Source organism: Parabacteroides sp. CAG:2, assembly GCF_000436315.1.
GTDB classification, from domain to species: Bacteria; Bacteroidota; Bacteroidia; order Bacteroidales; family Tannerellaceae; genus Parabacteroides; species Parabacteroides distasonis.
The window spans coordinates 9,305-66,975 of sequence record NZ_FR885260.1 but is presented as its reverse complement, the minus strand read 5'-3'; the positions used below and the strand labels follow the sequence as shown (position 1 = coordinate 66,975).

Below are 57,671 nucleotides of genomic sequence, written 5' to 3'. Positions count from 1 at the left end.
TTTATGGGTACTTATTTTCGCTACATTTGTGGCCTCTCTCGGATTGAATACGAACTCTACGGCCGTGATTATCGGCGCCATGCTGATCTCGCCGTTGATGGGACCGATCATGGGATTCGGCTTGGGATTGGGAATCTCCGATTTCGAGTTGATCAAGCGTTCGTTCCGTAATTTCGCTACCGCTACTATTTTTAGCGTGATTACCTCCACCTTATATTTCTTGATCTCACCGATCAGCGAGGCGCAAAGCGAGTTGCTTGCCCGTACGCAACCTACGGTATACGATGTATTGATCGCTTTCTTCGGCGGTCTGGCCGGAATCGTGGCGAGCTCGACAAAGAGTAAGGGTAACGTGATTCCGGGTGTAGCTATCGCTACGGCTTTGATGCCTCCGCTTTGTACGGCTGGATTCGGGTTGGCGAGTGGCAATTTGTATTACTTTTTCGGTGCTTTTTATCTGTATTTTATCAATACGGTTTTTATCAGTTTGGCTACGTTTGTTGTCGTTCGTTTGTTGAAATATCCGAAGAAAGTTTTCTTGGATAAACAACGGGAAAAGATCGTGACTCGTTACGTGGGTATCATTGTTTTTTTCACGATCGTGCCGAGCCTTTTCTTGAGTTATAACTTGATCCGGAGTAGTTATTTCAATGATCGGGTACGTAACTTCGTATCGGAGGAGTTGACTTTCCCGAATACGCAAATCTTGAATAAGGTCGTTACGGATACGAGCGAGAAAAAGGAGGTGAAAGTAGTCTTGATCGGCCAGACGGTACCGGATGAGATGATCGCTAACGCCCGGGCTAAATTGCCTAAGTATGGATTGAAAGATGTGCATTTAGTCGTGCAACAAGGCTTCGGACAAGAGGCCACGGATATCAATGAGTTGAAAAGCCTCTTGATGCAGGATTTATATAAGAATAGCGAGGAGGTGCTACGTGCGCAGACCATCCAGATAGATTCGTTAAAACGACAGGTTGACAAATATCAGAGTTATAGGCGTTTGACATCCGAGTTGATCCCGGAGATGAAGGTTCTTTTCCCCTATGTAGTCGAGGCTTCTTGCTCGAATACGTATATCGTGAATACGGAGACGGCGAAGCCGGATACGGTTATGCTGGTTTATCTGAAAAGTAAGACGATCATTAAAGATGCGGAACGTAAGAAGATCAAGGAATGGCTGTCGGCTCGTGTGGAAATGAAAAATATTAAATTACTAATCGAATAATTTAGACTAATCAGAGTAGAATGAAGTTGATGAAAAGAGTGTGGGCGGCTTTGTTGCTTTTAGCCGCTTCCGGCCAGTTATATGCCGATGAGGGCATGTGGGTGCTGAAGGAATTAAATAAGCAGAATTTGGCGAGAATGGCCGAGTTGGGTTTTACCCCATCCTATGATCAGTTGTATAGTGAGACGGATCCTTGCGTGGCGAACGCCGTGGTAATCTTCGGTGGGGGATGTACTGGTATTACGGTCTCTAACGAGGGATTGATCTTCACGAATCACCATTGTGGTTTCGGAGCCATCCAGCAGTTGAGTAGTGTGGAGCACGACTATCTGAAAGATGGTTTTGTCTCTCAAAGTAAACAGGAAGAACTTCCGGTTCCAGGCTTGACAGTACGTTACCTGAAAGAGACCGTAGACGTGAGCGATCGTATCAACAGCCAGATCTCCGGTATCGAGGATGAGTTCCAGCGTTTGTCGGCGGCTGATTCTATCGGTCGTGTGATTTGTGATTCCGTGGGAAATAATGAGTTCCTAGCGGCTGATGTTGTTCCTTTCTATAGCAATAATAAATATTTCTTGGTAGTGTACGATGTTTATCGTGACGTGCGTATGGTTTTCGCTCCGCCTAGCTCTATCGGTAAGTTCGGTGGCGATACGGATAACTGGATGTGGCCTCGGCATACCGGTGATTTTTCCGTATTCCGTGTGTACGCCAACGCGGATAATAAACCGGCGGAATACAATGCGGATAATAAGCCTTATACCCCGAGATATGTAGCGGAGGTGTCTATGCAAGGCTATCAAGATAAAGATTATGCCATGACAATCGGTTTTCCGGGAAGCACGGATCGTTATTTGTGCTCTTGGGGCGTGCAACAGCGTATCGAGAATAGTAATAAGCCCCGTATCGAGGTGCGTGGCATCAAGCAGGGCATCTGGAAAGAGGCGATGTTGGCTAGCGACGCCGTACGTATCAAATATGCCTCTAAGTATGCGGGAAGCTCCAATTATTGGAAGAACTCGATCGGTATGAATAAAGGATTGGCGAATCTAAACGTGATCGAACGTAAACGTGCGGAGGAGACGGCCTTCGCTGATTGGGTAGCGAAAGATCAGGCCCGGGGCGCTAAATATGGCGAGGTCTTGAATTTGCTGGAAAAAGGATATACCTCGACCAATAAATATAGAGAGGCTTTGACCTATTTGAATGAGGCGTTTTCTAGTGGAGCGGAGATTATTCGTTTGGCCCGTATGGTGCAATCGGTGGATATTGAAGGAGCTACCCCGGAAGAGATTACTGTCTTTTTAGAGGATCGTATCCAACCGTTCTTCAAGGATTACGAGCCGTCTTTGGATCAGAAGGTACTGGCCGCGATGATGAAGATCGCGAAAGAACGTGTATCTCCGGAGTTCTTGCCGGATATTTATACGAGCGTTGATAAGAAGTATAAAGGAAATTATGAGAAATATGCGGCGGATGTATTTAAGAAGACTTCCTTATTGTCGTACGACAAGATCGCCGAGATGTTGAGAAATCCGAAGCAATATGAGAAATTGAGAAAAGATCCGGCGGCGGAACTGAGCTTGTCCGTATTGGTGTCTATCTTCCAGTTACAGCAGTTGATGGGTGATGCGGAGTATGATATCGCTAAGGGAGAACGTTTGTATTTCGCGGGCTTGAAGGAGATGTATCCGGAGAAAGCCTTGTCTTCCGACGCTAATTTCACGATGCGTTTGAGCTATGGTTCTATCGGAGGGTATCGTCCTTATGATGCCGCATGGTACAATTATTACTCAACGGATAAAGGTATCCTAGAGAAAGAGGACCCGACGAGCGATGAGTTCTGGGTACAACCGGAGATACTGGATCTGGTTCGTAGCCGTGATTTCGGACCTTACGCAAATGAAAAAGGGGAATTGCAGCTGTGCTTCCTCTCGAACAATGATATCACGGGTGGTAATTCCGGTAGCCCGGTATTCGATAAGAACGCCCGTTTGATTGGACTTGCTTTCGACGGTAACTGGGAGGCGATGAGTGGTGATATCGCTTTTGAACCGGATTTGCAACGTTGCATCGGCGTAGATATCCGCTATGTCCTTTTCATGATCGATAAATGGGGTAAATGCCCGAGGTTGATTGAGGAGTTGAAACTGGTTCGATGAGAGAAAAAAGAGATGGGCATCCGTGATTTCCGCGGATGCCCATTCTAAGGAGCTTATAATGCCCATCGTAAGGTGCTTTGAATGCCTATTGTAAGCGCCTTACGATGGGCATTGTACTAAATGCCTAATTTAGACTTGATTGCTTTCGGTATTGCGTCCTTATGCACCATGATGTAAATCGTCTTGGCACGGACAAAGCTATCTGACATGTTGAGGTAACCGCCGAATGTATTACGTTCGGTTCCCCAAGAGTTCTTCGTGATATAATATTTCGTGCCGTTTTGATCCTTGGCGATGCCGGTAAGGTGCATCAAATGGTCATCGGTCGTGACGAACGCCTCGAAGCCTTCTTGACGGACCTGCGGGGTGACGTTTACTTCCGGGAAAGGTTTCTCGAATTTGTAGACTTCCTCCAGACGTTCCTTCTCGTCCATTTTCTCGAAGCGGGCACGGTCGGTAGTCGAGTAATCTTCCACCTTCTTTACCTCCGGGTTGATCGCCACGCCATTCTTGAAAGAGAAGCCTTTCTCGCTCACGTCGCCATCCCAGCATACCGTGTAACCGTTATTCAACGCATAATCCGCTACTTCCATCATTTCATTCAATGGTAGGTTATACATTTGCGCATGCTCCCAGTTATCGGGAACCTCTACCTCGAATTTCTGGTAATACGGATGATGCGTGAAGCTTGTCAGTTCGATATAATCGTCCATATTCAACCCTAGGGAGGCGGCGAATGTCTTCGGGGTATATTCCTTGCCTTGATAGGTGAATTTCTCCGGAAGCTTGCCTAGGTAGGTATCGAATAGGTTATCGATTAGTTTGTAATATTCCGGGCTCCGTTTTTTCATATCCACGGCGGTCGTTGCGATCGCCTTGATGTATTTTACCATCTCGGCATGATTGTGCCGGTCGGAATCGTAGTTGATACCCGAGTACACCTCTTCGGGAACGATACCTACTTGGTTGAAAGCGTTCATGAAGGTGTGGGAGAGACTTCCTTGACCGATATTACCTCTACCTTGGCGGACATAATTATCCTGCAACTGGTTCATGTATTTCTGGCGGACGATAAACATCTCGGAGAGATCGTACGTCCCTTTTCCCATACGGAGTAATTCGGACTCCATGAAAGAGGTCGTGGCGAAACACCAGCAGGTTCCCGTGGATGCTTGATTCTTGACTGGCGTGGCGGGTACCTTTACTACATCCGTAAATTGGTAGCCTTGGGCGAATGTGCTCAAGGAGCCTAACGCTAAGGCGCATGATAGAATGAATGTTCTCATTGTATATGAATTTAAGTTTATATTATTATTGTAGAGACGGGGCGTGCCTCGTCTTTACTATCGGATGTGGTGATTAGAAGCCTCTTTCGAATTGGGTCCAGAATGAGTCTCCCATTTCTCTCCAGCGTAGCATCGTGGCTCCGGCGAAATCGGCGGTATATCCGGTTAGGTATTCTTTTGCGGCCTCCTCACCTTGTTGGGTAAGAATCTCTTTGTAACGGCTCTCTACGAAAGGAAGTTCTGTCTGCCCTTTCTCCGTAAAATGGGCGATAGATGCTTTCATACGATCTTTAGTCGCTCCCCAACGTACGGTGGCGAGTTTGTTGGCACGACGGAAAGCCCATACGGCGGCATCTTCCCGGTAACGGTGCTGTCCGCAAACCTTGAAGCAAGCCGGGAGATCTTTCGTCCCACAGAAGATGGGGATGCGGGGGCTTTGTCCGGGATTATCATAGGCCATCCAAACCACGCCGCCTACCGCGTCGGGCAGCCAGTCACGCAATTGGATCACGGTAGAGTAGGAGCATTGCGGCACGGCTACAAGGCGGTAGCGTTTCACGGCATCCGGTCTGAGTCCGTTTAACATGTTTACCATATCCGTAGTCATCCACGGATTCGCTACCGGGCTGATAATGGTATCTGTCTCGTTACTATCTTTTTTCTTGACGGCGACTTTCAGGTTCTTCGTCATATCATATTCCGTCCCCTCATACGTCTCGGAGAGAAGGGCCATCACGTCGGTCACGTCAACCGGTTTTTCCGGTTTTACGCTGATCGGAAGTTCCTCGGCATCATAAGAAAGATGCAAGGATGGCGCCAGCTTATTCAAAATGAAAAACTCGCGGATGCTGAAGGATTTCAATTCTCCCGAATAGTTCCCGCCGCCATAGGCCTCCCAGAAGCGGAACGGTTTCTTCCCGTCCCAGAAGCCCATGCGCTTGGCTACCTCGAATACGTTGGCGGAAGCCATGCAATTCTCCTTGTCGCTCGGATCTACCTTGGAGATACGGGGGATATTGGCCGATACGCCCACATGATCGTCGGGGATGCGGATCGCCGCCCATACGCCACCGATCTTATCCGGACCCTCGCCGAAGACCTCGAAATGCCATACCTCTTTCGGATCCGCTATCGTAAGGCACTCGCCCCAGTCGCCATATCCGTATTTCTCGATCAACTCGCCCATTAAGCGGATCGCGTCACGGGCGGTCGTGCAACGTTGCAAGGCGATTCGCTGAAGTTCCTCGATCATGAACATACCTTTCTTGTTGACAAGGGCTTTCCGGCCGGTGATCGTTGTCTCGCCGATACCCAACTGCTTCTCGTTGAGGCAGGGATAGGCGGTGTTGAGGAATTGATACGTAGACCGCGCTTCGGGTAGCGTTCCTTTTGCGATCATCCCCCGGGTTCCCTCGGCGTATTCGGTATGCATACGTCCGGTATAGACTGTGGTTGTCGTATCGTGATCGTACGAGGCGGAAGGTACGATATCCATCCAAGTGCGGTAATTGCTATCGCAGGTGTGGCTGGTCATCACGGAACCATCCGCCGAGGCTTTTTTCCCGACCATGATACTCGTACAACTCTCCGGGTTTAACACCGGCTCCGGATACTGGATCTGTTGCGCCACGGAAACGGATAGGCTGGCGTAAAGCATGATTACATAGGTAAAAAGTTTTTTCATCTTTCTTGTATTTTAAATGTTTGTATCAATTGTCCGAGAAGATTTTTATGACCGTAAATATACGATTTATTTGTTAATTCTTGAATACGATACGACTATAAGCATGGTATAAGACGGAACAAGTCTACTAAAGTCATGAAATTATATATTAGGTGAAAGTGAGAGCGTGCTAAGAAAGGCGGATTGCCCTAAAATCACTTTCTGGGCAATCCTATAGGTTATTTCAAATATGAATAAAACGAATGGCCTATTCACGTCCTCCGCCTAAGGCTTGATAGAGGTTAATAACCCCTTGGATTTCCGTGAAACGATTAGCCACTTGGGTTAGTTGGGCATTTAATAATCCTTGTTGTGCTGTGAGTACTTCTAGATAGGTTGTCGTTCCGTGCTGCATAAGTAGGGAGGTACTTTTATAGGCTCTTTCGAGAGACTCTATCTGTTTTTCAAAGTACACAGCCTTGTCACGTGCTGTATGATATTGCACCAAAGCATCGTTAACCTCGGTTCCTGCGTTCAGTAAAGCTTGCTCAAAACTCAACCGGGCCTCTTCTTGTTGCGCTTTGGTGATTTTCAGTTGTCCTAGAAGTTGTCCTCTGGCAAAAAGTGGCTGGGTGAGTGAGCCTACTGCCGAGGCCAGAAACTTACCCGGATTGGTGATGACTGCACCTGCCGAGTTAGTCCAGCCGGCCGAACCACTTAGGGTAATAGAGGGATAAAAAGCGGAACGGGCTTGATTAGTGGCGTAAAATGCACTTTCCAGAGCATGTTCCGCTGCCCTTACATCAGGGCGGTTTGATAATAAATAGACGGGTATGCCTACTGAGAAATGTTTCGGCAGTTGCTGGTTTTCCAATTCACCTCTTTGTATGGTATGAGGTGTATCAGCCAGTAACAATACAAGGCTGTTCTCTACCTGATTGATTTGTTCTTTCAGGTCGAGGATGGATGTACAGATGCTGTAGTACGTAGCTTCCATTTGGGAAACAGCTGTTTCGTTTACTATGCCTGCATTCATTAAGGCACGGGTGGAATTGACCGTCTCTTTCCAGGAGGAAGCGGTTTGCTCTGAGATCTTCAACTGAGCATCCAGCATAAGCAGGGAATAATAAGTATTAGCTATTCCGGCGATTAGCTGTGTACGTACCGCTTGCCGATAATCTTGACTTTGTGCGTAAAGAGCTTGCGCCTGCTTTTTGGCATTGCGCATTTTACCAAATATATCCAGTTCCCAACTGGCTGTTATCGGAATCGAATAAGTCTGTGTAGCCTTATGGGAGTCGAAACTGCTCACCGCTCCTTGAGGAGCGAAAGCGAAGGCAGGCAGGAAAGCTAGCTTGGCTGACAGTAAAGCTGCTTCAGCCTCCTCTACACGGAGTTGTGCGGAACGATAGTCTGTGTTGTTTGCCAGGCCATGCTCAATGAGTGTTTGGAGCTGCGGGTCGGTGAAGACCTCCCGCCAGCTCATGTCTCCCAAGGATACAGTATCCGTTTGAGCGGTGGCCTCTGAGCCGTACAGATCTGCGGAAACCTCAGAAGCCGGTTTGTATTTTGTATATATACCACAGCTGTTTAACATAACGCATGATACAGCTAGTGTGATGATATGTCGTTTCATTCTTTTTCTATAATTGTAATTAATGGGATTCTCCCGATTTATTTATGATTCTCGCGTTCGTTTGCGCTCTTTTCTTGCTCTTGCAATACCTGTAGGTCTGCCTCTACTTCCATCGGCTTGCGGATCTTCTCTTGTAAGAACTCGAAAGCGATGTAGAATACTGGTACAACGAAAAGCAAGGCCAATGTACCGATAGCCATACCGCCGACTACACCAGTACCCAACGAGGAGTTACCGTTGGCGCCGGCTCCACTCGCAAACATCAACGGAAGCATACCGAAGATCATCGTCAATACGGTCATCAAGATAGGACGCAGACGTACTTGGGCGGCGGAGTAGGCTGATTCGATAATACCCATGCCCTTCCGACGGCGTTCGATGGCATATTCCGTAATCAAAATGGCGGTTTTTGCCAATAGGCCGATTAACATAATTACACCGGTTTGTAGATAGATATTGTTTTCCAATCCGAATAACTTAGCGAAGAGGAATGACCCCATCAATCCGAAAGGTACGGAAAAGATGACAGCGAACGGGATTAGGAAACTTTCGTATAGGCATGCGAGAATCAAGAAAATCAACAGGATACAGATCGCATAGATGAATATAGTCTGTGTACCTCCGGATGCTGCCTCTTCACGCGATATACCTCCATATTCGTAGCCATAACCGGCAGGTAGGCTCTGGTTGGCTACTTCTTTGATTACTTGCTGCACCTCTCCCGTTGAGTAACCCGGAGCTGGGTTCACGTTTACGGTAATGGCACTGAATAGGTTGAAGCGGTTCTCCACTTCTGATCCCATAATCCTCTTAAGAGTGACGAACTGACTGATAGGAGCCATCTCCGTCCCGTTGCGTACGAACATATTGTCTAATGCTTGCTCATCGAGACGATATTCAGGAGAGGCTTGCAACATCACGCGATACACTTTACCGAATTGGTTATAGTTGGAAATATAGGCACCACCGCAATAGCTACCGAGAACATCCAATACGGAAGCGGGCGAGATACCGGCTCGTTTACATTTGGCGGCATCTACATCTACAGAGATCTGCGGGAAGTTCATGGCGTAAGAGCTATAGGCCATCGCTATTTCCGGGCGTTGGTTCAAGGCTCCGAGGAATTGTAATACTGAGTTATAGAAAATCGTCTTATCGCCTCCGGTCTTGTCCTGCATGTTCAACTCAATGGAGTTACCCATGCCGTAACCCGGGATCATACTAGTTTGGAAACTAAAGATCTGTGCTTCCTTGATTTGATGGAATTGTGCGTTGAGCCGGGCAATCACCGCATCGGCGGTGTGCTCTTTTCCCTTACGCTCATCCCAGTCTTTCAGTCGGATGATAACCGAACCGTAAGAGGCTCCTTGTCCGGAGATAAGCCCATAACCGGCAATGCGGGCATAATGCTCGATCTCTGGCGTACTTTCCAGGATTTTTTCTATTTTGGCCATTATTAGCTTGTTTTCTTCTAGCGTGCTACCCGGAGCGATGGACATGTTTACCATGATCGCACCTTGGTCTTCTTGAGGGACCAAACTGGTTTTTGTGGTCATCATCATCCAGACCAACAGCACAAGCGTAGCGATTAATGATACCCATACCATCCAACGATGGTGGATGAAAAACATCACGCCTTTCTTATATTTTTCTAGCACAGCGTTGAACGAGGCGTTATAAGCGGCACGTACACGGCCGTTGATACTCTTGGTACTCTTGTTGCCATCGGATGGACGCATCATAATAGCGCAAAGCGCCGGGCAAAGTGTCAAAGCCGAGATCATGGAGATACCAACGGAAGTTGCCATGGTCACACCAAACTGAGTATAGAAAATTCCGGATGTACCTCCCATGAAAGTTACAGGGATGAACACTGCCATAAATACGCAGGTACAAGAAATGATCGCCATGGTAACATCGCCCATGGCATCTTTAGTCGCTTGATAGGGCGACTTATAGCCGACGTCGAATTTCGCCTGTACCGCTTCTACTACGACGATCGCATCATCCACCACCGTACCAATAGCCAATACCAACGCAAAAAGAGTCAAGATGTTGATACTAAATCCTGCCGCAACCAAGCAAGCGAAGGTTCCGACCAATGAGACAATGATCGAGATAGAGGGAATTAACGTACTCTTGAAATCCTGCAAGAAGAAGTAAACCACTAAGATCACGAGAATGATTGCGACGATTAGGGTCTCCACCACATTATAGATAGAGGCGAAGAGGAAGTCATTGGAACTCATCATAGTCATGAAAGAAGTTCCTTTCGGCAGATCCTGCTCAAGTTCGTTCAGCAAGTTGGTGATCTGTTCGTTCACGGCGGTAGCGTTAGAGCCTGCGGTCTGGAAAATCAAGAAGGTTACGGCTGCTTTACCATCCATTTTATTATCGAATCCATAAGTCAAAGTTCCGAGCTCTACATCTGCGATATCCTTTAGCCGTAGGACTGATCCATCATTTTGTGATCGGATGACGATCTCCTTAAATTCGTTGACATCTTTTAGGCGTCCGCGGTATTTCATCGTGTATTGGAATACGTTTTGTGAGTTCTCGCCTAATTGGCCTGTTGGAGCTTCCAGGTTCTGTTCGCCTAGTACGGCAGTTACGTCTGATGGTACCAATCCATATTGAGCCATACGATCCGGCTTGAGCCAAATACGCATACTGTAAGCATCACCTAACATCATCACATCTCCCACACCTTCGATACGTTTGATTTGTGGAATAATGTTAATGTCCAAGTAGTTGGCAAGGAATGTTTGGTCGTAGCGACCATCATCACAGACTAATGCGTCGATCTGTAAGAAACTCGTCTGGCGTTTTTGAGTGGAGACACCAATCTTGGTTACCTCGGCCGGTAGTAAGCCTTGTGCCTTAGAGACTCGGTTCTGCACATTAACCGCTGCCATGTCGGGATCAGTTCCCTGTTTGAAGAATACCTCGATAGTTGCAGTCCCTGCGTTTGTAGCGGTAGAAGTGATGTACATCATATTTTCCACACCATTGATGCTTTCTTCCAAAGGCATGATGACACTGTTCATCACAGCGTTGGCATCTGCGCCGGTATAGGTAGCTGATACATTTACTGTTGGCGGAGCGATATTCGGATATTGCTCAACAGGTAACGAGAAAAGCGAAATCAGCCCGACTACCAAGATCAGGATGGAAATGGATATAGCCATAACAGGCCGTTTGATAAATATATTCCCTTTCATAATGCACTGATTTCTTTTTATTTAACTTGTGTTCCCTCACGTACCAATCCGGCTCCTTGTGATACGATTTCTTCACCGGCTTTCAGTCCGTCTAATACGACATACTCGCGTCCATCGTTCAATTCAGCTACCGTGATCAAGGATGAGACTGCTTTGCCATCCACTACTTTATATACCATTGTTTTATCCTGTAGACGTATTGTCGCTTCCTGTGGGATTACGATACAATTCTCATATGTACTGGGGATGATTACCGCTCCAGAGGCTCCGCTATGTAGTAGGCGTGCCTCGTTTGGGAAGACAGAACGGACGGTTACCGTACCGGTCTGGCGATCGATCACGCCGCTGATCGACTCGATCTTTCCTTTATGTTCGTAGATGGAGTTGTCATTTAGTCTAAGTTCTACTTCCGGCATGTTCTTCAGTGCGTCATCCATGGAACCATATTGACGGGTCAAGGATAAAAGCTGGTTCTCATTCATAGAGAAATACACATACATGTTCGAGTTGTCGGATACTGTAGTCAATGGCTGTGGAATATTGGCGCTGACTAAGGCTCCGACCCGATAGGGTAACGCTCCTACCACTCCGTCACTCGGACTTTTTACTTCGGTATAAGAGAGGTTGTTGCGGGCGTTTGTCTCTTGAGCCTCAGCTTGTGCCAAAGCTGCTTGTGCGGTGAGATAACTGTTCTCGGAGGTCTTTAGGCTGAACTCTGATACTACTTTCTGGGCATATAGCTCTTTATTGCTGTTGTAGGTTAATTCCGCCGTGGCTAAGCCTGCCTTTGCTGATTTAACGTTGGCTATAGCCGTATTCAAGGCTGCCTTGTAGGGTACTTGGTCTATGACGAAAAGAATTTGTCCTTTCCGGACTTTCTCACCTTCTGTTACGCAAAGGCGCTCGATAGTTCCGGATACCTGTGGATAAATATCGATATCCTGCCGTCCACGGATCGTGGCTGAATAAGAGGTAGAGAATTTCTTGTCACTTACTGTTATTTTCATTGTTGCATAATTGGCATTCATTGGAGCTTGAGGTGTTTGTTTGCAAGACACCAATACTGCCGTAAAACCGACTAATCCTATTAGTCTCATCCATTTTGAACTCATAACCATTTGTATATCCTTTTAAAATTCCGCGCAAAGTTAAAAGGAGATAGCTCATTTTTATATACCAAATGTGCTGGTGAAGTGTTCTGATTGTAATATCTTGTAGTATGGTTTCTCAAAAAGAAAGTATGAGATGCTTTTATAGCTTATTTATAAGATGCTTTCTGTATTGGGTAGGCGACATACCCGTGTGTGCCTTCACGTATTTCCCGAAATATGAGAGATTGGGAAACTCCAAATAATTGGCTATTTCCTTAATGGATTTTTCAGAGTATTTAAGTAGCTCGGTGATATCCTCTATGATAAATTCATTAATGATATCGAAAGCTGTCTTTCCACATACCTGTTTACATATCACCGAGAGATATTTGGTAGTGATAAAGAGCTTATCCGCATAGAAAGAGACGGAGCGTACTTTTACTTTTGATTTAGATAGTAATTCTATAAATCGATTGAATAAAAGATCGCCTTGCTTGAACATCGTGTTGTTTCTGGATATACAATATGTATCCAAATTACCTAGCAACTCATAGAATATAGCGCTGATAAGGGCAGACATGATCCCTTTCTGATAAGGATTGTCTGTTGCTTTTATCCTGGAACCAATTAATTTATGATATAATTCGAAGATTTGTGCTCCCTTTTGTCCTATTGGCAGGACTGGGTTTTGTTCGAGATAAAAAAACTTGTCTCGTGTGCCACCACCCAAGCTGACTAATCTCCTGACTATATTCATGGAGATAGCGATCCCCTTGCATTCCAAATCATCACTACCGATAGCATTGCGAAGTACGGTCAGAGGAAGGCAACACAGAACTTCGTTGGCTCGGATTATCCGTGTCTTGGTATTCACGTCTACTTGCAATGTGCCTTTTGTGCATATCAACAATTTTAATGCGTCAATCTTGACAGGCTTGGCATGGGGCACATGAGGAAGGCGGAGGCGATTGGCAAATGCTATATCTCCATCAATATAGTCAAGCACAGCGTTTTGCGATAAATCTTCTATGGTTAGCTGACGTACTAGTTCTGTTTGCATGTCTTCAGGACTTTTTCCAGTTTTGGCAAAAATAAGGAATTAAGTACCACAAACTTTGTAGGTACGCATAATTTAAGACCTTTATAACCTTAATTAAAAAATGAGCCCGGTTCGATGCCGAGCTCATTAGGAAGGGTTATGAATATCTATTTTTATTTACTGCGTTTTTTCTTTCCACGAGGAGCGTCCTCATAGAATTTACGCTTCGGTTTGTCATCGCCACGGCCGGAACGTCTACCGCCACGGTCTCCACGGTCGCTTTCCCGACGGCTATCTCTGCCTTTTCTACCGCTATCCCGTCGGTCTCTGAAACCGTTTCCGCTACGGCTACCTCCACGGCTACCACGACTGCCTTTACCACCTTCGCCTTTCGCTTGCGCCGGTTCTACGGAGATACGTCGTCCGTCTACCTCGAAGCCGTTCATCGAGTCCATGACACGGTTGGCTTCTCCCTCTTCTACCTCGAAGAATGAGAAATTATCACGTAAGTCGATACGACCGATACGAACCTTACCCGGTACACACTTATTAACCAACTCTATAAGTTGAGGAGGTGTAAGCTCGTCTGTCTTTCCAAAGTTGATAAAGAAACGGGTGTAGCCTTCTTCCGCTTCGCCTCTACCACCACGTTTGCCTCTTTCTCTTGGGGCGCTCTCGTCTACAACCTCGATATCATCGTTATCTTTATAATAGTCGATCATCCGGTTGAACTCCAAGGATACGACACGCTTGATGATATCTTCCTTATCCAGCCATTCCAATTTACGGTAGATAGAAGGCATCAAACTAGCGATTTCCTCCTCGTTCACTTTCACTTTCTCGATCTGGTCCACCAAGTTGAACAATTGCTTCTCACAGATTTGCTCACCGGTAGGCATCTTGCCTTTATCGAATTTCTTGTTAATGATTCGTTCGATCTCGCGGATCTTGCCTTTTTCCCTTACGTGGCAGATAGAGATAGCGATACCCGTTTTTCCCGCACGGCCCGTACGTCCGCGGCGGTGGGTATAAGATTCTACCTCATCCGGCAGACCGTAATTGATTACATGGGTTAAGTCATCCACGTCCAAACCACGTGCGGCTACGTCCGTAGCGACCAATAACTGGATATTCTTGATACGGAACTTCTGCATCACGTAATCACGTTGCGCTTGGCTCAGCTCGCCGTGCAAGGAGTCGGCGTTATAGCCGTCTTGAATCAATTTATCGGCGATCTCCTGTGTCTCCTTACGGGTACGGCAGAAGATGATACCGTAGATGTTCGGGTAATAATCGGCTAGACGTTTCAACGCGAGATATTTATCCTGCGCACGAACCATGTAATAGATATCGCGGATATTCTTGTTTCCCTCGTTCTTCCTGCCAATGACGATCTCTTTCGGGTCCTTCATGTATTTCTTGGTGATAGAGGCAATCTCTTTCGGCATGGTAGCGGAGAAGAGCAGCATATTGCGGTTTTCCGGTATAGCCGCCAAGATCTCGTTGATACTGTCGGTGAAACCCATGTTCAACATCTCGTCCGCCTCATCAAGAATGACGTTCTTTACGTTGCTTAAGTCAACCGTCTTGCGGTTCATCAAGTCGATCAAACGTCCCGGGGTAGCCACTACCACGTGTACGCCTCTCTTCAGTGTCTTGATCTGGCTCTCTATACTGGAACCTCCGTATACAGGGAGAACCTTCAGGTTATCGATGTATTTAGAATAATCGTTCAAATCGTCCGCTATCTGTAGGCAAAGCTCGCGTGTCGGACAAAGGATAAGCGCTTGAGGCTGATATTGAGAGACATTGATCTTTTGCAGGATCGGCAGGCCGTAAGCGGCTGTCTTGCCGGTTCCTGTTTGTGCCAATGCGATTACGTCGTTATCTTCTCCCAGTAAGAAAGGAATCACTTCTTCCTGTACGGGCATGGGCGATTCGTAGCCCATCTCTTGGATTGCCTTTAATATCGGTGCGGCAACTCCTAATTCTTCAAATGTTTTCAAAATGCGATTGTGTATATATGATAATATTCAGTGGCCGCAAAGGTACGTAAATAATTCGGATTCTATAGGATTGTTATGCTAAATTCGCTAAAAATCAGCGAACCACGGATGGTTTTTACCTATTGGGAGAGGGTGGGCACCTCGGTCGCATGCGAACCGTGTCGTTTATTTGTTAGCGAAACAGCTCTTGTCTGATCTTTCTGATAGAAATAGGGCGTATATCGTGACATGTCCTTTTTCTTGATACTATGATATAGCCGGAGGGTAAGGGGATAAAGTGGTGCTTTGGGGGAAAATAGTGCCTTTTCCAAGTGTGATAGGTGGCGAAAGACCGTTTTTCGGTATCTTGTTAATCAATAGCTGATTGCGAAATATTTCTTCCTTATTTGCGAGCGAGCCGTACTAAGTCCCGGAATATTCGATTCTCTGAGGCTTTAGATTACAATGTGTCAAAAAGTGACAGTTTGTTAGAAACGGTCTGAACGGAGATTTTCTATGGATTAAGATAAATGAAAAGTTAAAAGACTTTTTGTTGTATATATTAAGGCCGTCTTGAGCCTGTCTTGCCCGATGAACCTGCTTGTTGCCATGATGGAGGAATCAAGCACTGTGATTTGTTACCGTTTATAAATCTAAAATAGAGAGCTTATGAAAAAAGAAAGAATGATTATTGCTTTTTTGAGTTTACTTTTCCTGTTGCCGGGATGCAAGGAAGAGAAAACACAAAGTGTCTTTGATGCAGATGAGTTTGATTGTGTTGGTTGGCCACACATTAGAAAGGTTACTATTACAAATGTAAATTGTGAGGCAGAGGGAATATTCCTTATTCTAGAGGATTCTTTAGTTTATTGTGATGATGAGATAGTTATACCTTATAAAAATCACTACGGAAAACGTTTAGAAGTAGGCTTTTGTTTTGGGGATAGAAAGAGATATCCATTGTGTAAATCGGATTCCTCAGTAATTGATATTTCTGTACTTTCTGTTCGAGAATTGAATGAATAAACTTTTTAATATGATTGTATTATGAAAAAACTTTTTTAATTATTAGTGTTTTATTGGGTATATTGTTTTATCCTGTAAATGCTCAACAGCGAATAGTGGAGGGATCTAATATCAATATATCAGAGGTTCCTTGGCAGGTTGCGATTCAAACGAAAGGTGTTTTTAACGGAGGAGGGTCTATATTGGCTCCAAACTTGATTTTAACAGCTGCTCATGTGGTGGAAAAATATACTGCAAAAGAGGTTAAAGTGGGAGTTGGTAGTTCTAAATATTCAAATATTGGTGCGAATTGGTATTCTGTTTCAAATATTGTTTATCACCCTTCTTTGGATATTGCTTTATTAATATTGTCTAGGCCTTTGTCTTATTCTACAAATGTAAAAGCTATAGATATTCTTTCAGCTAATAAGGCTTCTTATTATAATGTAGGAAATATACTTCGAGTTACAGGTTGGGGGATTACTTTTCTTGTGATTGATGATCCTTTTAAAGAATGGAAAATGTCAGATGATTTAAAAAAGGTAGATCTTCCTATTGTTTCAAATTCTACTATAGGAGCTGCTAATAGTTTTGTTATTACATATGATGGTAAGCATAGTCCTTCTAAAGGTGATAGTGGTGGAGCATTGACAATTTGGGATTCTTCTTTACAGAGACATGTTGTAATTGGAACTGTACATGGAAATCCTAGTACTCAGAGAGCTTATTGTGCGTATGTTCGATCTTCCTCCTTCCTCGACTTCCTCCTTCCTTACTATCCCATATCCATCACCGGTGGTTCAGACCAAGTCTGTTCTTCTTCAACATTCTCTGTAAGTTATCCAAACTCCACAGTTACTTGGTCATGCACGGGGCCTTTGCGAATAACCTCGCAAAGCAATACTTCTTGTACGGTCTCTTCTACCGGTAACGGACCTGCCGTATTGAAAGCCACAATCAAGAGCGGAAAGTAATTAGTGGAGGCTATACCTCTTGTATGATCACCTATCGGAACACTGTGAATGGAAACGATACATGGTGTACGAGCCATTCCGGAAATATCTTCACCATCGAGTCTGATTATAATTTGAGTTCTTATGAGGTTCGGTTGCTGAGATATCCGGGGTTGAATGTGGTTATGACGAGGACCGCCTCGAAAGGTGATAATGATCTGACTAATATGCTCTCTCCGGGTTGGTATACAATGGAAGCTCGTTTGTTGGGATGCAAGAATGGAGATTGGGTAACTACTGGTGAGGTAGAGGCTGTGGATTGCTCCTCAAATTATAGCTTTTCTTTGACACCGAACCCTGCCACCAGCCTAGTAACGTTAACTCTAAATGATGTAAATACGCCTAGTCCACGTATGGAACCTATGTTTACGACAGAAAATGGAGGTGAGTATGAAGTACAAATCTGGTCGGAAACAAGCTTGTTGAAACAATTTACTTTCGATCGTCCTATAGTTGAAATCCCTGTATCGGAATTGAGAAGTGGAAGGTATTTTGTGCTGGTTTTTGTGAACGGCAAGAAGCTGACTCAACAATTAATTATCAAATAGAACAGGCATAAACGTGGAGAATTACCGAGAGCCATCGGGTAAGTGAATCTTTTCCGGGTGGCTCTTTTTCTTAATAAAGTAATATGTCCTTGAGCCTTTCACGTTTCTTATCAGTAAGACGTAATCCTTTCGACAAATATTTCTCGGTGGAACCGTACTCTTTCTTGATTTTATGGAAAGCTAGGTCCATGAGCCCCTCGTTGGCCGTAAGGAAGACCGTAATGCTTTCTTGGGCGTCTGTGGAGAGATGTTTCACGATATCAGCTAAATGACTCGTATCGATATATTGATTGGATGTCAAGTAGTCTTCCATGATGGCGTCCCGGGGAATATCCAAGGCGGCGAGTAACATGGCGGTGAGAAACCCGGTACGATCCTTTCCGTAGGAACAACTGATGAGAATGGGGTAATTATCCTCGTTCTGGAACTGTTCCAGTACCTTGGCGAACTGATCGGTATTATCTGTCACGAATTGCAGGTACTCGTCTTCCATATATACCCCGGCGTCTCCTTTCCGCATTCGTCCCTCGATAACACGTTGGGGGGCATCGGCGATCTTGCCGACCGAGATGGGGATTTGCAGGATATTTGCTTTCGTATATTTGATAGGGGCGGTGAGGGTTTCTTGGTTCGTACGGAGGTCGATGATGGTCTTGATCCCTAGATTATCCAATCGGATGGAGTCCCATTCGCTCAAGCTGCTTAACTCGCCGGAGCGAAATACCTTGCCCCATTTCACCGTCTTCCCGTTTGTAGAGGTATAACCGCCTAGATCCCGGAAATTCTGTACGCTATCCATAACCGCCGAGCGTGCCCCGATGATCCGTGGGTATTTATCATTAAAAGAAAGGCGGAAATACTTACGTGATATATTATCGTTCGTGATGTAAGTAGCTACGCCATCCTTGATGTTGGCGTAAATGATCGGGGACTCGTTGGTGAAAAGATCCGGGTTGTCGGACACGGTCATCTTGACAATCCCCTCCATTACCGGATCGGTTTCCCATTTTATCACGTAATTTCCGATGTCATCACGTAGGCAAATAGCTCGTATGTCGGGTGCGTTAGAGGAACAACCCACTAACAGGATCACACTGGCGAATAGAGAGAGAATCTTTCCTAACATTGTCTTCTATTATAATAAGCTTTCCTTACAAAGATAGTAAAACAAGTTTTTCCCGCTTCTTCATTAATGATATTTAAGACTGACTAACATACTTCGCCGCGAACTCCTTGGATATATAATTATCATAGCTTTGGCAAACCTCGGAGGCGAGGTCCATTCCGCAGCGGATGATTTTTCCCCAAGTATCCTGATCCAGAGAGGGAAGGTCGGCATGGCGTACGTCATACTTTAGAAGTCCGTAGATAATACCCGCGTTAAAATTGTCGCCGGCGCCGATGGTACTAAGCGGCTGGATTTGCGGGGAATCGAAATGTCGTGTGAAATTACGGGTGTGGAGATTGACTCCGTTTGCCCCGTGAGTTGTTAAGAAACGATCACAATAAAACTGAATATGCTCTTTGTAAACCTCCTGCGCGTCGCTCTTGCCATAAAGGTTCTGGAAGTCCTCGTCCGAGCCCCGGACGATGTCGGCGAATTCCAGATTTTCCAGTACGGTAGGCATGAGGCGGATCGCCTCATGAGCGTGTGCCTTGCGGAAATTGGGATCGTAATAGATGATCGCTTTCCGTTCTTGGGCGTATTGCAGAAATTCTACCATACGAGTCCGCAAGACCGGGTTCAGGGAATAATAAGAGCCAAACACGAAAATATCGTCTTTCTCGATCTTAGGCAGGGGCACCTCCAGCCGTTGCGCCGGGTAATCCTTGTAGAAGATATAATTAGCGTTCTTATCGTCGTCCAGAAAAGCGAGTGATATAGGACTTTTTCCATCGGGGAAACGGTCTACGAACTCGGTCGTGATGTGGTTATCTTCCATGAAATCCCGAATCATGTCGCCAACCCGGTCGTTGCCCAGCTCGCTGATAAAGGATACGGGGACATTCAATCGACCTAATGATATCAATCCGTTGAAAACGGAACCACCGGGAACGGCCTTCTGTGGCTGGTCGTTCCTAAAAATGATATCGAGGATGGTTTCTCCTATACCAAAGACTTTTCTCATGACTATATACTGGTTTGTTATTCATTCTTGCTTAGCTCACGGCTCTTGGAGCCTAAGTAGCCCCCGTGATGGCGCTTGGCGTAATCCTTGTTGGTGAAATGGATACGCTTCATGGTTCCGACCACGAGGATATCGCCTATTACCGTCATGACGGTCGTGGAGGTAGTCGGCGTAAGGCCTAACGGGCAAACTTCCTTGGGAGCGCCGGTCAACAGGCATACGTTCGCCTCGGCGGCTAGAGGACTATCCGGGTTACTGGTGATAACGATAAATTTCATGTCTGGCACCAAACCCCTCGTGAGATCTACCAATTCCACCAGTTCACGTGTCTTTCCTGAATTGGAGATCAATAACATGATATCGTTCTTGCATACGATTCCCAGATCTCCGTGTTGTGCCTCGCTGGGGTGCAAGAAGAAGGCAGGCGTACCGGTCGAGCTAAAGGTGGTAGCGATATTCAAGGCGATTTGCCCGGCTTTACCCATTCCACTCATGATCAGTTTTCCACCTAGGTCGTGTACATGTTTCACTATAAGCGATACCGCTTCCTCATATCCGGGCGTAACGGGTATGTTGCGAACCGCTTCCGCTTCCTGCTCCAATAGAGAGGTGATATTTTCGTTTACCATATTGTTGATTGATTGTTTTACGTCATTCCTGCCTGAATAACGATCGCAAAAGTATTTATATTTACTGATATTGGCATCATCTATTTCAGACAATTTATCTTTTTAAGACGTTTGCGAATTCGGACTTCGGCTTCCATTTCGGGTATCCGGTATCTTGCGCCAGTTTATAACCGAGGTCGAAGAATAATTGTACTTCTTGTAACAGACCACTGTAATCATCCGTGTCGGGATAGGTCTGGTCGGTCGGTTTGTGGTAAGTTTCCGCCCAATAGCGTGCGATATGCTCTTTGGCCCACTCCTTACCCTGTTTGCGGTTGTCGTTCCAGCCTTTGGCGAACATGGCCGGGATGCCTTTTTGTACGAAAGGGAAATGGTCGGAGCGATAGAACATCCCGTTATAAGCGTCGGGGTCGGGCATGATGTAACGGTTGTATTTCTTCGCTAGCTCGGCTAGGGTATCATCCAGCTCGGAGTTGCCGTATCCGGTGATCGTGACATCGTTGTTCTCGCCCCATAGCGGGAAGACATCCAGATTGATTACGGCGGCTATCTTATCGATCGGGAACAACGGGTGCTCCACATAGTATTTCGTACCGAGGAATCCGGTCTCCTCGCAAGTAGGGGAGAGGAAGACGATATTCCGGCGGGGTTTCTCTTTCAAGGCATTGAAACAACGTGCCATCTCGAGCATCCATGCGATGGCTACGGCGTTATCGGTAGCGCCGTTGATGATACTGTCGCCGTTGATCGGTGCTCCATAGCCTAGATGGTCCCAATGGCCTAGGTAAATAACACTCTCATCCGTGTTCCCGCTACCGGGAATATAACCGATTACGTTGGGGCTTTGCTGGCGGTTGAAGGTGTTCCTCATCGAGACGGTTACCGTAGATTTCAAGGAGAAGGGCTTGAAGTCCGGCGATTTAGATTGCTCGATTAGTTGGTCAATGTCGTAGCCGTTATCGGCTAGCAATTGCTTGGCGGCATTGAATTGGATCCAGCCGTTTAGCGGGCAATGATAAGCATCGCTGTCGCTGTCCACATACATCTTAGATTGGGCGGAAGCTCGTACGACCGACCAAGGGTAGCCTGCTCCCCGGTCTTCATGGATGATCAAGACTCCTTTTAATCCCTGTCGAGCGCCCTCCTCAAATTTATACATCCAACGGCCGTAATAGGTCATGATATCACCGTTAAAATAATCCGTGTTGTCGCTTCCGAGTCCCGGGTCATTTACGATAACGACCGCTACTTTATCCTGTGGGTTATCGATTCCATCGAAATCGTTTTTCCCGTATTCCGGCGCAACGATCCCATATCCGGCGAACACCAGCTCTACGTTATCGATATCGATATCCGGCTCGATCCGTGCGGAGAAAGCGGTATAGCCCTCTAGCCAATCCAATGAGATCTTTCCTTCCGGGGTACTCAAGACCATCGGCTCCGGGCATTGCGTACGTGAGGATATGATATTAACCTGTTGGAGATAAGAATCTCCGTTGATGGGTTTCAGCCCAACCTCTTTCATTTGGTGAGCGATATAGTTCACCGCACGGTCGGCCCCTTCCGAGAATGGTTTACGGCCTTGGCAGGAGTCATGCGAGATGGCCTCGGTGTATCGCTTTAAATGTTCCGTGGTCGCTACGCTTTTCGCTTTCTCTATATCATTACTTCCTCCTCCACAAGCAGTAAGAACCAAGGAAGTGATTGTTAGTAAACAGGTTATTATTTTCATGTTTCCCATAGAATTATAATGTTTTTTCAATCAGCCATTCACCCAAATTACGGATGGAAGCGTCGAAAGCGACCCCCACTTTGACTACTTCCCGTTCGTCGGTCGTATAAGGAATCAGATAGCCTCGATCGTCGATTTGCCGGATCGCTTCTTCCGCTGTTCCTTTCAGCTTGAACTCGAATACGTAGATGTAGCGAGGTGTTTTTACGATGGCATCGGCACGTCCTTGGGCCGAACGTACCTCGGCCTCGGTGAATTGCCCTAGTAGCTTGAATACGATGTAGAAAACCACTTGGTAATGACGCTCGGTCCGGTCGTTCAACTCGTAAGGGATATCGGCGAAGAAAGCCTTTAGGCGGGTGAGGAAAGCTTCGGTGTTTCCGCTTTCCAGCTCTTGAATGAACTTTCCGATATAAAAAGGAGTCTCGGTTTCCGGTAAATGCGCATACATGGAGGCGACAAAATTCAAAAATCCATATTTAACTTCCTCATTCGGGTATCCTAACGTATATAACCGGAAACGTTCATCGTAACTTTTAATCGTCAAATATCCACTTTGATAAATCATGGGAACCGGGTTATTGATGTTCGCCCGATCGTCCGAAAGGGATACCTCGGACACCTCAATCCCGTCCAGCTCCCGTATATCGTAATTCGTTTTCCGTAACATCTCCGCCAAGAATGTCGGGGTACCGGAAGCAAACCAATAGTCGTAAAAGACCTGTTTACTCAACACGTTCAATACGCTAAACGGGTTATAAAGGGCGATACCGCTGCGGAAATCAAAATGGTAGCCATCGTACCGGCGTGTAATTTTCTCGATGGTATCTTCGTATGAAAGCTTATTCGCCTCGGCCAAGGCATGAAGCTCCGGCTGGAAAGTCGCCTCGATCTCGGGCAATGTCATGCCACAAAGGGCCGCATATTGCGGGGCTAGGCTGATATCGTTCAAATGATTCAGGTTGCTGAAAATGCCGACTTGCGCGAACTTGGTGACACCGGTTATGAATACGAAGCGCAGCCAAGGATCGGCATCTTTGAGGACCGTATAGAAGGCGGTCAATAATTCCCGGAACTCGTTCTGTAGCTCTTCGTTGTGCAGGTTCCTAAGTAATGGCTTATCGTACTCGTCGATCAGTACGACCACCTTCCTTCCGGTTATCTCCGCCGCCCTTCGTATGATGGTCATGAACCGTCCGGAATAGGTGATACCCTCTCCTCCGGTATCATATATTTTTTCCCATTCCCTCAACTGGCGTTCCAGCATATTCTCTAATGCCTTGCGGCTATCGTACAACTCGGCGTTGAGGCTGAAATGAAGTACCGGATGCTCTTTCCACTCGGTCTCTAGTTTCTCTATGGCTAATCCCCGGAACAATTCTTTCTTCCCCTCGAAATACGCCTTGAATGTCGATAGCAGCAAGCTTTTCCCGAATCGCCGGGGGCGGCTTAGGAAATAAGGTTTTCCCATGGTCGCAAGTTGGTAGACAAATGAGGTCTTGTCTACGTATAAATAACCCTCTGTGCGTAAATCCTCAAAACTCTGTATGCCTATCGGTAATTTCCGGGTGATATTTTCCATTTCCTTATCTATTTAATTTACACAAATGTAGGTATTTTTTCTAAGGAGGCAAATAGATCGAAAAAAACACGTACGTCTTTTTCCGGAAACACGTACATGTTTTTTGAAAAAGACGTACATGTTTTTCCGGAAAGTCTTTCGTACCTTTGCGGGCTGATACAAACAAGAAGGAAAATGGATTATATCGCTCATACATTGCCGAATGGTCTTCGCATGGTACATCTCCCGGTTAATTCCCCGGTCTCTTACTGCGGTTTCGCCGTGAACGCCGGTACACGGGATGAGAACGAGGATGAATTTGGCTTGGCGCATTTCGTTGAACACATGATCTTCAAAGGTACGGAGAAACGGAAAGCGTGGCATATCCTGAACCGTATGGAGAACGTAGGAGGGGAGTTGAATGCCTATACGACGAAGGAAGAGACCTTTGTTTATTCCATTTTTATGGAGGAGGATTTTGGCCGGGCGTTTGAGCTATTGACCGATCTGGTTTTCCATTCCCAATTCCCCAAACAGGAGATCGAGAAGGAGGTAGATGTCATCTTGGATGAGATCAATTCGTATGAGGATAGTCCTTCGGAACTTATATTCGACGAGTTTGAGAACTTGCTTTATAAGGGTCATACCCTCGGGCATAATATCTTAGGGGATGAGGAATCTCTTCTTCGCTTTGACTCCGAGTCCGGTCGTTCTTTCATGCGTCGTTTTTACGCCCCGGAGAATATGGTGTTCTTCTCGATGGGACGAAAAGACTTCAAGAAGATCTTGAAATCAGCGGAATCCGCTTTAAGCGATATCTCTTTCCCGATGGCTGAACGGATCCGGAAAGCTCCGGACCCCATCGAGGCTTGCGTACGCCAGATCCATAAAGATACCCATCAAGCCCATGTACTGATCGGTGGCCGGGCTTTCAGTATGCACGACAAAAAACGTATCCCTTTGTTCTTGTTGAACAATATCTTAGGTGGTCCGGGCATGAATAACCGCTTGAATGTCTCCTTGCGGGAAAAGCATGGCTTGGTCTATAACGTAGAATCCAATATAACCTCTTATACCGATACCGGACTAGCCAGTATCTATTTCGGGACAGACCCGAAGAACCGTGAGAAAGCGATGCGTTTGGTGCATAAGGAATTGGCCCGTTTACGTGACGTAAAGCTGTCCGCCACTCAATTAGCCGCCGCCAAGAAGCAGGTAATCGGCCAACTGGGCGTGTCGGGCGATAACCGGGAGGGCCTTTTCCTTGGCTTAGGAAAAAGCTACCTCCATTACAACCGTTACGACACCCTCCCTGAAGTATTCGCCCAGATCGAGAAAATAACCGCCGGGCAAATCCTTGAGGTGGCTAATGAGGTACTTGCGCCGGAACGGTTGTTTTGCTTGATTTATGAGTGAGGCTAATTATGGAACCTATACCCAACCCCCAACATCAAGTTATTCGGATTATGGAACTTGTGCAGTTGGTATCCGACATGCAGGAATAAATTTCGTGTAACCGATACCTTGAGGGCTAGGATCTGGTATAATCCTTTCAGATCGCCTTTGTTGTAAAATAAATTATGTCCGACTCCTATATTGATCGAGAAGAATGGCATGGTGAATTCGCCACGGGCAGAGAGGCCGATACCGATTTGCTCGTGTAGGGGCGGGCGGTAGAATCGGGGTTCTTCGCCGACTTGGATGATCTCGTCGGAATAAATATTTGCGCTTTCGTCATATTGGCCGTCTAGGGAGATACCTGCTTTTAGGAACCGGTTGAATTTGTACATCGGGTTGAGGTTGAATCCGAGGATACCGAAATGACCGGGAAAGATATGAGCCTCGTCACCAAGCATAACCCCCTTAGCACGGGTCGCGCCGTATAGGATGACATCGTAACTGACACGTTGCCAAAAGCTGGAGAGGTACAACTGATTTTCAGGTAAGGAACGTGCAGTACCTATCTCATGATGGCTTTCCTCGATAGGATTGAGCGTGTAGACGAGTCCGATCCGGCCACCAATCGTATTCAATCCCGCATTCGGAAGATGAGTATTTCCGTTTGAGTAGTGCGTTAAATCCGCCCCGACAAGCAGGTTGCAATAACGGGATAGTTTCGCATTGAGGAAAAAGCCCAGATTGATATAGGCATTGATCTTAGAACCGATGATCTTATTGCGGTAATTATTGTTATCATCATACGGATGCCAACCAAATGAGGCTCCGAAATTCCACTCATAATCGAAGGATAGCCGGGAAGAAATTTTGGCGATGCGGGAGCTTTGGAAAACATACGCCGCCCAAGGATTACCAACTTCCTGCCGGTTTCCAAAGGTATTATAAGAGACGCCTATTCCTTGGTAAGTGTGCGGATAAAGCTGGCCCTCCTTAGAGTTAGGATTCAGTTGGAATCCGTATTTCAAATGGAATGAAGCCGCCTTACGTAAAGTAAGCCCGTTTCCATAGCCGTCATCTTTGAGGAATTTACTAGTAGGGGCGACATACGAGGGACGTACGTCGAATCCTATTTTGTGGATAATGGATTTATCATCATCTTGAGCTTTTACCGTACAGGTCCATATCATCATAACCGCTATGTAAAAGCTTATCATCTTGCTTTTTATCATACTTCAATACGTTTGTCTGATCACCAACACTGCGCTTTGTCTTTCAACTCGGGTATCTTGTTCTTATCGAATACAGGGCTTTTAATACCCGCTTTCTTTTGGGCTACGTAATCCTGTAATAAGAGGAATGCTTGACGGCTCAACAATGAGATCGCGATCAAATTGCAGATCGTCATAAGTCCCATCGTCACGTCCGCTAGGCTCCAAGCCAAGTCTAAACTAGCCAACGCACCGAACATGACCATTCCACCGACTAATATACGATAAATAAATAAGACACTTCTCTTGGACGTGATAAAACGAATATTCGCTTCTCCGTAATAGTAATTACCGATAATACTACTGAACGCGAACAAAAGGATCGCTAAAGCGACAAACGTACTACCGATGCTACCCACCTCGTTACTCAAAGCTTGTTGCGTGAGCTGGACTCCATTGATGGAGCCGTCTAATGGCGCTCCGCTAAACAAGATGATGAACGCCGTGCAGGTACAGATAATCAGCGTGTCGGTAAATACGCCTAATGCTTGGATCAATCCTTGTTTGACAGGATGGGAGACATGCGCCGTAGCCGCTACGTTCGGTGCCGATCCCATACCGGCCTCATTACTGAATAGACCTCGTTTAATCCCTTGCATCAACGCCGCTCCGACACTGCCGCCTATCGCCTGTTCCCAACCAAAAGCGTTTGACAGAATGGTTTCTATAACAGTGGGTAGGCGGGTAATATTAAACAGTACGATTCCCAACGCCAATGTTATATATCCTAATGCCATGACCGGTACGACAATACTGCTTACTCTCGCGATACGCTGAATACCTCCGAATATGACGATTAACGTAAGTACCGTAAGAATCGCCCCGATCCAAGCATGATCGATGCCAAAAGCGCCTTCCCAAGCTGCGCAGATGGTATTGCTTTGCACGGAATTAAAGGCAAAACCAAAGGTTATCGAAATCAATACGGCAAATAATACCCCCATCCATCGTAACCCCAAACCATGTAGCATATAGTAAGCGGGACCGCCAATGAACGAGTCTTTCCCTTTTTCTTTATATAATTGAGCTAACGTAGACTCCACGAATGCGCTGGAAGAACCAAGCAAAGCGATCAGCCACATCCAGAATACGGATCCGGGTCCGCCGATCGCTACGGCTGTCGCTACACCGGCTAGGTTTCCGGTCCCTACACTGCTGGCTAAAGATACGGCGAAGGTCCCTACACGGCTGGCTAAAGATACGGCGAAGGCTTGGAAAGAGGAGATATGCTTTTCCCCTTTTTCTCCTTTCCCGGCAGAATCGCCTAATAATCGGATCATCTCGCCAATCATGCGGAATTGCACGAACCTACTTTTTATCGTAAACCATACGGCGCATCCCAATAACATGATAATAAGGATGTATGACCATAATATATCGTTGACTCCGTTGATCCAATTATTCAATAGCTCCATGATTTATAATCTGTTGTTTGGTTACAAAGATACGTATCTACGAAGCAAATTCATCGAAATATTATTTTTTTATCATTTTCTTGTAACGTTTTCCAAACGGCTGTCGTCTTATAGTTAGAAACAAATGATAAGCGGGAAAGGCCACCCTGCTATATTCGGAAAAAATACGATAAAAATGAAACGGATGATGATTTGGATCATACTGCTAGGCGGTATGGTACAGGGAGCTTTTGCTCAGAACTTGGAGATAAAGGGAATGGTGCGGGACGCTCGCAACAAAGAAATCTTGGAATTTGCAAATGTGGTATTGCAAACAATGGACTCTTCTTTTGTAGCGGGTACGACTACGGATATGAAGGGGCATTTTTTATTAAATAAGATTAAAAAAGGGAGTTATATTCTATCTGTCTCTAGTCTAGGCTTTAAGACGGAGTATATTTCCTTGGAAGGCTTGTCCAAGAATATTTCTTTGGGAGAAATATCCTTAAATGATGATGCGGTATCCTTAGACGGGGTGACGGTTAGCGCCTCTGCCCAGACGAGCCATGCCGATAAAAAAGTGGTCTTCCCATCGGATCGCCAGATGAAGGCTTCGGGAAACGGTATGGATTTGTTGCAGCAGATGATGCTACCGAGAGTGCAGGTGGATTTGTTGAACAACGAGATCAAGGCCACGGGAAATGGGGTAGTCCAAGTGCGTATCAATGGCGTGAAGGTGGAACAGGATGAGATCAAGGCCTTGAATCCCTCGGATATCATCCGTATAGAATATCATGATAACCCGGGCTTACGTTACGGCAATGCCGATATCGTGCTGGATTATATTGTTCGCCGGCCGGATACGGGAGGTAGTTTTGGTCTGGACATGGCGCAAGGTATCAATTCCATGTGGGGTGAACATAATGCTTGGGGAAAGATCAATCATAAGAACTCGGAATGGGGCGCTTCTTATCGGATCGGTCCTCGTGATTTCTATGGAATGAAACGGAATAACGAGGAAGAGTTCCATTTAGCGAATGGAACGACCTTGAACCGTGTGGAAATAGGCGAACCTTCGCGCGCTCGTTTGTTCATGCATAACCTGAATGTGAACTATAGCTATCAAAAGCCGGATAAGTATATGTTTAACGCCACGTTCCGCTACCGGAATAATCATCAACCGCATTGGGATTATCAAGGAGTCTTGATGAATAAGGCGAATCCGGAGGATAAAGTGGATATGATCGATCTATCGGGATCAGCCTATCAAGCTCCTGCGCTGGATTTATATTACCAACGGGATTTGAAGCATAACCAGACCTTGGTGTTTAACGTGGTAGGGACTTATAACCAAACGAAATCGACCCGTATCTATCAAGAGAGTAAACATGAACAATTGTTGACTGATGTAAATAATGTGGTGGATGGTGATAAATACTCGATTATCGGCGAGGCTATCTATGAGAAGAAATTAACGAATGGTAATCGGTTGAGCGGCGGTTTACGCCATAACCAATCTTTCTCGGATAACAGTTATATCAATGGGCATAACTATAAGACACATATGGAACAGATGGAGAGTTCCGTATATGCGGAATTCAAGGGAAAGGTGAAAAAACTGGATTACTCGTTGGGTGTGACCGTGAATCGATCGTCTTATAGCCAACGGGGTGAGGATGCGGATTATGAACGTTATACGGTGAGTCCCCGGTTGACCTTGTTTTATGCTTTGCCCGGTGAATCTTCCATCCGTTTGAAATCAACGATGGGGAATGTGACTCCTTCTTTGGGTGAGTTGAGCGCTATCGACCAAGTGATCGATTCCTTGCAAATACAGCGGGGTAATCCTAACTTGAAGTCTTATATGAGTTATTATACGGAATTGAATTACGAGTTTCGCAAAGGTCTGTTTTACGTGAATGCCTTGGGCGCTTATGAGTATCAGCCGGACGCTATCATGGACGAGAAATATCTGGAAGGAAATAAGATCATCCAGACTTGGGATAATCAGAAAAACTGGCAACGGGTTGTCGCTTCCGTCAACTTGCGGGGCGGTCCGATCAAGGACATCTTGCAATTTTCTGTCAATGGTGGTATGAACCATTATATGAGTAACGGTAATACCTACACGCATCGATATACGAACTGGTGGTGCGAGGCGAATGTTTCCGCTACATGGAAGAAATGGTCGCTTTGGTATATGGTAATGACAAATTGGAACTGGTTTAAGGGCGAGACGATGAGTGGGGGTGAGAATATCCAAGGAATTCAACTCGGTTATCGGCATAAGGACTTGATGGTTGGCCTGCGTGTCATCAATCCGTTTACGGATAATTATAAGCAGGAGACGGAGAACTGGAACCAATACGCCTCTTTCCGCCGTTCAAATTATATCAAGGAAAGTTCTCGCTTATTCATCGCGACGATCTCCTATAATTTCTCCTTCGGCCGTAAGTTCAGCGCCGGCCAGAAGAAGGTGAATAACGCTGATAATGATTCCGGTGTGATGAGTACCGGTAAGTAAGGGAATATTTTATATCTTTGAGGAAAAATAAAATGAGATATGAAAGCGATTAATCCGAATGAGATCAAAGACAACTTTATCGAGTTGATTGGTAAGGAGTGGATGCTGGTAAGTGCCGGTGATAAGGAGAAGTTTAATATGATGACTGCCAGTTGGGGCGGCGTGGGAGTGTTATGGAACCGTCCGGTGGTGTTTGCTTTTATTCGTTCGGAGCGTTATACCCGTGAGTTTATCGACGCTAAAAATGAGTTCACGATTACTTTCCTAGGACCGGAGCACCGGAAAGCCCATAGCATTTGTGGCTCTAAATCCGGCCGGGAGATTGATAAAGTGGCCGCTACGGGGTTGACGCCGCTCTTTACGGAGGCCGGCAACCCGGTATTCGAGGAAGCTCGCCTTACGTTGGAATGCAAAGTGGTCTATAAGTCCGAGATCGAGGAGGCCAAGTTTTTAGATCCTACCGTTTTCCCTCGTTGGTATGATGAGAAGAACGGTAATGCGCATATCGTTTACATTGCCGAGATCTTGAATGCTTGGGAGAAATAATATCACCCAAGCAGTTCTTTCATCATTTGCTCCGTATGCGTGAGGAAATATTTAGTGAGTTGGTAATGCTCGGTTTCCTCATACGGGGTGACATGCGCTCCGGTATCATCGATGGCGTAAATGTCCGCGTTCGGATAAGCCATCAGGATCGGGGAATGCGTGGAGATAATCAGTTGGCAACCGTTATTCACCAGTTCGTGGATACGCACTAAAAGGGCCAGCTGCCGTTGTGGGGAGAGTGCGGCTTCCGGTTCGTCTAATATAAATAATGTATTGCGGCTGGCATAATTCAGAAAAGCGCAGAGAAAGCTCTCGCCGTGCGATTGCTCCAATAAACTCCTGCCACCGTAAGCTTTATAGGCGTAGATCCGGCTGTACTTACGTAATTCCAGTTGGGCTTGCCTATCCAATTCGGCCGCATGGTTAAAAAAGGATTCTGCCCGGAAGAAGAAATGCTTTTCCGGTTTTTGGGTCTCGATCAGTTTAATATGCTCGGGTAAGACATTGGCGTAAATCTTGTATGCCTCGGTTCCGTCATATAGCATACCCGGTTCTTCCTCATCCCTTTCCTCATATTTACTCATCATCGCTTCCAGCAGGGTGGATTTTCCCGCCCCGTTCTCCCCGACAAGGAAAGTGACCGGCTTGCGGAAAATGAATGATTCCGTGAAACGTACTGCCGGAGCTTTATAAGGATACTTTAGCTCCTCGGGATCGCCGGCTACCAAGTCCGGGTCCAGTAATTTTACTTGCTTCAGATAGATCATACAGAATATGTTTTGTTACAAACATAGTGAAAATATCAATGGAATGAAAGATAATATCGTAATCGTTGTTGTTCGTGCTCCGGAAACTCTTCCAATAGGGATAAATCCTCCCAACCTTGTAATTTCCCTTTTTTCCGGATCATTTTTTCGATGATCCTAGCTTGTTTATAACTGACATATGGGTGACTGGCTAGTTTTTTAGCTGACAGTTGGTTGACAAATAGATGACTAATAACTGACGGGTCCACGGAAAACCACGATTTCATCGCTTCATAACGATCCTCGTCAATACCATATACTTCTCCTAGTTGTTCTACGGAATAAAATCCTCCTAATAAGTCCCTGTATTTAATGATCCGCTTGGCAAAAACGCTACCAATTCCCGGAACCATTTTAAGGGCGGTGGTATCAGCCGAGTTTAATTCGACAACCGTTCCTTGCGGCCATTTTTCTGCTTTGGGATAAGAGGGAAAATGGGGCTTTGATTCCCTTCGGATGCGTTTGGATTTCCCTTCGGAAGGGATTTTAGTTTCGTTCGAATGGGATTCTTTTTCTTTCCGAATGGAATTTGAAGGTGTTTTATTCGAATAGATCTGTGAGGAATCTTGTTTGATTCCGGTGTTTACCAATGGAACTGTTTGAAATTGGGAACGGTAGAAATCCGTCCCGATAATTGCGATCCATGCCATCGCTATTAAGGAAAGGAGTAGGGTAAGAGCCTGCCTTTCCCCCTTGGAGAAATAAAGTAAATCATGCCATTTCATAGTCTTATGTTTTGATTTGTGGAACTTCCACCGACAAAGGTAGAAGTTCCGTTTCTATTGACAAGGAATTCTCGGTATTATTTACCGGTGATCCATTTCAAGATACCTAATTCGTTCAAGAATACGATACCGATGGCGATTGGGGCCACGTATTTCATAAAGAATACGTAAGCGCCGAAAAGACGGAACTTAAGAGTCCCCTCATTGGTCAACTCGGCTTTCAATACTTTTTTATCGACACGTGTACCTACGAAAATACAAGTGAGCATACCTCCCAGCGGTAGCATGATCTTGGCGGTCAAGTAATCCAGCGCGTCGAAAAAGGCCAAGCCTCCAACCGTGAATCCTTTCATCACCCCGAATGAGAGAGAACTGAAAATACCTAAGAAAAATACCCCTAAGGAAACGATCAAAGCCGCTTTCTTGCGTGTCATGTGGAACTCCTCAAGAACGTAGGCCGTAGCTACCTCATGTAAAGAGATCGTGGAAGTCAGTGCTGCCATCGCTAGCAAGATATAAAAAATACAGGACCACAAGCCACTCAGCGGTAATTGCCCAAATACGTTCGGTAACGTGATAAACACGAGTTCCGCACCAGCAGAAGGGGTGATGCCGAAACTGAATACCGCCGGGAATATCATGATACCTGCCAATACGGCGACAAGCGTATTAATGATTGTCACCTGCCAAGCGGTGGCCTGCATATTCGTATCTTTCCCGAAGTAAGAGGAGTAAGTGATCAGGCAGCCCATACCCAAACTCAAAGAGAAGAAAGCCTGTCCTAGTGCGCTCAAGACCACTGAGGAAGTCAATTTGCTAAAGTCTGGCTTGAAAAGGAAAAGCAATCCGGCCTCAGCGTTCGGTAAGGTCACGGAACGTACGCACATGATCAGCAAGATCAAGAATAAAAGCGGCATCATGATCTTAGAGGCCCGTTCGATACCTTTTTCTACACCCGAGACAATCACGAAGTGAGTTAACCCGATAAAAGTGCCCATCCAAAAGATCGGACGGAAGACATTGGAGGCGAAATCCTGAAAATCGGCCGTATAGTCTATATCCGGCTGTCCATACAAACGGCCACTTAGCGTTTGCCAAACATATTCAAGCGTCCAACCGGAGACAACCGAGTAATAACTTAATATCAAAAATGCGGCCAAGATCCCGTTGTACCCGATCCAGCACCATTTTGTTCCGGGAGCCATCTTCTTGAAAGAACCCACCGTATTACTACGGGAATACCGGCCAATGAAAAACTCGGTTACCATCACCGGAATGCCCAAGAATATCATGAAAAGTATGTAGACCAGTAGGAAGGCCGCACCTCCGTTCGCTCCCAGCATATACGGGAAGCGCCATACGCTTCCCAATCCGACGGCGCATCCTACGGTAGCTAGTACTACGCCCAATTTACTACCGAATGTGACTCGATTGTTTGCCATATTATTTATTGTTGCTTTTATGCTTTTAATTGTTACCTATTTTCTTATTTTCGGGAGCAAAAGTAATAATTTGAATTAATTTGTTCGTGTAAAGTATAAATAATTTAGTGAAAGGAGTATGAAACGAGGACGTAAGAAAAAGTTAGCAATCTCATTGATGGATTATATGGGAAAACGAAGAGACATGAAACGGCAGTTAAAGAAAGAAGGGACAGCTGAGTTGTATGAGGTGGCCGTAAGGCATTTTTTAAGATTCGTGAAGAACCCGGGGTTCTGTTTGGCCGATTTGAATCGTGCGTTGGTGATAGATTTCATCACGTATCTTCAGGGAAAAGGATTAGCTACTAATACGGTAAATACGTATATCAGTAGTTTGCGGGCGCTTTATAATATGGCTTGCCAAGAGTCGTTGGTTCCTGCGTCATATTATCCGTTTGAGAATTTGAAACTCCGGCGTGCGATGACGGCGAGGCGTGCGATTCCCGCATCTTTGTTCCAGCAAATCGCTCAGATCAAGGTGGCGGATGACCCGCAAGTGGAATTATCGATAGATCTTTCCCTATTCAGTTTTATGGCTTGCGGGATGCCTTTTGTGGATATAGCGTACTTGACGAGGCAGAATATCCGGGGGAATGAGTTGGTATATCACCGTCATAAGACAGGACGTATGATCCGGTTGGAGATAACCAGTAGTATGTTGCAATTGATCCGGAAATATGCGGATCGGCAGCGAGCGACCGGATCGTCGTATTTGTTCCCGATTCTTCCGCCCGGGAATCCGGACCATTTGAGGTATAAGCGTAGCTTGGCTCAGCATAATGCCCGGCTGAAACGGATTGGGCAAACTTTACGGTTACCGAATCCGTTTACGTCGTATGTTGTTCGCCATAGCTGGGCATCAGAAGCTTTACGTTGCGATATGCCGATGGCCTTGATCAGCCAGGCGTTGGGGCACTCGTCGGAGAAAACGACTCGTTTTTATCTGGAAGAATTGGATATATCACGTTTGGCTCATGCGAACATGAAGGTGATAGGCTCTGTAAATCGGATTTTAGAGAAAAGGATGGATGGTTTGTGAACTTATTTATGGAATAAGGAGTTTTAGCGTTAAAATAGTAACTTTCTCCCTATTAGTTCACAAAAATACATAATAAATATTTTATTATCACAACTTTTCTGCATTAAAATTGTCAAGTTCTTTTCACCAAATAAGGAATTTAGGGGAAGCTATGTCTTTAAAATGAACCATATTCACCTTTATTGATTCACTCTCTCAACTAAAGAGGAATTTCTATACTCTACAAATTCCTCCTGAATATCAAAAACAAATAATACAATAAGCTCGTTTGGATAGGCCTATATGTAAGCCATTGATTGGCAGCTGTATAGAAACACCATAATATTTATTGGATTTCATGTACGTGTTTTCCAAAAAACATGTACGTCTTTTCAGGAAAACATGTACATGTTTTTCTGAAACGTTCCGTGTGGTCTATTGATATACTATATAAACGACAATAAAATGTTGTTTAACGTTTATTCTCCGCTGACGTTTTTGAAACGCTAAACCTTATTCCATAAATAAGTCCACGGGCCATTCTTGCCGTTAGTTGATTTTAGGAAGTTGGGTCTTGAGGGGGCAGAAGGGTGAGAAGATATAAGATTAACAACCATAATGAATAAGAAAGAATGAAGAAGACGATTTTCATGCTATTCTTGTTGGCAGTCCCGTTTCTTTCGAGAGCGCAGGGGGTACCGGCCGAAGGGAAAGGCTCCATGATTGGGATCAAGAGTAATATTCCTTATTGGGCTACTGCCACGTTTAATTTGGGGGCTGAAGTTTATCTCGCCCGTCATTGGACGCTTGAGTTGGAGGCAGGCTTGAATCCGTTCAGCGGCAAGAACGATGATGGGAGTTATGGCCGTTCACTGAAGCATTTGCGTCTGCACCCGGAGTTGAGGTATTGGTTTTGCGAGACGTTTAACGGCCATTTCCTCGGCGTGCATACTCCGTACCTATTATATAATGTAGCCGATATCAAATGGCTGGGTACAGAGGGCGAGCGTCACCAGGGATGGGGCGCGGGAGCCGGTATCAGTTATGGATACTCGTGGCTGCTGTCTCGCCATTGGAACTTGGAGGCCACGGTGGGCGTGGGCTATCTGTACTTGAAGTCGGACAAGTATCCCTGCGCAAATTGCGGCCGCAAGCAAGAAGGGATCAAGAAGCATTACTTCGGGCCTACGCAGGCGGCGATCAATCTCATTTACCAATTTTAATCGATGGAGGACTGAAAAATGAAGAATCTACAAGGATGGATGATACTTGGGATCGCCTGTTTGGCCGGTTGTGTGGGTACTACGATTCCCGTACAGGCGCAGCAGACGGCTACCGCCATCGTCGTGAAGGAGCGGTTGGTGGAGCATGTGGGCGATCGCTTGATAATTGATATGAAACTAGCGTTGGACGAGTTGTCGCTACCTGCCAACCGGAGTTTGGTCTGTACGCCGCTGATCGAGCGGGGCGATAGCGTAAGGGCTTTGCCTCCCGTGATCGTGAACGGGCGCAACCGCCAGATCCAGTACGAGCGATCCAAGCGTGATGCGACGGCGAACGGGGAGTTTGTCTTACGCCGTCACAATGGGAAGGAGCAGACGTTCGATTACCATGCCTCCATTCCTTTCGTTAAGTGGATGGAGCGTTCGGAGGTGTCGCTGGTAGCCGATTTTTGCGGTTGCGGCTGGGAGGCGTTGAGTAATGATAAGTCACCGCTTTTCCCGATCCGAATCGCAGAGCCTGTGGTATTGCGGCCGCTTTTGGCCTACGTCACGCCGGAGGCAGAGCGTGTGAAAGAGCGTGTGAAGGAAGGAAGCGCCTTCCTCGACTTCCCGGTAAACCGCACGGAGATATATCCCGAGTATCGCGACAATCCCTCGGAGTTGCGCAAGATCCTCGAGACCGTCTCGTCGGTGAAGGATGATCCTTACGCTACCATCACGGAGGTATATATCAAGGGTTTCGCATCGCCGGAAGGTACCTATAAGCATAACACTTATCTGGCCGAGCACCGCGCCAAGGCGTTGATCGAATACGTGAAGGGCCTTTACCACTTTGAGCAGGCCCGTTTCACGGTGGATTTCGAGCCGGAGGACTGGGCCGGATTGGAGAAACGGGTGGAGAACTCCTCGCTTGCGGACAAGGAGGAGTTGCTGGCCATCATCCGTGCGGACGAGCCGAAGGATTACGACCGCCGCGAGGCGAAGCTAAAGGCGTTGAACGGGGGGGCCTCGTATCGGGTACTCTTGCGTGATATTTATCCCGCCTTGCGCCATTCGGATTACGCGGTGCGTTATACGATCCGTTCGTTTACGGTAGAGGAGGCCCGTGAGTTGATCTATTCGGACCCCAGGCAGTTGAGTCTAAACGAGATGTTTCAGGTGGCGCAGACGATGGAACCGGGTAGCGACGCTTACCGCGAGGTCTTCGAGATTGCCGTGCGTATGTATCCGGAGGATCCGGTGTCGAATCTGAACGCCGCCCTTACGGCGATCGACGCGGGTCGCTTGGAATCGCCCCGCCGTTATTTGGCGAAGACTTCCAATTCCGCGGAGCGTACCTTGGCGGAGGCGGCCATCGCCATGCTGGAGAACCGCTTGGACGAGGCGGAGGCCCTGCTGGGTAAGTTGTCGGACAATCCTTCCATGGCCTCGCAGGTGGAGGAGAACTTGAGGCAGATCGCAGAGAAACGGCAAGAGTAAAAATAGGATAAGATAACAGACAAAAATTTTAATATTATGAAAAAGAAAAAATGGTACGTAGCGATGGCAACGGCACTTTTATTGGCGGCCGGTTGTTCCGATGATCTCGACAACGGAAAAAATAACACCGGGGCGGAAGAGGATGGCGAGAAGGTCTATATGACGGTGAACGTCTCTACGGTTTCGCAAGGAACGCTAACGAAAGCAGATACTACTCCTTCTAATCCTAATCAGGGGGGAGCCGGTTGGGGCGAGGATGGTAATGGTTCTCTTGGTGAGCTTTCCGGCTCTAAGGAGGGTATGGTATATGATGTTAATATATTCTTGGTGCCAACAGATGAAGAGTCTTTGGGGGATGGCAATCAGCTAGAGTTACTAAATACTGACAATGGTAGTAGTATACAGATCGCAGGCCAAGGTTATTATTCGAATCTGGAAGGTATTGATGCGAGTTTAGGTGGAACTGAGCCTGGTCATGGTGACGGAAAGGTTACGATGAAAGTAACCATGAAGAATCCTCTGACACAAGATAAGAGCAATTATCAGGTATTTGCCGTTATTAATGCGGGAGGAAGGTTGACTGGTATTAGTACGTTGGCAGACTTGCGCGATAGAGTTGCCGCAAACGATAGGGCATTGTGGACTCCTGCTAGTAATATGGCGGAGTACCATCATTTTGTAATGTCTACACATAAGATGATAAGTGGTGCTATTCCTTCTAACGGCAGTTCTATCGTTGAACTTTCTGCTGCGAATATGGATGAGACATATCCGGCTCGGACAACGGTGTTCGTAGAACGTTTAGCCGCTCGTATTGATTTGGCATACTCCTCGAATTTAGATCTGACTAATATACCGGGAACTTCTCCTGTAAAGAATAAGGGTACGTTCACGTTGAAGAGGTATAAGGTAGTGAATCAGTGGAAGGGCGAAAGTTATCTTTTTAAGCAAGTTTCTCCTACGGTACAGTATAACTATGGTGCTAATGCGGTATTGCCGGCAGATGGTACCAACGATCCTGTTCGATATTTAGGTGATGAGAAATGGATATGGAAGAATAATGACACTGGTGCCGGATCGTACAATTATGTGTTAGATCCGAAGATCCGGGAAAAGAAATTGCCGGAAGGGGAAAGTTCTTCTTGGGATCAATTTAAAGATTCATATGTCAATTATTTTAATCCGAGCAATTCAACTGATTTGAATAACTTGGATAAGATGGTGTCTATGCCTACTTCTGGATTAAACTATACACAGGAAGTAAGTGGTGATAGTCGGACATATTACCCGGTTGTTTATACCAAGGAAAATACGTTGGATCTGAACTCGCAGGTACATGGCTATACTACTGGTGTAATCTTCGAGTCTGAATTTACTCCGAGTAACGACTTTAAGGTGAGTTCCTATGAAAATGGGGAGATCAAGTCTGTGAATTTGCCTAATGGTGATAAAACGTTTCTTTCCGCAGCTCATTATAATAGTAATGGTTCTGTGTCACGTCTTGTTTATAAAGATGTGAAGAGCGTTGCCGCCCGTGCGTTCAATTTGGAAAACGACAAGAAAAATTTATTGAAAGGCTTTATGGATGGTTGGGACGATATAACTGCGGATGTCAATGCTGTGAAGAAGGCGGTTCAAGATATGTCTTCTCAAAATGGATTAGAAAGCGCATTTAAGGAATATTTGGATGGGATTTTGACTGGTAAAGCAACTCTTGATGAGGATCTTAAACAGAAATTGACTTATGCGGCTTTTAGGAGACAAGCTTCGCATCTTCCTTCTAATATTACCCCTGTATCTCAATTCTGCTCAGAGCAGATCGGCAATTTATACCAATACTATAATGTTTCCCTATACAAAAGCGGAAGAAGCTATCACAAGTTTTGGATCCGTCATAACGATAACGGAAACGATGGTCTGATGGGCGTGATGGAATTCTGTATCGTACGCAATAACGTGTACCAGTTGTATGTGAAAGGTATTCGTGGCTTGGGCGATCCGTTACCTTATACCCCGGGTAAGGATGATCCCGGTACGCCGGATGAGAGTGATGATGTCACTATCGACGTGACTATCTACGTGAAGGATTGGGTAAAACGTACGAACAAAGACATTATCCTATAACTTTACCCTTCGGGGGATTCTTACGATGGGCATTGTAAGCACTTTATGCTGCCCATCCAAGCAACCTTACGATGCCCATCATAAGAACCTTATAATGGGCATCATGGTTTACCTCCATTTCCGGTAGTACGGGCGGAGGATTACTGTGTATCTTAATAAAATGATTATGAACCGTTTATTTCATACCTGCAAACAGTTGATTGGCATAGCTGCCTTGTCCGTGGGGCTATACGCTTGCGATTGGATACACGACGACTCGCTGCCGCTTTGCGAGTTCCGCCTGTATTTCAAGTACGACTATAATATGAAATTCGCCGACGCTTTCCAGCATGAGGTAGACTTCGTTACGCTCTTCTTCTGCGACCAAGAAGGAAACTTCCTTTTCCAGCGGCGGATCGAGAAGAGCGAGCTGGACGAGCGGAACTCCATCGCCCTCGACATGGAGCCGGGTACCTATCAGGTAGTCACTTGGGCCGGGCTGGACAAGGGCAGTTACGCATGGAACGACCCTGCCGAGACGTCGCAGGCTGTCGGGAGGGCGCAAGACGTCAAGGTACGTACCTTGCGCGAGGCCAATACGACACAGCCCAACGAGCTGCACCCGCTTTGGCATAGCCTCGATACCTTCACCGTGACGCGCGACATGCCCGAGGCCGACACCATCTCACTCGCCAAGAATACCAACAAGCTGCGGGTCGTGCTGCAAAACGTGATGGGTGAGGACATGGACGTGAACAACTTCTCCTTCCGGATCGTGGCCGACAACGGGTATATGGATTACGACAATTCCCTGCTGCAAGATCCCACCATCCACTACCTGCCTTATTATACGGAGAACGTGGAGTTGGGAGCCGACCCGACCCCCGGCGCTACCGTAGGCGGGCAATACGTGGCCGTGGCCGAGATGAACACCATGCGCCTGATGGCGGGCCGTAACTACCGCCTCATCATCCGTCATCACGGATGGGAGAAGGATGTGCTGAACGTGAACCTCAACGATTACCTCCTTCTCACCAAGATGGAGGGGCACCGTATCTCCCCGCAGGAGTATCTGGACCGGCAGGACGAGTATTCTATCATCTTCTTCCTTACACCGAAGGTATGCCCCGATTGTCCGGATAAGCCTACGCCTCCGGATCCTCCGGGACCTGATAATCCTGACAATCCGGATAACCCGGATAATCCCGATGGTCCCGATCCGGAAGACCCTATGATCGTGGGGTACGCCTGCTTCAAGATACAGGTGAAGGATTGGGTGATTCGTATCAACGATGGCATATTGTAAACAGAGATTTATTAAATATCGCTAATGATGAGACGCTATACCATATATAACCGATTGACGGCGGTCGCCGCTGGTCTTTGCCTCTGTTGGCTTTTTATGGCTTGTGGTGAAGACCGGGGGGGCGATCTCCCGGATGACGACCCGAACCATTGTGTTGTAACTATCACTTTGCGGACATCCCGTTCGGTACGCCCGCCGCAGACGAAGGCCGGAGGGATGATGACGAAGGCGGATGAAACTACTGAGACGGATTTCTGGGCAAAAGATGAAGAATACGAGCGAGACATCACGAACTGGCTGGTGGTGGCCTATGATGAGAATGCGGATTTGGCCGGATATATATCCGGCAAAGATGGAACATGGACTCCGGATATCAGTAATGAGGATTCTCGTACTACGGTGGAGATGAAACTACCCTTTGGCACATACCATTTTTATGCGTTCGCCAATTTACAATCGTTGGAAGACGGTACATCGTTGTATCAAAAAATTACCGAAGCCCATTCCTTGGCGGAACTGTCGGAGGTGAAGATATTGGACTCGGGAACGAGTATTGATACAAGGAATGAGGAGAAAAAAGGTAAATTCGGAGGCGAGGAAGCGTCTCGAAAGCGTATTCCTATGAGCAGCTACGCCCAAAAGCATACGGTATTGCCCGCTCCGGCAGAGAACAAATTCGAGATTCCCTTGATCCGCATGATCGGCAAGGTGCAAGTGGAGATAACCAATAACTTAGATAAATCCATAACCGTAAACCAATTGGACATCATGAACCTCCGCAAGGGAAGCCTGCCGATCTGGCTCTTGCCTTGGGGAAATGAGAATTATTTGGAGTTTAAGGATAACAAGGACTTGGAAGAGCCTTTGGCTCCATCTTTTCCGAAAGATGCGAATCCTCCTGTAGTAAGTCTAGAGGATCTTTATACTGAATCTATCAAACCCGGTGATAATGAAAAAGAAATACAAGCCAAACCTGTGGACGGCGAGAACGGTAGTAAACGAGCTTATATTCGCTACATTCCTGAGACCAATGCAGCCGTCGGAGAGAACGGCGGTGGCATCCACCTCGGTGTAGAGATCGAAGGCCGCCCTCGTACGGAGCACCTCACGGGCTTCGACTTCGTACGCCGCAATGACCTGCTGGTCATCCCTGTCTTGATAACCAACATCACGACGAATTTGGAAGTAGCCGAGCAACGCCTCCCCATCGGGGTCTACCCGACCGCCTTGGTCTATGGTGAGAAGACGGGCGTGCAAATACTGACGCCTGTTGAGCATACCTTGCAAGCCGCCGGCGACTTGTCGATCCGTTTCGAGATATCTAGCATAGAAGGCGTGACAGGAGATTTCACGATCAAAGGTCTCCCGCAGGAGGGAACGGTTACGGAAACAGCGAAAATCAGTTCGATCCAAGTAAAAAGCGACGAGAAACGTCTCATTACGGCCGTAAACGGAGAGGATTGTGACAAGAAACAGCGTTTCTACCTTCCCGAGGCTTCGATCAAGGAAGGAAAGAAAGGTTCCTTCACGATCCGCACTCGGGAACTGGGTGGAAACGTGGATGCTACAGTCATCCTCACGCTCATTATAAACTATTATGTGGGTCAGGAGAAGCAAGAGATGCAAATCCCCTACACCATCAAGATCAGAAACTACAAATAACAACCATAATATAACAACAATAAACTAAAAAAGGAGGACCTGACGGATGAAACCATCAATCAACCTACGATATAAATCCTTGTTATTAACTTGCTTGTTAATTTTTTCCGCTGGTGTGGCTGTGCCGGCGTGGGGGCAGACGTACACGATCAATTATAAGAATGGTTCACCCCAAACCGGTATTACCGAACGTGTGGATACGGTGTATGTGGCAGATGGGGAAGAGAGGGAGTTGTTTATTCCTGAGTTGAGGAATAATGATGGCTTTTATAATGCGAACTATCGGTGGTATGTACGTTGGTATCAGCTTAATGAAGGTAATTTAAGTTGCGAAAATATAAAAGGTAAGGCTATAAATCCTAAGTTAGATGGTTCTTTTGTACAGGGTGGTGCCTTACAGGATCTTATAAATCTCTATCCAAGCTCGTTGAGAGACGCAGGTACTTCTTTATTTTTTTATAAAGACTTTTATAAGATAGAAGGTACAACTGCTATAAATAGCTCTGTCCCTCTCGGAGCCTCTACGGTTGAATATTCAGCGGTGAATGTAAAAGAAGATCTTGTTGTTTGTGATGTGAGTTTAAATAACAATTATAAGGTGGATGGGACTACATTCACTGAACCTACTTTGTCCATACGTTATAAATTTGTGATTCGTCCGGCAAGCGAAATTGCGAATCGCATAAAAGATTCTAAAGCGGATGAAACCACTCCTTTTATGGATGAAACCATATATGTCCCGCAAAATAATGGAACGATTAATATACAATTGGGTAGGATCGCTAATAATTATGCGTGGTATGACGGAGATCAAATAGTACAGGGAGAAACTTATCAATATAAGAAAGACAATGGCGAATGGAAAGATTTGGGTAATCGCTGGACACAGATTATAAATAATTTGATAACGGTTGGAACACAACCTGTAAAATTAGAAATTCGGGCGGTGGGTAAAGATAAGACGAAAGCGAGTCCTCTGTTGGTGCGATATAATCTTATCCCTGGTGATCATGGTTTCATGTTACAGGAAAAGCAAGAAAAAGATTCTGACCCAAGGCGTAATCCGGATAACTATCCGGAGTTTTATGAAAGAATAGGATATATAAATTTTGACCGGAATGATTCGATATCTGTAGACGATTTGAACTCTGTTAATAATATGGCAAAGATTGGTTTTTCTGATAATAAAGAGGATAAAGGTAAATGGTTGGATCCGGAGATCACGGGATATGCTCCATTTAATTATCAAATTCAACCAAATAAGGATAATCGGATTCAGACCTTACAAAACCAATATGGTTTGTTTCGAACAGCGGATGTGGAAAAAGTATCAACGAATAATGAAAAGGTTGAGGGAAAGACTTATTTTTGGTTTGCAAGTGCCCAAAGTAAGCCCAAAGTGGCAATCTATGACCGGACTTATTACAATACGGGGAAAAAATCATTGGGATATTTCTTTTATGTGGATGCGGCCAATTTGCCGGGACGTTTGGTGAAAATTCCGTTGGATGGTAATATCTGTGCGCATACGGGTATTTTAGTGAACTTTTGGGTGAATGATATGACGACATGGAAAGATACTCAAGCCGAAGGAAAACCTCTACCTCCTAATGTAAACATGAATTTTATCGGATTAAAAGCAGATGGTACAGAAGTTGTTTTACATCGTTTTACTTCAGGGGATGCACTGACTGATTATACCTCGACTTCGGAAGGGCGGCCGGCTAATAACAATATTGGTAAATGGCAGCAATTAATGTACTCATTTTCCTTGTCACAATCGCTTGATGATTATGTAGGATATTATCTGGAGGTACAAAACAATACAGCTCATTCATATGGTGCGGACTACGCCATCGATGGTCTGCGTATTTATCGCTCCATACCGCAAATCGACGTAAAGCGAGTAGACGTGTGTTCTTCTGCCAGCCTGACCGTTGCCACGGATTACGAACTTCTGCTCAAGAATATGGGTTGGAGCATTAATCCGGATGTATTGTCCGATCTGAATATGGGGAATAGCATAACGGAAGATTCAAAGCATATATGGAAATACCGCTATGGTTTGATGGGTGGAGATCCAAGGAAAAGAAATGAGAATCTTAATAAAACGATCGGAAATGTTTATATTGGAGCTACCGATAAAAAGGAAAATGGGGATATAAAGAAGCCTGAAGATTGGATTACATTAAATACGGATTTGAAGGATTATAGTAATGAGCGCTATAACAACCGAAGCAAGGTGTATCGTATTATCGTTCCGACTAAAGAAGGGTTGAAGCATCAAGGATTTGAGGATCTGACAAATCATGAAACTGCGATGCGACGACAAATTGTCGTAAACCTGCGTATGATCAATGATTTCTTATATGATGCCGCTGAGCATAAAATTTGGCAAAAAGACATACTAGATCATGCCCAAAAAACAAATGGGGATAAATTCCCGGAAGAAGAGTATATTGCGTACTTGAAACAAAATTTGAGTGTACTCTGTGGCAAATCGGATTCAGAGTGGGACTATAAGATTCCGGAACCGAAAGACCTATCTAACCAGATAGATAGAATAATGGAGGGGAATGACAATAATCTGTACGAAGAACTGATACGGGCCGTTTGTTCGGTAATGGGTATTTCTCGTCCTCGTGTGCCTTGGTGGGATGAAGGAAATAGCAATACCATCCATTTGAGTGCCATTGATGTGGACAAGACTGAGTTGAAATATAAAGGGGAGCAAAATTTCGGAAGTAAAGAGAATGCCGCCTCCGGTAGGTATGATGTGGTAATCTTTAGTGCGGCCGCGACAGTTACTAGTGATGAAATCGTGAATTTCCCGAATGCCCATGCGGGAGATAGTTTCAACGATCCTTGCTTGCTGACTACCCCTTTCACCGTACTCCCTTCCTTCACGATCGTGGCAAAGACCAAGACAGATTTGCCGGAGGGCATGATCGCTTGCGAGGGACGGATCAGTCAGATTGAGGAGGCAACCATGTGGGTTGAAAGATATGATGAGAACAACAACTTGATGACCGGAGAGACAGATAAGTTTGTAGATAAATATGAGGGTTATTCATATACGTTCGACTGGTTCTTGGGAGACTCGCTGGAATTTGCTGCGTTCTATGATGAATATGGATTCGCTTTAGAAGATATATTGAAGTCTTATAGAAATACCCTTCCCGATGGCGAGAAAGCTTCGTCTTTCCCCGCGAAAAATTTGATTGAGTATTATGAAAAATTAGACGCATATAAAGATAAGCCTGGGCTTATTGCGAAATTGAAGACATTGCTTTTAGGTGATGTAGATACAGAGCCGAAATTGGTGATTGGCGGGAAATTGGGATATGCGGAGTTTCGTTGGGTAAAAAAAGTGGTAGCGATTCCTTATCTACCGGAGAGTATTCCCGAGGAGGACAGACTTTGGCTTTTCTGCGATAGACCTCAAGAACGATCACTGGAAGCCGCTCCCGCCCCGAAACTACTTGTTGGTTTCCCGGACGTGAAGTATCCGGAAGGAATGGAGCATTATCCCAATGTTCCCCTGCGTATTGGCTTGCCGAATATCATGGAGAAAAGCATAACCAATATTCCTATCCAAAGCAATGGCCTAAAGATGGGTATGACAGAATCCAATCAATTAGGTCTGCCCGAAAGCAATACTACGGATATCTTCTTGCGGCAAGGGGCTACTTATACAAAGGTGGGTAATTTGACAAAGTTGTCTGCGAAAGCTAAAAGTAAAAATGAGGCAGGTGAAACTGACTATGGCGGTGGATTATTCTCCATGACTTTTGACGATAAAGCTTATACAAATTTTGACGAAGGCCAGATTTATGCCCTCTATATCCCATTCGGTGAATATAAGGACGAAGCTTTCGTAAAAGGCTCTTGCGAAGGATACGCTACCTTACTTATCAAGATCGTGCCGGAATATCTGACTTGGAAGGGTACGAACACCGGTGAGGACGCTGAGGCATGGTATAATGACGCAAACTGGCATCAGTCTACGAAAGGGGAATTGTACATAGATCCAAACGGAGAAGATAAAACAGACGCCAACGGCAATGATGCAGACTTGACCGCCGCCTTCGCCCCGCTTCATTTCACCCGTATCACGATCCCGGAAAAGCAGATGCTGGAATTGGAAGGCTTGGAGACGAAAGATCATTTGTTACAGATTCCCGAAGCGAACTCATCAAAGGCTACCGAGTATATCCAATATGATATGGCGGTAGACAAAGACGGAGATAATACGATCGTAACCCCGTACTATATAAATAAGGTAAAGGCTATCTATTTCAAACCCGAGGCGCAGTTACGCCGTCAGCAATTCCTGACGTACGACACTGCCCATGTGGAATTCGAGATGACACCTGATGCGAAATATTGGATGGCATCGCCCCTGCAAAGCGTATTCGCCGGCGATATGTACACCGTGAAGAACACGGGCCGTCAGAACACCTATGCTTTCGCCGATATCACCTACAGCACGGCTGACAACGACCGCCAAGCCCCAGCCTTCTACCAGAAAGCTTGGGACAAGGCGATCACGATGTACGTGCCGAAGAGCGAAGCAGATCAAATAGTTTCTTTTCCGGAGAATGGTTTGGATACAACTCATTACGAGGTAGTCCAATCCAACTGGAGCCGTGAATATAACGATGTGAATGTGCCCTACGCTTTAGGAAAGGGATTCTATGCCAGCGTAGAAAAGAAGAATGCGACCGGCTTAGGTGAGAAAGTATTGGTACGCCTGCCGAAAGCGGATGACTCCTACAAATATGAACCGTGGAAACCGGATACGAAAAGCGCTACATTGAGAGTCGCCATGACCAAAGCCCCGACTTTAGCAAATCGGATCAATGCTGGTAAACTGGCAGATAACAAGTCGATCAAGGTGGTATTGACAGATGTGAATGGAACGGAAGATTGGTGGAATACGGATAATGGAACCGTCCGTGTTATTGCTGATGGTGACGGCAAGCACTTCCTGTTGGGTAATCCTTATATGTATCCGTTGGATATCGTTCGTTTCTTGAAAGAGAATGAGGCTATCTTAGAGCAAAAATATTGGACATTGGATGTGAAGGAGGGGCTTGTTGTCGGTACACCTGATGTGGCATGGGAAGGTGGAAATGTTACTGATGCTACATCCGGAGCCGTTATCGCCTCCATGCAAGCCTTCTTCGTAGAGCTGAAAGATGCGGCTCAAACGAAAGCGGAAGGTACGGCAACCGGTACCGATCTGAAGGTGGTTCATTTCGATCCCTCCATGATGCAAGGAGAGTCGGAGAAGGTCTCTTCTTCCTTACGTACCGCTACGGCCAAAAACCCGGTATTGAGGCTGACAGCAGAGCGGGATGCATATCGTAGCACGGCCTTGTTGACGCGGCAGGATGATGCCGCGAATAGCTATGAGGCAGATAAGGATGCCGTAATCTTGCTGGATACGGAACTGGAGGAGATCCCGCAGGTGTACACTATCGCCGGGACTCGTGCCGTGGGTGTGAACGTAGTACGACGGATCGACCAAGTGCCCCTTGGCGTATATGCCGGCGAGGGTAAGGGGGAGGTTACACTGACGATAGAGGGTATCGGCGATTGGGCGGAGACGCTTTACCTGTACGATGCCGTGACCCGTAAAAGTACGGAGTTGTCGGACAATACGTATACCTTGCGTTTGGACGGCAGCAGCCATGGACGTTACTTCCTAAGTGCGGGCTCGCCTACCGGTAATGAGGGGGTGGACAACGTAGAATCTATCTCTGTCTATTCCGCCGTATCGGGTAGGATAGTGGCCAGTGCTAGCGAGGCGTTGAAGCGGATACAGGTGTTTACGCCGATGGGTCGTTTGGTACGTACCTTATATCCCGCCCGTCCGACTTATACGTTCGATCTCCCGGCAGGCATCTACATTATCCGCACGGAGATCGCCCACGACCAAAAGACGGTGAAACTACGGGTATTGTAAATAAACCCGCTATAATAGACAAGGGGGTGCGGTTCACTTAGAACCGCACCCCCTTGTTGTTAGTTCGTTTCTACCACTCCATCCTTGATATGGATCACCCGATCCGTGTTTGTGGCCAGCTGTTCGTCATGCGTCACGATGACGAACGTCTGGTTCATCTGGTCTCTTAACTCGAAAAAGAGGGCGTGCAATTCTTCCTTGTTCTTGGTATCGAGGCTTCCCGAAGGTTCGTCGGCGAGGATAACCGCCGGGTTATTGATAAGCGCACGGGCTACCGCTACCCGTTGCTTTTCTCCGCCGGATAGCTCGGCGGGCTTGTGTGCCATACGATCGGAGAGTTTCAAGAAGTCCAGCATCTCTTTCGCCCGCTTCTCGGCTATGGCCGATTTCTCCTTGGCGATCAGGGCTGGGATCATCACGTTTTCCAAGGCCGTGAACTCCGGCAATAATTGATGGAACTGGAAGACGAAGCCGATATTCCGGTTGCGGAAAGCCGCCAATTCCTTATCGCCCAATCGTCTTGTCTCCGTGCCATTGATAACCAGTCGCCCGCTATCCGGTGCGTCGAGCGTGCCGATGATTTGCAACAAGGTTGTCTTACCCGCCCCGCTGGGGCCTACGATAGCGACAACCTCGCCCTTGTTTATCGTGAGGTCGATGCCTTTCAATACTTGTAAGGCACCGAAACTTTTCGTTATTCCTTCGGTTTGTATCATATCAAGTTTCTTAGGACGTGCGAGGCAAGGAAACAACCGAACGTTGCCGGCATATAAGAGACCGTTCCCGTGGTCGTACGTTTACATGTTTCGTTTTCAACTTCGATCACGGCGTCCGGATCGGCGAACTCGGTGGAAAATACGACGGGAATCCCCTTGCTTACGCCTAGAGGACGCAACCGTTTCCGCACCGCTTTCGCGAGGGCGCAATTGATTGTCTTGGAGATATCCGCTATCCGTACCAAGGATGGGTCTACCTTAGCGCCCGCCCCCATGGAGGACACGATGGGGATCTTATGGATATATGCTTGGTACATCAGGTATACCTTGGGACTTAGGGAATCGATGGCATCTACCACGAAATCGAGAGGGGCCGATAAGAGTACCTCCTCCGTCCGTTCGTCTCGCAGGAATTCATTCAGGACGGTTAGTTGCAACTGGGGATTGATATCAAGCAAACGCTTGGCCACGACCTCGGCTTTCGGCATCCCTAGGGTGGAATGAAGGGCGGGCAATTGGCGGTTGATATTACTCTCGTTTACCGTATCGGCGTCTATGATCGTCATCTTTCCTACTCCGGCCCGACAAATCTGCTCGGCGGCATAAGCTCCCACACCTCCTAGGCCAACTACCAATACATGGCTACGGGATAAGCGCTCCATATGCTCCGCTCCGAACAAAAGTTCCGTCCGTGTATTCCAATTGTAACTCATTTATCTATTTTTGAGCACAAAAGTAATCAATTGTTCCGGTTCCTCCAATACTTGCTTTTATCCGAAAGCTTTGTGTCTTGTTACTGCACGGGCGTTGCAGCGTTACTGTATGGGCGTTGCAGTATTACTGCATCAGCCTTGCAGTACCACCGCAACCCAGGTTGCAGTGGATGAGTTACGTCAGATGGGTTGAATATGAAAGACTGATCCTCCGTCGGAGGCCAGCGGAAGGGTGATTTTATCCCTGTAGGTGATCTCCTCAACCTCTTTTACGAGTTTGTTCGAGTCTATATTCGTATCTTCAGCATCTTTATAGATCGTTATCTTATATTTCTTGTCCTTATCCAAGAACTTGAGGTCTACATCGATACTGCGTGCTTGGCTGTTATTGATCGTACCGACAAACCAATCCTCTCCCTTTTTGCGGGCGATCGTTACGTATTCATTGACGGAAGCGTTCGGAACGACTGTTTGGTCCCAAGTCGTAGGCACGGCTTTCAGGAACTCGAATCCCGGTTGTCCTTCGTAAGCCTCCGGCGTATCGCAAATCATGCCGAGATAGCTCTCTAATACCACGTACATCGCTAACATATGGCAGCGGGTACTCATTACGTAAGGGTTACGTTCTTGGTTCTTGAACTTATCCCTTGGCAAAGAGCGGAAACCTCCTAAATGATAATCAGTCGCTCCCGCTAATAAACGGGTAAAAGGCATATGGATGTCATGATCTGCGTCGGTATCCTTATCCCATTTGCAATGCTCGTAATTAAGCGTACCCTCGCGGGTGAACTCGTTGGGATAGGTACGGCTCAATCCAGACGGCTTGCAAGCTCCGTGGAATTGCACGAATAGATGATGCTTAGCCGCCTTCGCCAAGAACTCTTCTTGGATGCGGATCATCTCCTGATCGTCTCGATCCATGAAATCGATCATCATGCCGGCGATTCCCCATTTCTCGAATTGGGCGAAAGCCTCGTCTATCTTTGCGTACAGAGGTTTCCAGTTGGTCCATAAATGGATACGTACGCCTTGACTCTTGGCGTAATCGCAAATCTCCTGCATATTGAGGCTCGGAACGACTTTCAAGATGTCCGCTTTAGGACCCGGAGAACCGAATCCGGCTCCATCCTCGTCATACCAAGCTTGCTCGGCGTTCCCGTAGATCGAGTGATAATCCAATCCGTTACGGGCTACGAAATCAATGTAATATTTATTCGTGGGGAAATTGTTTCCGCCAAGGAAAGTCGTATCCGGAACGACATTTCCGTTCCACCACGTAAAAGTAGTCTTACCCGGCTTAATCCAAGACGTATCCTCTATCTTACAAGGCTCATTGAGATTCGTAAGGATATTGGACGCTATCAAGGAACCGATTTGATCACTGATCATCAAGACCCGCCAAGGAGATTGATGGGGTAGGGATGCCTCTACCTTGATACGCTCTTGTCCCAGTTTAGGTGATAGTTTCCCGAGAAGAGTCCCGTTTTCTTTCCATAGGTACATACCGGCGTAATCACGAACCGCCGCCTCGGTAATCGCCATATAAACATGGTTCGGGAAAGAGAATAGGGCGGGCATATCCATCAATCGTTTATTATCCATGTCGGCATAATCTGTGACCGTATATTTACCTTCGTGGGAACTTTGGTAGTTGGGGAGGAATAAAGTGGTTACGTTCGGATTCCCTTGTAGGTTGAAGGTGGTTCCCTCGTCATACATGATATACGAATCCCATCCTTTTTGCTTCGGAAACTCATAGCGGAAGGCGATACCGTCATCGAAAGCCCTCAAGACCAGATTAATCTTGCGAAAAGGCTGAACGGTTTCCTCTAGCGGGATGATTACCTCTTTGGAAAGGCTATGTATATGTTTCGCCTTACCAACGATCAATTCGTAGGTCTCTTCCTTCGTACTGAACACGGGTTTGTTGATCTTTACATTTTCCCCGAACGCCCCATTATCGAAAGTCAGCGTCAATGGGGAGTCTTGGATCAAGGTCTGCTTATTAAATGTTACGCTGTATACCGGGCTATTCTTATCCAAAGCCAAGGAAAACTTGATCTTTCCGTTTGGAGAAGCCAACCGCACGCTTTTATTCGCATATAAAGAGTGAGCGCAAAGTATAAAAAATGCCAGAACGAGGTAGATTGATTCTTTTTTCATGGATGATAATTTTATAGGCCAAAGATATACATATTTATTTTGTACGGTTTAACTGCTTCAACAATTCCTTAAGACTGACGGTCTCATTCTTGACCAATGGTTTTGCCCAATAGGAAATACTCAAGATATAGCCCAGCGTGATAAATAGGAAAAACATGGAATAGCGCAACCCGATCAGATCTCCAAGTCCACCAATGATGAACGGAATCAATGCCCCACCGAAAATACCCGTACACAAGATACCGGAAAAAGCCCCATGATGCTTATCCACGGAGTTAAGGGCTAAGGCGAATATCACCGAAAACATGATCGAGATCGAGAAGCCGCAACAAGCGAAAGCGATAATCGCTACTTGCGTAGGACCGAAGAGCGCTATCGATAAATTAAGGATCGCTATCATCGAGAAAATACGTAACATCAGCTTTGAGTCGATTAACTTTACGATCACCAATCCCAACAAGCAGCCGATGGACATCAATCCCCAGAACCAAGCAACCGTAGTAGCCCCGGCTCCTTCCGGGCTGACCCCATGATACATATTCAGGAAAAGACTCATCCAATTCGCCAATCCTTGCTCGGTTCCCACATAAGCGATAATCCCCAAGAAATAGAATATAACTTGTTTTTGCTTGAGTAATTCTTTATAATTCTGTACCGTTCCCGCCTTCTCATCTTCCTTTAATTCTACTTTCGGGAATTTGACATAAGAGATAACCACTAACATGATGACAAAAACAATCGTAAAGATAAAATAGAGCGAGCTCCAAGGTAAGCTCTCCGGCGTTATCCCTTTGAGGAAACGGATGAAGAAGTCGTTCGCCGGATCCTCACCGGTTAATTTCCGCATAAGCCCGGCCAAGACGAACGGGCTCATGAAAGAAGCGGCCCCGAATACGATCTGGGCCAATACCTGATTAAAGGCATATTTTTTCTCTCCGCCCGCCTCACGCATCAAGGGCAATATAATCACCTGTAGCATCGCCATGCCCAGACCGATAGCGAAAAGGGAGGTCAATACGATAGGGTAGGTCGGGAACATGACGAAAAGCCCCGCACCCAAAAACGTCAGACTGAAAGCGACCAATAAGGAAATCTTTCCCCCGAAACGCTCGATGATCATTCCTGCCGGGATGGACATGATGCCATATGCCAAGAAAAACGAGAACGGCAAGAATGCGGCCAATGTCAGGCTCAGCCCAAAACTATCGATAATCATCGGTAGCATAGGGCCTAATATATTGGTAACAAAAGAAATGACAAACCAAATACACAAGATGAGGAGTACGATCCAATTATTCTTATTCATGATAGATAGATTCAATGATTAAACACCAATGCCGCCGCCCCGAGGCATCCGGCCTTATTTCCTAATCGGGCAAGTTCGATAGTCGTGAAGTACGAGGTTTCCTTCATCACGAATTTCCAGACCTGTTCCCGTATATTATTAATGTAGAAATCTCCGGATTCCGAAATGCCTCCGCCGATAATCACCTTTTGCGGAGCGAAAATGTTGATAAGGCTCGCTACGCCTAGGGACAGATTCCGGAAATGATCCTCCATAGCGAGTACGGCCTCTTTCTCTTGAGCTTTATAGCGCTCTACTATATATTTTCCATCGATACGGGAAGGTATCTCCCGTCCGTTCTTCTCCAATAATTGCCGATATAAGGCGATCAACGCACTTACGGAAGCGTGTGCCTCTAGGCAACCGGACGCTCCGCAAGTACATTGATTCCCATTCAGACCATGAATAATTAAGTGCCCAAGTTCGGTGCCCCGGTTCCGGTAGCCGCCATAAAGCCGGCCGTTCAAGAACAAGGCGCCCCCTATGCCGGTACCCACCGTCAAGAAAACGATATCGGAGAGGCCCTTAGCCGCCCCATATATCACCTCGCCCAACCCCATAAGGTTTGCGTCGTTGTCGATGAATACCGGTAGATTAAATTCCGCTAACGCAAGATCCAATTGTTGGTTGTCCAGTTCAGGAAGATTATTGGCAAAGAGAACCACCCCCTTATCTACTACGGAAGGTACACCTATGCCAATTCCGTAAATCCCCCAGTCCCGGGAACGGGCGTAGTCTGTCATTTTCCGTACGATACTTTTTATGGTATCGGATAATGGGCGTGGATTCTCTTTTGATTGTGTGGTTTCCGACGATTCGTAAAGAATGTCGCCATTCTGGTTCACAAGAGTATATTTTATGCTTGTTCCTCCAATGTCTAATGCGATAGCGTATTTCATGATAATTGTAAAAGCTTAATTAGAACTATGCGCCGCTTCCCTGTCGATCAGGCAAATCACGTTCGGGTGCAGCCACAATAAGGAGGCCGGCAACTCCGTCGAGATCTTCTGTTCAAGGAAAGCTTGAGTAATCTCCCTTTTCTTTATCCCGTTGATAAGAAGGATAATCAGGCGTGACTGAAAGATATTCGCCATGCCCAATGTCAGTCCGTATCCCGGTTTCTCCATATCCCCGGCGATCATGGGATGTTGCAAGGATTTCTGGGACAGATGAGCCACATGGCAATTCGTATGTAAGGAAGGAGCCGGCTCGTTCAAGGCGATATGGCCGTTCATCCCTATTCCTAATATACAAATGTCGATAGGGCCTTTTTGGTCCAGTATCTGTTGGATCCGCTCACATTCCGCCTCAGGGTTCTCCGGATCGCTTTGGAACGCTATATACCGGTCTTCCGGGATTTGAAGCGGACCTACGAAATAGTTCCGTAGATACGACTCGCACGTACCCGGGTGATCCATCGGGATTCCTCCCCATTCATCGAGCTTTAGTACCGTGAATTGGGAGAATAATTCCGGTTGGCGACCGGCTTCCTCTACCAGTAACTCATACATCCGGGTAGGAGAGCCCCCAGTGGCGGCACAAAGCGTAAGTGCCTTGTACTGCCCTAACTCTGAGGTAACAATCTCTTTTGCCTTAAGGCTTAATGCCTCATAAGATTGACAAATCTCTATTCTCATACGATTTTAGAGCTCTTTGATTCGGATATTGCGGAAGCAAACACCATAACCGTGGTCTTGCATACCGATGTAACCCGGTTGTTTTCCGCATTGTAGCATCAAGTCGTAAGCTTCCGGGCATTTCTCCGGACTCGTGCTGAACTTGCTGAACTTACTATGATCCACTAACGCGCGCCATACCGGGGTACCAAATTGGAACTCCAGAATTTTCACGTCGTTCATGTAATGGATCACGCGTTGGTTATAGACAACGATTCTCGTCTTGTTCCAGTTTCCGTACGGTTTTACGGGTTGTGGATCCGGCATAATCATGTCATATACGGCACCGGCCTGACGGTTACCGTCGCAACCTTCCCATGCGTCCGGCATATTCTCGTTGTCGAGTAACTGATATTCTGGGCTGGAGTAATAAATAGGTGTACCCTCAATTTCTTGCGCAGTATAGAAGATACCGCTATTACCGGCCTTGTCGATCTTCCATTCGATCTCGAAAACGAAATTTTTGAACTTCTTGTCGTAGATCAAGTCGCCGAAGCCCGTGTCTGCCTTATTGTCGCTACCTTTATAGGTGATCGATCCGTCTTCAACCACCCAACCTTGGGGTACATCCTGACGGCAATAGCCGCGCCATCCGTTCAAGGTTTTCCCGTCGAACATGGTGATCCACTCGCCTCCCGTAGGGATACCATCGCTATCGAGGGCTTGGGTTTGGGCGGTTTGCGTTCCGGCATTGTTCGTATTGTTATTGTTGCCAGAGGTACATGATAGAGCCGATGCGAATAAGGCTACGGCCATAATACTGCTATAAATCTTTTTCATCTTTGTATAGTTATTTAAGTAAATTATCTAGTTGTAGAGACGGGGTGTGCCCCGTCTCATCCCATTGTTGTTCGCTTTTATAACTTGAGATCTTCCCATCCATTGCGGTATTTCCGCTTGATGAATTGGTTCGCTTGCTCGAAGTTGGTGATACGCATGTTCGCTCCGTCCCACTGGAAAGTTTTGTTTCTTCCCGGATAGATAAAGCCCTCGCGTTCTCCGTAGATCGAGTCGTTATGTTTCACTTGTTCCCGGATATTATAGCTGCGTAAGATCAGGTTACCCATCAATACGGTCTCCGTCAACGGACCGGCGTAACCTTCGAATGGTGATTCTACGTCCGCCTTGTCGTATCCTGCGATACAAGAGTCGATCCACGCCCAGTAATGACCGTTCGTGCCGCCTTCGATACGTTTGTATTTATGAGGAATGTTCACGTCCTTGTCGAACAGCGGTTTCTTGTTCGCCTTCTGTCCCTTTGGCCAGAATCTCGGGTCGGAACCGCCCCAGCCGCAAGAAGCCATACCTTTCGTACCTACGAATACGGTTGCGCCTTCTACGTCCATCATATCCAAGTCTCCCATCGTGCAGGTCATGTCTGCATCCGGATCGATCTCCTCGAAACGCTCCGGCATGATACCACCGTCCATCCAATAGAGATTCAGGTCGCTTCCGTCTTTCTTCTTGAATTTATAACGGATCGAGCTGGCTACCGGGCAACTCTCAGGATAATAAGCCTCCTCGAAGATACCGGAGTAGACATTGGTCGTGCTGCAAGAAACCTCAGTCGGATAACCTAATTGAAGCAATTTGAATGGAGGGCCGATGATGTGGCAACCCATATCTCCAAGAGCGCCTGTACCGAAACGCCACCAACCACGCCAGTTGAACGGAACAAGATTATCGATATAATCCACATACTCGGCGGTACCTACCCATAAGTCCCAATTTAATCCCTTGGGAACCTCAGGCTTCTGGCTCGGCCAAGGAATACCTTGCGGCCATACAGGACGGTTGGTCCAGCAATATACCTTCTGGATGTCACCTAACAGATCTGCCTCGAACCATTCACGAAGGGTACGCATACCGTCGCAAGAGTTACCTTGGTCGCCCATTTGGGTCACGACCTTGTATTTCTTGGCGGCCTCGGTAAGGATACGTGCCTCGTAAATATCGTGCGCGATCGGTTTTTGCAGATATACGTGCTTACCCATCCGCATAGCGCCGAAAGCTTGGATCGCATGGTTATGATCCGGGGTGGAGATACATACGGCATCGAAGTTCTTGCCTTCCTTGTCGTACATCTCACGGAAGTCGTTGAAATACTTCGCCTTCGGGTATTTCTTACGAGCGTCGGCAGACTGACGGTCGTCTACGTCGCACAGACAGGTGATCGCTGCGTTTTTGTGCGGCGTATTCATCAAGCTACCCAAATCGGCGGGTGCC

Annotated in this window: 40 protein-coding genes (1 of these 40 cut by a window edge); 15 read left to right on the top strand and 25 right to left on the bottom strand. The window is 46.4% G+C overall.

Going from position 1 to position 57,671, the window contains the following annotated elements; all coding sequences use genetic code 11:
- Together QVP94_RS02080 and dpp7 are read left to right on the top strand one after the other, a co-directional pair.
- A protein-coding gene (locus QVP94_RS02080) for a TIGR00341 family protein (protein ID WP_009016492.1) crosses the window boundary here: on the top strand, positions 1-1,228 show its 3' portion. 131 nt of this gene lie to the left of the window's left edge; the window shows 1,228 of its 1,359 coding nt (coding positions 132-1,359); its start codon lies beyond the left edge, outside the window; its stop codon occupies positions 1,226-1,228.
- A 29-nt stretch (positions 1,229-1,257) separates the two neighbouring features.
- On the top strand, positions 1,258-3,390 hold the full coding sequence (gene dpp7 / locus QVP94_RS02075; protein ID WP_009275523.1) for a dipeptidyl-peptidase Dpp7: 2,133 nt from the start codon (positions 1,258-1,260) through the stop codon (positions 3,388-3,390).
- 116 nt (positions 3,391-3,506) lie between these two features.
- Here the strand turns inward: dpp7 and QVP94_RS02070 are convergent, their stop codons facing one another.
- The 7 genes from QVP94_RS02070 to QVP94_RS02040 form a co-directional block, all read right to left on the bottom strand.
- A complete protein-coding gene (locus QVP94_RS02070; RefSeq protein ID WP_005860557.1) occupies positions 3,507-4,676 on the bottom strand; it encodes a C1 family peptidase in 1,170 nt (389 codons plus the stop codon).
- Between the two features lie 73 nt (positions 4,677-4,749).
- Positions 4,750-6,360, bottom strand: a complete 1,611-nt coding sequence (locus QVP94_RS02065) for a dipeptidase (protein WP_005860559.1) — start codon at positions 6,358-6,360, stop codon at positions 4,750-4,752.
- 247 nt (positions 6,361-6,607) lie between these two features.
- Entirely contained in the window at positions 6,608-7,975 is a 1,368-nt protein-coding gene (locus QVP94_RS02060) for a TolC family protein (protein ID WP_005860561.1), read from the bottom strand.
- Between the two features lie 38 nt (positions 7,976-8,013).
- Positions 8,014-11,196, bottom strand: coding sequence for an efflux RND transporter permease subunit (locus QVP94_RS02055; protein WP_005860563.1), 3,183 nt, complete (start codon positions 11,194-11,196; stop codon positions 8,014-8,016).
- A 17-nt stretch (positions 11,197-11,213) separates the two neighbouring features.
- Positions 11,214-12,314: an efflux RND transporter periplasmic adaptor subunit gene (locus QVP94_RS02050; protein WP_005860565.1), complete on the bottom strand. Its 1,101-nt coding sequence runs from the start codon at positions 12,312-12,314 to the stop codon at positions 11,214-11,216.
- A gap of 133 nt (positions 12,315-12,447) precedes the next feature.
- Entirely contained in the window at positions 12,448-13,347 is a 900-nt protein-coding gene (locus QVP94_RS02045; RefSeq protein WP_005860567.1) for a helix-turn-helix domain-containing protein, read from the bottom strand.
- A gap of 152 nt (positions 13,348-13,499) precedes the next feature.
- The gene (locus QVP94_RS02040) at positions 13,500-15,275 is read right to left on the bottom strand and encodes a DEAD/DEAH box helicase (RefSeq protein ID WP_022191843.1); all 1,776 of its coding nucleotides are present in this window, start codon (positions 15,273-15,275) and stop codon (positions 13,500-13,502) included.
- A gap of 705 nt (positions 15,276-15,980) precedes the next feature.
- Here QVP94_RS02040 and QVP94_RS02035 point away from each other — a divergent pair.
- From QVP94_RS02035 to QVP94_RS02025, 3 genes are read left to right on the top strand one after another with little or no spacing between them, the layout of a single operon-like run.
- Positions 15,981-16,337 (top strand): hypothetical protein, encoded by a 357-nt coding sequence (locus tag QVP94_RS02035; RefSeq protein ID WP_005860571.1) that lies wholly within the window; start codon positions 15,981-15,983, stop codon positions 16,335-16,337.
- Between the two features lie 14 nt (positions 16,338-16,351).
- Positions 16,352-17,290: a S1 family peptidase gene (locus QVP94_RS02030; RefSeq protein ID WP_005860573.1), complete on the top strand. Its 939-nt coding sequence runs from the start codon at positions 16,352-16,354 to the stop codon at positions 17,288-17,290.
- A 23-nt stretch (positions 17,291-17,313) separates the two neighbouring features.
- On the top strand, positions 17,314-17,877 hold the full coding sequence (locus QVP94_RS02025) for a T9SS type A sorting domain-containing protein (protein WP_005860575.1): 564 nt from the start codon (positions 17,314-17,316) through the stop codon (positions 17,875-17,877).
- 70 nt (positions 17,878-17,947) lie between these two features.
- Here the strand turns inward: QVP94_RS02025 and QVP94_RS02020 are convergent, their stop codons facing one another.
- The 5 genes from QVP94_RS02020 to QVP94_RS02000 form a co-directional block, all read right to left on the bottom strand.
- On the bottom strand, positions 17,948-19,003 hold the full coding sequence (locus tag QVP94_RS02020; protein WP_005860577.1) for a tyrosine-protein phosphatase: 1,056 nt from the start codon (positions 19,001-19,003) through the stop codon (positions 17,948-17,950).
- Positions 19,004-19,076: 73 nt separating this feature from the next.
- Positions 19,077-20,006 (bottom strand): carbohydrate kinase family protein, encoded by a 930-nt coding sequence (locus QVP94_RS02015; RefSeq protein ID WP_005860579.1) that lies wholly within the window; start codon positions 20,004-20,006, stop codon positions 19,077-19,079.
- 17 nt (positions 20,007-20,023) lie between these two features.
- Entirely contained in the window at positions 20,024-20,635 is a 612-nt protein-coding gene (locus QVP94_RS02010; protein ID WP_005860581.1) for an SIS domain-containing protein, read from the bottom strand.
- Between the two features lie 94 nt (positions 20,636-20,729).
- Positions 20,730-22,376: a M20/M25/M40 family metallo-hydrolase gene (locus QVP94_RS02005; protein WP_022191842.1), complete on the bottom strand. Its 1,647-nt coding sequence runs from the start codon at positions 22,374-22,376 to the stop codon at positions 20,730-20,732.
- 4 nt (positions 22,377-22,380) lie between these two features.
- A complete protein-coding gene (locus QVP94_RS02000) occupies positions 22,381-23,949 on the bottom strand; it encodes a PD-(D/E)XK nuclease domain-containing ATP-binding protein (protein ID WP_022191841.1) in 1,569 nt (522 codons plus the stop codon).
- A gap of 174 nt (positions 23,950-24,123) precedes the next feature.
- Between QVP94_RS02000 and QVP94_RS01995 the strand changes: the two genes are divergently transcribed.
- On the top strand, positions 24,124-25,344 hold the full coding sequence (locus QVP94_RS01995) for a M16 family metallopeptidase (RefSeq protein ID WP_005860586.1): 1,221 nt from the start codon (positions 24,124-24,126) through the stop codon (positions 25,342-25,344).
- A gap of 2 nt (positions 25,345-25,346) precedes the next feature.
- Here the strand turns inward: QVP94_RS01995 and QVP94_RS01990 are convergent, their stop codons facing one another.
- Positions 25,347-26,555, bottom strand: a complete 1,209-nt coding sequence (locus tag QVP94_RS01990) for an acyloxyacyl hydrolase (RefSeq protein WP_051135267.1) — start codon at positions 26,553-26,555, stop codon at positions 25,347-25,349.
- A 20-nt stretch (positions 26,556-26,575) separates the two neighbouring features.
- The gene (locus tag QVP94_RS01985) at positions 26,576-28,009 is read right to left on the bottom strand and encodes an alanine/glycine:cation symporter family protein (RefSeq protein ID WP_022191840.1); all 1,434 of its coding nucleotides are present in this window, start codon (positions 28,007-28,009) and stop codon (positions 26,576-26,578) included.
- Between the two features lie 175 nt (positions 28,010-28,184).
- On the opposite strand from QVP94_RS01985, the gene QVP94_RS01980 reads away from it, so the two are divergent.
- On the top strand, positions 28,185-30,512 hold the full coding sequence (locus QVP94_RS01980) for a TonB-dependent receptor (protein ID WP_130882492.1): 2,328 nt from the start codon (positions 28,185-28,187) through the stop codon (positions 30,510-30,512).
- Positions 30,513-30,551: 39 nt separating this feature from the next.
- Positions 30,552-31,058, top strand: a complete 507-nt coding sequence (locus QVP94_RS01975; protein WP_005860594.1) for a flavin reductase family protein — start codon at positions 30,552-30,554, stop codon at positions 31,056-31,058.
- Positions 31,059-31,060: 2 nt separating this feature from the next.
- Here the strand turns inward: QVP94_RS01975 and QVP94_RS01970 are convergent, their stop codons facing one another.
- From QVP94_RS01970 to QVP94_RS01960, 3 genes are all read right to left on the bottom strand, one after another.
- On the bottom strand, positions 31,061-31,825 hold the full coding sequence (locus tag QVP94_RS01970) for an AAA family ATPase (protein WP_005860596.1): 765 nt from the start codon (positions 31,823-31,825) through the stop codon (positions 31,061-31,063).
- A 35-nt stretch (positions 31,826-31,860) separates the two neighbouring features.
- Complete coding sequence (locus QVP94_RS01965; protein WP_005860598.1) at positions 31,861-32,589, bottom strand: ComEA family DNA-binding protein; 729 nt, start codon at positions 32,587-32,589, stop codon at positions 31,861-31,863.
- 77 nt (positions 32,590-32,666) lie between these two features.
- A complete protein-coding gene (locus QVP94_RS01960) occupies positions 32,667-34,031 on the bottom strand; it encodes a sodium-dependent transporter (RefSeq protein ID WP_005860600.1) in 1,365 nt (454 codons plus the stop codon).
- Between the two features lie 118 nt (positions 34,032-34,149).
- On the opposite strand from QVP94_RS01960, the gene QVP94_RS01955 reads away from it, so the two are divergent.
- The 7 genes from QVP94_RS01955 to QVP94_RS01925 all read left to right on the top strand — a co-directional run bounded on the left by QVP94_RS01955 (position 34,150) and on the right by QVP94_RS01925 (position 48,832).
- Entirely contained in the window at positions 34,150-35,109 is a 960-nt protein-coding gene (locus tag QVP94_RS01955) for a tyrosine-type recombinase/integrase (RefSeq protein WP_005860602.1), read from the top strand.
- Between the two features lie 611 nt (positions 35,110-35,720).
- Positions 35,721-36,311: a DUF3575 domain-containing protein gene (locus QVP94_RS01950; protein ID WP_005860604.1), complete on the top strand. Its 591-nt coding sequence runs from the start codon at positions 35,721-35,723 to the stop codon at positions 36,309-36,311.
- 18 nt (positions 36,312-36,329) lie between these two features.
- The gene (locus QVP94_RS01945; protein WP_288213148.1) at positions 36,330-37,790 is read left to right on the top strand and encodes a DUF3868 domain-containing protein; all 1,461 of its coding nucleotides are present in this window, start codon (positions 36,330-36,332) and stop codon (positions 37,788-37,790) included.
- A 36-nt stretch (positions 37,791-37,826) separates the two neighbouring features.
- Positions 37,827-39,914, top strand: coding sequence for an Mfa1 family fimbria major subunit (locus tag QVP94_RS01940; RefSeq protein ID WP_022191837.1), 2,088 nt, complete (start codon positions 37,827-37,829; stop codon positions 39,912-39,914).
- Between the two features lie 166 nt (positions 39,915-40,080).
- Positions 40,081-41,199, top strand: a complete 1,119-nt coding sequence (locus QVP94_RS01935) for a FimB/Mfa2 family fimbrial subunit (protein WP_022191836.1) — start codon at positions 40,081-40,083, stop codon at positions 41,197-41,199.
- 24 nt (positions 41,200-41,223) lie between these two features.
- Positions 41,224-42,861, top strand: coding sequence for a hypothetical protein (locus QVP94_RS01930; RefSeq protein WP_172580094.1), 1,638 nt, complete (start codon positions 41,224-41,226; stop codon positions 42,859-42,861).
- Positions 42,862-42,907: 46 nt separating this feature from the next.
- Positions 42,908-48,832, top strand: a complete 5,925-nt coding sequence (locus QVP94_RS01925; protein ID WP_022191835.1) for a hypothetical protein — start codon at positions 42,908-42,910, stop codon at positions 48,830-48,832.
- A gap of 59 nt (positions 48,833-48,891) precedes the next feature.
- Here the strand turns inward: QVP94_RS01925 and QVP94_RS01920 are convergent, their stop codons facing one another.
- The 8 genes from QVP94_RS01920 to QVP94_RS01885 form a co-directional block, all read right to left on the bottom strand.
- Positions 48,892-49,548 carry an ABC transporter ATP-binding protein gene (locus QVP94_RS01920; protein ID WP_008778861.1) on the bottom strand — a complete coding sequence of 219 codons (657 nt, stop codon included), beginning with the start codon at positions 49,546-49,548 and terminating at the stop codon, positions 48,892-48,894.
- Entirely contained in the window at positions 49,545-50,261 is a 717-nt protein-coding gene (locus QVP94_RS01915) for a tRNA threonylcarbamoyladenosine dehydratase (protein ID WP_005860617.1), read from the bottom strand. The genes QVP94_RS01920 and QVP94_RS01915 overlap by 4 nt, the downstream gene beginning before the upstream one ends.
- Before the next feature lie 180 nt (positions 50,262-50,441).
- Positions 50,442-52,424, bottom strand: coding sequence for a glycoside hydrolase family 97 protein (locus QVP94_RS01910; protein ID WP_009016476.1), 1,983 nt, complete (start codon positions 52,422-52,424; stop codon positions 50,442-50,444).
- 34 nt (positions 52,425-52,458) lie between these two features.
- Positions 52,459-53,730 carry an MFS transporter gene (locus QVP94_RS01905; protein ID WP_009016475.1) on the bottom strand — a complete coding sequence of 424 codons (1,272 nt, stop codon included), beginning with the start codon at positions 53,728-53,730 and terminating at the stop codon, positions 52,459-52,461.
- 11 nt (positions 53,731-53,741) lie between these two features.
- Complete coding sequence (locus tag QVP94_RS01900; protein WP_011967045.1) at positions 53,742-54,668, bottom strand: ROK family protein; 927 nt, start codon at positions 54,666-54,668, stop codon at positions 53,742-53,744.
- 15 nt (positions 54,669-54,683) lie between these two features.
- The gene (locus tag QVP94_RS01895) at positions 54,684-55,406 is read right to left on the bottom strand and encodes a galactosamine-6-phosphate isomerase (RefSeq protein WP_022191834.1); all 723 of its coding nucleotides are present in this window, start codon (positions 55,404-55,406) and stop codon (positions 54,684-54,686) included.
- Between the two features lie 6 nt (positions 55,407-55,412).
- Positions 55,413-56,225, bottom strand: a complete 813-nt coding sequence (locus QVP94_RS01890; protein ID WP_022191833.1) for a 3-keto-disaccharide hydrolase — start codon at positions 56,223-56,225, stop codon at positions 55,413-55,415.
- 77 nt (positions 56,226-56,302) lie between these two features.
- The coding region (locus QVP94_RS01885; protein WP_288213147.1) for a Gfo/Idh/MocA family protein at positions 56,303-57,671 on the bottom strand (1,369 nt) is incomplete at its 5' end.

Bases quoted from the DNA above. Each gene is read 5' to 3' on its own strand.
- dpp7 (WP_009275523.1), top strand. From the start codon at position 1,258: ATGAAAAGAGTGTGGGCGGCTTTGTTGCTTTTAGCCGCTTCCGGCCAG.
- QVP94_RS02070 (WP_005860557.1), bottom strand. From the start codon at position 4,676: ATGAGAACATTCATTCTATCATGCGCCTTAGCGTTAGGCTCCTTGAGC.
- QVP94_RS02065 (WP_005860559.1), bottom strand. From the start codon at position 6,360: ATGAAAAAACTTTTTACCTATGTAATCATGCTTTACGCCAGCCTATCC.
- QVP94_RS02060 (WP_005860561.1), bottom strand. From the start codon at position 7,975: ATGAAACGACATATCATCACACTAGCTGTATCATGCGTTATGTTAAAC.
- QVP94_RS02055 (WP_005860563.1), bottom strand. From the start codon at position 11,196: ATGAAAGGGAATATATTTATCAAACGGCCTGTTATGGCTATATCCATT.
- QVP94_RS02050 (WP_005860565.1), bottom strand. From the start codon at position 12,314: ATGGTTATGAGTTCAAAATGGATGAGACTAATAGGATTAGTCGGTTTT.
- QVP94_RS02045 (WP_005860567.1), bottom strand. From the start codon at position 13,347: ATGCAAACAGAACTAGTACGTCAGCTAACCATAGAAGATTTATCGCAA.
- QVP94_RS02040 (WP_022191843.1), bottom strand. From the start codon at position 15,275: ATGGGCTACGAATCGCCCATGCCCGTACAGGAAGAAGTGATTCCTTTC.
- QVP94_RS02035 (WP_005860571.1), top strand. From the start codon at position 15,981: ATGAAAAAAGAAAGAATGATTATTGCTTTTTTGAGTTTACTTTTCCTG.
- QVP94_RS02025 (WP_005860575.1), top strand. From the start codon at position 17,314: ATGATCACCTATCGGAACACTGTGAATGGAAACGATACATGGTGTACG.
- QVP94_RS02020 (WP_005860577.1), bottom strand. From the start codon at position 19,003: ATGTTAGGAAAGATTCTCTCTCTATTCGCCAGTGTGATCCTGTTAGTG.
- QVP94_RS02015 (WP_005860579.1), bottom strand. From the start codon at position 20,006: ATGAGAAAAGTCTTTGGTATAGGAGAAACCATCCTCGATATCATTTTT.
- QVP94_RS02010 (WP_005860581.1), bottom strand. From the start codon at position 20,635: ATGGTAAACGAAAATATCACCTCTCTATTGGAGCAGGAAGCGGAAGCG.
- QVP94_RS02005 (WP_022191842.1), bottom strand. From the start codon at position 22,376: ATGGGAAACATGAAAATAATAACCTGTTTACTAACAATCACTTCCTTG.
- QVP94_RS02000 (WP_022191841.1), bottom strand. From the start codon at position 23,949: ATGGAAAATATCACCCGGAAATTACCGATAGGCATACAGAGTTTTGAG.
- QVP94_RS01995 (WP_005860586.1), top strand. From the start codon at position 24,124: ATGGATTATATCGCTCATACATTGCCGAATGGTCTTCGCATGGTACAT.
- QVP94_RS01990 (WP_051135267.1), bottom strand. From the start codon at position 26,555: ATGATAAAAAGCAAGATGATAAGCTTTTACATAGCGGTTATGATGATA.
- QVP94_RS01985 (WP_022191840.1), bottom strand. From the start codon at position 28,009: ATGGAGCTATTGAATAATTGGATCAACGGAGTCAACGATATATTATGG.
- QVP94_RS01980 (WP_130882492.1), top strand. From the start codon at position 28,185: ATGAAACGGATGATGATTTGGATCATACTGCTAGGCGGTATGGTACAG.
- QVP94_RS01975 (WP_005860594.1), top strand. From the start codon at position 30,552: ATGAAAGCGATTAATCCGAATGAGATCAAAGACAACTTTATCGAGTTG.
- QVP94_RS01970 (WP_005860596.1), bottom strand. From the start codon at position 31,825: ATGATCTATCTGAAGCAAGTAAAATTACTGGACCCGGACTTGGTAGCC.
- QVP94_RS01965 (WP_005860598.1), bottom strand. From the start codon at position 32,589: ATGAAATGGCATGATTTACTTTATTTCTCCAAGGGGGAAAGGCAGGCT.
- QVP94_RS01960 (WP_005860600.1), bottom strand. From the start codon at position 34,031: ATGGCAAACAATCGAGTCACATTCGGTAGTAAATTGGGCGTAGTACTA.
- QVP94_RS01955 (WP_005860602.1), top strand. From the start codon at position 34,150: ATGAAACGAGGACGTAAGAAAAAGTTAGCAATCTCATTGATGGATTAT.
- QVP94_RS01950 (WP_005860604.1), top strand. From the start codon at position 35,721: ATGAAGAAGACGATTTTCATGCTATTCTTGTTGGCAGTCCCGTTTCTT.
- QVP94_RS01945 (WP_288213148.1), top strand. From the start codon at position 36,330: ATGAAGAATCTACAAGGATGGATGATACTTGGGATCGCCTGTTTGGCC.
- QVP94_RS01940 (WP_022191837.1), top strand. From the start codon at position 37,827: ATGAAAAAGAAAAAATGGTACGTAGCGATGGCAACGGCACTTTTATTG.
- QVP94_RS01935 (WP_022191836.1), top strand. From the start codon at position 40,081: ATGAACCGTTTATTTCATACCTGCAAACAGTTGATTGGCATAGCTGCC.
- QVP94_RS01930 (WP_172580094.1), top strand. From the start codon at position 41,224: ATGATGAGACGCTATACCATATATAACCGATTGACGGCGGTCGCCGCT.
- QVP94_RS01925 (WP_022191835.1), top strand. From the start codon at position 42,908: ATGAAACCATCAATCAACCTACGATATAAATCCTTGTTATTAACTTGC.
- QVP94_RS01920 (WP_008778861.1), bottom strand. From the start codon at position 49,548: ATGATACAAACCGAAGGAATAACGAAAAGTTTCGGTGCCTTACAAGTA.
- QVP94_RS01915 (WP_005860617.1), bottom strand. From the start codon at position 50,261: ATGAGTTACAATTGGAATACACGGACGGAACTTTTGTTCGGAGCGGAG.
- QVP94_RS01910 (WP_009016476.1), bottom strand. From the start codon at position 52,424: ATGAAAAAAGAATCAATCTACCTCGTTCTGGCATTTTTTATACTTTGC.
- QVP94_RS01905 (WP_009016475.1), bottom strand. From the start codon at position 53,730: ATGAATAAGAATAATTGGATCGTACTCCTCATCTTGTGTATTTGGTTT.
- QVP94_RS01900 (WP_011967045.1), bottom strand. From the start codon at position 54,668: ATGAAATACGCTATCGCATTAGACATTGGAGGAACAAGCATAAAATAT.
- QVP94_RS01895 (WP_022191834.1), bottom strand. From the start codon at position 55,406: ATGAGAATAGAGATTTGTCAATCTTATGAGGCATTAAGCCTTAAGGCA.
- QVP94_RS01890 (WP_022191833.1), bottom strand. From the start codon at position 56,225: ATGAAAAAGATTTATAGCAGTATTATGGCCGTAGCCTTATTCGCATCG.